Raw genomic sequence first — 57,671 nt, forward strand, 5'->3', positions numbered from 1 at the left:
GATAATTTCAGTTATTTACTACTTGCTTATCTCGGAAAGTGACAGAAGAGGGATATAATATACTTATTAGTACTTAAGTAATTATTGGTTGAATTTGCAGTAAAGGGTAAAACTATCCAAATGCGATCGCAATCTTTGGACGGAGGGCGAGTTTATGTATCTCAACTTCATTCTTGTTCAAATCCCTGATTACTAAATTTGAGAACCCGACAATTCTCGCTGACTGTGCGAATCACGTTCTCTGACAGTCCTTCAGGGACAGTGACATGAAGTTCCAAGGTAATTTCTACTTCAGCATCTACTAAACTACTGAGGTGTTGAACAACCTCGTCTGCTATCTGTCCAACGTCACGTCGTAGCCGCAATGCGTCCAATTTGACTGAACCGTAGAAACGTTTTGGTGGAACTATAACAGTCACTTGGCTATCAGAGGAGCCATCTGCTGTTACTACAGTGTCAATAGTTTTTGCCTTGTCAGTCTTATAGCTCAATACAGTTCAGTTAAGCACTTCTTGCTTCTTTTCTTTGCATCTTTAGCGGTTCGTTAAAAAAATGATTTTGATAAAGAGTTAAGCTTTAACTGAACCGTATTGTCTTATAGCTTCCTGTTTTTTCTTTAAATACTGGTGGAGTTACAGGTTTAGCAGCAGCATCTGCCTCAAACTGGCGTTGTGCTACTTCTGGCTTAACTATCAGATTTTGACTGCTAAGGGTTACGTAATGTGTTCAGCTGCTTTCAAACCAAGATAACGTCCTTTGGATTCATCCCAGCCTGTGGCATAAGCAAAGTTTTCATTCCACAGTAATGCTGCAACTCCTTCTGCGATCGCTTGTAATAGCACTTGTTGATTTTTGATGCGTGGCAGGTAAAGGTAGTACGCTAAGTACTCCCACAACTTTTTAAGGTCGAGGTGGTTTACATCGCGCCAGAGATAAGGGTCGAGAGCTTCCAGGCGCAGGCGGCTGGCGGCATAGTTAGCAATCAAATGTTCTTCATGAACTGCTTTGCGACTTGCTTGCAAAATAGGAGAGTCTTGCTTTTGCAATCGAATTTCTTGCCATTCTATCTCTCCTTGGGGGTCGGGTTGCATCGGTACTAACAGCCAGATGTAAGCTTCCTGAATTAAACTTTTTACATCTTTGTCGGTTTGCTGTTGTTTAGTCGTCGCCTGATTGCTTTGAAAAACATCTAAGTTTAAGGCTACTTTATCTTGAATAATCGAATTCCAGGCGAGGTACTGGCAAACAGATTGTTCTAATAGCTCCAGTTTTGCCTTGTCTGGTGCCAGGAACAGCAACATATTTTTGCAGTACCGAGGACTGGCTCCCTTTTGGTTTAGTATTTCTTCGGCTCTGGTGCGGGCTTGGGTTTCGCTTTCCTTATTTTTATGGGGATGTTGTGGCCCCATCACATTTATGGTGTAGAGGCGAATCAGCAACCTTTATTCCATGTGCCAATGTCATAGATAAAACCTCAAACCGACTGAAGCGCAAAGCCTCCTCCAAATTACCAGGAGCAATTAACTTTCCTAAAGACTGTTTAATTGAAATTTCCCAAGCACTAATCGCACTGACGAAAATTAAATTTTCAGGATTAATAATTACCTCTCGTAACCGATCTGACAATTTAGAATCATTTTCTAAAAACCACAACAAAATATGAGTATCTAATAAAAAGCTCACTACTCATCCCCATAAAATGCTGCAATTACTTCTTCTGGAGTCTCATCAAAATCATCAGCAATCTTAACTTTTCCCTGCCAAAAACCCGCAACTCTTGGCTTTAAGGCATCATTTAAATCAGCTTTAGTAACTGTAGGCTCAGGTTGAGTGGTTTCTAACTCATCTAATTCTCCAACTTCTGGTATGTCTTCGCTTGGCGGTGCATCGGGGAGTTTTTCTCCCATTTGTTTTAACCAATAAATTACGGTTGTATGGTGACAGGACTTTATCACGCTCAATTGCTCGCAATCCCAAAACAAGAGACGTCTGATCTTAAACATTCTTGCTTGATTTCATCTGAGTACCCTCTTGCTGGACTGTAAACATCGATAAATTGACGACCACAATTGACGCAAATGTGGTTTTGTTTACCTCTTCTTTTACCATTTTGTCTAATCTCAGTAGACTCACAGTATGGACAATGCACAGTATAATACCTTAATTCATCCCTTTATTATGCAACGCCAGTATATTTACTGTTTGTGGCTGTGGTAGCTTGATGTTGCCTAGAAAATGGCTTGAGGGCTGATTTAAGCGATCGCTCCATGCTAGTGGCTACAGGTAAAGTGAAATAGAGTGCGATCGCATTCCCTGCTACTTAGATATCTTTGCGAAAATTATAGATTGACAAAGAATTTGGTGGAGCCGTGAAGGACTGGATACTAGAGAAGGTGTATAGGAGATTTACGCAAGAAGCTAGCTAAAGGCTATGCAACAATTCTGATTTTTAAGGGGGGTTGGGGGGATCAAAAGCTTGTGGGGCAATGTTAAAAGACTTGTGTGTACACCGTAGGCTTGCGGGCAGGGAAGACGAAGCGTAGCTTTGGCGGGGTGGGGTTCTTCGGGTTTAATAAGTAATCAAGGGAACATGACAAAATGTCCTGTTTGCAAGAAAGTTTTGATTTTTTGAGCGATCGCTTCTAGTGTTTCTTGGCTTGGTTGTTTCTTAGGAAGCTTTTTGCCCCGATATCTTCTGCATAAGGATTTTACAGATTTTTTCCCAGATTTTCGCTTCTTCAGTGCATAAACACTAAAAGTCATCGTAAAGAGTCAATAACAGAAAAGTTTACTTAATTAAGTATCAGAAAAAAGGTGTAAAGAAGATTTACTGGCTGATTACTGATTTGAATCTTTGAGTTTACATTGTCCTGTCTCAGTTCAAATCGAAGAGTTAACAACTCATATCATGTCCGCTTGATTGCTTATTAAACCCGAAGAACCCCACCCCGCCAAAGCTATGCTTTGTCTCCCCTCCCCGCCTGCGGGGAGGGGCTGGGGGTGGGGTGCAATGACTGTGGAAATCATAACTAATTATACGGACATGATATCAATTAAATCGGGTCAAATGACTCGACTGTATTCTTCCCCATAATTGCAGCAGAAAATGAAATACCAAATAGTCCTTCAACACAGCGAAGAAGACTGCGGGGCTGCGAGTCTTGCAACCATCGCCAAACACCACGGACGCACATTTACCCTCAACCGCATCCGAGAAGCCGTAGGTACTGGTTCTAGAGGAACATCCTTGCTGGGATTGAAGCGGGGTGCAGAAGTACTAGGATTCAACGCCCGCCAAGTTAAGGCTAGTCCCCAATTACTTGACCAACTAGATCAAGCTCCCCTACCAGCAATTATCCACTGGAAAGGCTACCACTGGGTCGTATTATACGGACAAAAAGGCAAAAAATACGTCATTGCTGACCCTGGTGTTGGTATCCGTTACCTTACCCGTCAAGAGTTAATGGCAGGTTGGGGTAATGGCGTCATGCTGCTGCTGACTCCAGACGACAGTCGTTTTTATCAACAAGAATCAGATAAAATTGGCGGACTGGGAAGATATCTGCAACGGGTTTGGCCTTATCGTTCTATTCTCGCTCAAGCGATCGCCATTAACATCGCCATTGGACTACTTTCTTTGGCATCTCCTTTCATGATGCAACTCCTCACCGATGATGTCTTAGTACGAGGTGATACCCAACTACTAACGACTGTGGCCATTGGCGTTATCGCCATGAACTTAATTAGAAGCGCCATTAGTTTAGTCCAATCTCACCTGATTGGTCACTTCGGTCAAAGATTACAATTAGGGCTAATCCTAGAATACGGACGCAAACTCTTACATTTACCCCTATCCTACTTTGAAGGACGACGCAGTGGGGAAGTTGTCAGCCGCATTGCCGATGTCAAAGCCATCAATAACTTAGTTTCCCAAATTGTCCTCGGATTACCCAGTCAATTCTTTATTGCTGTAATTTCCTTGGGTTTTATGCTCTTTTACAGTTGGGAACTAACTCTAGCTTCCATAGTTGCATTTATGATTATCACGGGTGTTAACCTACTTTTCTTACCCGCGATGCGCCAGAAAACCCGGAATCTGATTATTTCTGGTACAGAAAACCAAGGCTTTTTGGTAGAAACATTTCGCGGTATCCAAGTATTAAAAACTACCCAAGCCACTCCCCAAGCTTGGTCAGAATACCAAGGGAATTATGGTCGCCTCGCCAACCTGGGCTGGAGTATGATGAAACTGGGGCTGTATAGCAGTACAATTACTGGCATTCTTTCCACCTTTATTAGTATTGGCATCCTTTGGATGGGTAGCTATTTAGTCATTAATCGCACCTTAACAATTGGTCAATTAATGGCATATAACGGCATGAGTGGCAACTTTCTTGGCTTTTTAGGTGCTGCCATCGGCTTAGTAGATGAGTTTATCACAGCCCAGATAGTCCTTCAACGCATGACAGAAGTTATTGACGCTACCCCAGAGTCCGAAAATGATTTTAAAAAGCCTTGGGCACAAATTCCTGGTCATGCAGATATTACTTGCACTGAACTTAACTTTCATCACGCAGGTAGAGTTGACCTCCTACAAGATTTTTCCTTAACTATTCCTGGCGGTAAAGTTATTGCTTTAATTGGCAAATCTGGCTGTGGTAAAAGTACCCTGGCAAAATTGCTGACTGGTTTATATAAAGTCGAATCTGGCAATATTCGTTATGGTTTTTATAATCAACAAGACCTATCCTTAGAATGTCTCCGCCAACAGGTGGTATTAGTTCCTCAAGAACCCCACTTTTGGAGTCGTTCGATTATTGATAACTTCCAGTTTAGCTATCCCCATATTAGTTTTGAAGAAATTGTCAAAGCTTGTCAGATTGCAGGTGCAGATGAATTTATTAGCAAACTCCCTGATAAATATCAAACTGTTTTAGGAGAATTCGGGGCAAATCTTTCTGGTGGACAACGCCAAAGATTAGCCATAGCCAGAGCCATAGTTACTCAGCCACCAATCTTAATTTTAGATGAATCCACGGGCGCACTCGACCCAGTAAGCGAAAGACAAGTATTAGATAGACTTTTATCCCATCGTCACAATCAAACGACTATTTTAATTAGTCACCGTCCCAAGGTGATACAGAGAGCAGATTTAATTGTATTTTTAGAACAAGGACGCTTAAAAATCCAAGGTACACCAGAAGAATTGCGCTCTTTACCTGGCGAACATTTAGATTTCTTAGATGATCTTTTTCCTTCTCAAAATGGGTTGGCGCTAATATCTTCCCCGGCTCATCATAACGGCAAGACTGCCACTATTAATTAAGATAGTTCGTACCTCCGCTTCCCTACGAGACGCTACGCGTAGCTTCTCCGTAGGAGTACGCTCGGCAACCTAATTCGTAATTCGTAATTCGTAAGAACTCATGGTTAGTAATACTAATTTTCTCCCTCCAATTCAAACAAACGAATTCCTCCCACCAATTAATCGTTGGACAACATGGGGCGGAATGTTTATTCTCTGCGTTCTCGGATTAGCTGTACCGCTTGCTGCAATTTGTAAGTATAAGGTTACAGTCCAAGCACAGGCGGTTGTGCGTCCGGCGGGTGAATTGCGAATTGTGCAAGCGGCGACTGAAGGTCAGGTTATGCACATTTATGTCAAAGAAAATCAACTTATCAAAAAAGGAGATGCGATCGCAACTATCGATGACTCCCGTCTGCAAACCAAAAAAAGTCAATTGCAAACTAGTATTCAACAATCTCAGTTACAACTAGTGCAAATCAATGCCCAGATTAGTTCCCTTAATAGCCAGATTCAAGCCGAAACTGACCGCCTTAACCGGATTATTACTGGCGCCGAAGCCGAATTGAGCGGCCGCCGTCGCGAATATCAAGATAAAAATCTTACCACTGTTTCCGAACTCCAAGAAGCTGATGCCAACGTCAAAATTGCCGAGAAAGAATTGCTGGCTGGGAAAGCACAGTTAAAAACAACACAAGCAAATCTCCATGCTGCTGAAGCTGCTTTGGGTGTAGCCCAGTCAAAACAGAAGCGATATGAGAGTGTAGCCAACCAAGGGGCGCTATCTCAGGATCAATTGGAAGAAGCACAATTATCTGCCAGACAGCAAGAGCAAGCGGTAAAGGCACAACTTGCAGCAGTAGAGGCGCAAAAACAGACAATTGAACGGTTACAACAAGCGGTATCTGCTGTGATTGCCAGAAGACAACGCGCCCAAGTTGCCGTAAATCCAAGTAATGCAGCAGTAACTGTTGCTACTGAGCGAATTGCTCAAGAAAAAGCCGGGGGGGAAAGCAACAAAGCAACTTTAGAAAAAGAACGCCAAGCCTTAATTAAGCAACGGATTGAAATTGAAAAGCAGTTAGAGCGTGATACTAGCGAACTCAAACAAGCAGAAATAAATTTAGCTCAAACTGCGATCGCAGCTACTGCCGATGGTATCATTTCCCAACTCAATCTGCGAAACCCAGGTCAAACTGTACGTGCTGGCGAGGAAGTCTTGCAAATTGTCCCCTCTGATGCACCCCAAGTTTTGAAAGCTGCCGTGGCATCTGAAGATCAAAGTAAGTTAAAAATTGGTCAAAAAGTCCAAATGCGGGTCAGCGCTTGTCCTTACCCAGATTATGGTACTCTCAATGGTCAAGTACAAACGATTTCTCCAGATGCGATCGCTCCTCAAAAGAATGGCACAAATACATCTATGAATGGGACTACTAGTCCAAAAGCTACTGCACCTGGTGCTTTTTATGAAGTTACAATTGAGCCGGAAACTTTGGTTTTAGGTAAAGGGAAAAACCAGTGTCATATTCAATTGGGTATGGAGGGTAGGGTTGATATTATTTCCCGTGAAGAAACTGTGCTGCAATTCTTCCTCCGCAAGGCGAGGTTGATTAGTGATTTATAAGCTAACGCGCCTACATATTGCACTATTTTCCGTGTAGACCGTCACTAGTCATTAGTCACTTGTCACTTGTACTGAGTGTAGTCGTTGGCGTGGTCACTAAGCGTAGTCGTACCCCTCCGGGGAAGCAAGCTACGCGCAGCGTCTCGTAAAGAAGTGCAGCCTCTCCAAGAGTTGTATTTGTTATTTGTCATTTGTGTTTACCAATTGGACTTAGGACAATTGACTTAGGACAACCTCACCAGTTGATGTGGTAACTTAAATGCGTAACAGCCTAACTTTGTCTTTTGGGAACTATTACCTAATTTTAAGTTCTTAAAACTTTACTTTCACATTTGTCGAAGTAAACAAGTGAAAAATTTTTGCGATCGCTCTCTGCTGAACAACTCAATGCTTTAGGAAGTGAGCCATAAATGTTAGATTAGGAAATATTCTCATCTATCAATATTACATCTTCATATATTTCTGCGATCACACACCGAAAATCAACGCTAGCCAAATGCACTTCTTCCCCTTTTTCATAAGGGTAAAGTACCCAATGCCCTTCGTCATTGCGGCGGAAGCATTCGACACTCATTCTATCTGGTGAAATTAGCACATATTCTTGCAGTGATTCTAAATGTCGATAACTAGCAAATTTCTTTCCTCTGTCATAGCCTTCGGTTGATTCAGAAAGCACTTCGATAATTAAGGAAGGATAGCACTTAAAATATTCAAATTCTTTATCTCGTGTATCACAATTCACCATTACATCGGGATAAAAATAGCGATTTATGGCCTCGATTTGTGCTTTCATGTCTAACATATAGACACGGCAACCACTACCCCGGAGATGGTTTCGCAACAGTACAAATAAGTTTCCTACTACAGTTACATGAGCATCGCTTGCTCCTGCCATTGCGTAGACTTGCCCATCAATATACTCGTGTTTGATTTCACTAAATTTCTCGCCTTCTAAATACTCTTCTGGGGAGATATAGTACTCACTTTGGCTAATGACCATTTTAGTACCTTAGTAGTTTTATCAAACATTTTAACCCATACAACAAATTTAATGAGCGACAGCGCCACCAGTTGGCTTCACCTTTTTGAGAAATAAAATAGCAATTCCACTGACTAATAATGCAATCCCAATAAAGTAGAAACAATCATTAAAAGCCATTACAAATGCTTCCCGGCGGACGATGTTGGATATAGATGCGATCGCTTGATTTTGGGCTGTACTTAAATCTGCTCCTCGACTGACGAAATACTGCGTCATTTGGTCAATACGCTGTTGAGTTTCTGAGTTATATAAAGATACTGTATCGCCCAATCTATTAGAGTGAAATTGCTCTCTATTAGTTAACAATGTTGCTAAAGAAGCAATTCCGATAGAACCGCCCAGATTCCGCATCATATTAAATAAACCACTTGCCGAACCTGCTTCTTTTGGACTTAATCCACCAGTGGCGATAGAAGTTAGCGGCACCATAATTAAAGGTTGACCCATTGCACGCACAAATTGCGACCACCGTAACTGATCTAATCCAGTTTCATTAGTCATTCCAGAGTTCATAAATGCACTGATGGAAAATAAAGTGACACCAACAGCCACCATTAAGCGCACATCAATGCGTTGCATCAATTTGGGTATGAGGGGAATAATAAATAGTTGGGGAATACCAGCCCAAATCAACACTTCACCAATTTGCAGCGCATTGTATTTTTGAATTTGGGCGAGATACAACGGTAAAATATAAATTGAACCATACAATCCTACCCCCAGCGACACATTGACAATACTAGCTAAACCAAAGTTGCGCCTAAACAAAAGCCGCAAATTAATAAATGGTTGCTTACGAGTTAATTCAATATAGAAAAATATCGCCAAGAAAATTCCTGCAATTATACTTAAGCGCACAATCAACGCTGAACCAAACCAATCTTTGCGGCTACCTTCTTCTAAAACAACTTGTAGGGAACCTAAGCCAATAGCCATCGCAATAATTCCCCACCAGTCACCTTGTTTGAGTAAATTAATTTGGGGTTTTTCTTGCTTAATTCCGTACCAAACACCAGCCAGCATTAATGCTCCTGGAATTACATTTATATAAAAGTTGTATTCCCAACCAAAATTTTCGGTTAACCAACCTCCTAATGTTGGGCCAATTGAGGGAGCAAAAACTGCACTAAACCCAAATGCAGCCAGTCCAACTGATTGTTTGGATTGGGGTAAAGTTGTTAAGACAACTGTCATAGCAGTAGGAATTAAAACTCCTCCGCTAAAACCTTGCAAGGCGCGAAATAAAATCATGGAATTAAGATCCCATGACCAAGCACAGCATATAGAAAAGAAGATAAAGAGTGCAGTATTGACTAATAAATAACGTTGCAGAGAAAATACTCGTGATAACCATCCTGTTAGAGGAATTACCACAATTTCTGCTACAAGATACGCGGTAGAAATCCAAGAACCTTCTTCGAGAGTAGCTCCTAAACTTGCTTGAATATCTTGCAGCGAAGCATTAGTTATTTGAATATCCAATACTGCCATAAATGCACCAAGCATACTGGCTAATACACCAATCCAGGTTCTTAGCGGTACACGCTCTGGTGGTAAAGCAGGATTTTGCCCTTGCTGACGAATTACACCTGTATTAGCCATAACTTTATTCCAGTTTTAAGGTTAAGTAGCAAAAAAATTTATGATTTAATCTTATATCAATATGTCCTTTGCCTCTGCGTGAGCTTGAATCAGCAACGCTAAAAGTTAAAAAATAATTGCTATAGAAAGCTCTATTAAAATAAATATAAATTTAACTGAGTTATTTATCTTAAACTTCTTGAGTTTTAATAATCCCCTTTTGCTCATAAATTGGACGCATTATTTTCCTTAAAGCAGGTAACTGTTTGCTAAAAATAATTGACCCTAAAATACAAGCTATCCCATCAATAATTAAAGTGTTGGGAGCGCCAATACGACTTGCTAGGAAACCTCCTAATAAATTACCCACGGGAATCATTCCCAAGAATGACATTGTGTATAAGCTCATCAATCGTCCGCGTTTATCGTCTTCAACAATGGTTTGTAAAAATGTGTTGCTAGCAGCAATCTGAAGAATTGTTCCTAAACCAACAAATAACATTGTAAATAAAGAGAGTGGTAAAAATCTAGATAAAGAAAAGGCAATTAAACCAGTTCCTAAAATTGCTGGAGCTAGAGCAATCAATTTCCCAATTCCTAAGATTGTTTGGCGCGTAGCTAGATAAATACCACCAGTTAAGGCTCCAACTCCAGATGCCGCCATCAAAAAACCCAAACTTTCTGCACCACCTTTGAGAACTTGTTCAGCAATTACGGGGACGAGAATAGTGTTTTGCAGTCCCATCAGGCTAACCAAAGCTGATAGCAACAAGATAGATCGAATGGGTGGGAAGCTAAAGGCATATACAAATCCCTCTTTGACTTTTTGCAAGGGATTACCGTCAGTTACCGCATTTTTCCAAGGTTTAACTTTCATCGCCAATAAACCAACGATTACAGCAACGTAGCTCAAACCATCAATTAAAAAACAATAGCCAGTTCCAACCCTAGCAATTAATAAACCCCCGATCGCAGGGCCAATTAATCTAGCACCGTTGAACATCGTGGAATTAATCGCGATCGCATTGGCTAAATCTTCTCTGCGTTCAACTAATTCTGGCACAAAAGCTTGACGGGCTGGCGCATCTAAGGCGTTAATAAATCCTTGAAACAAACTCAAGGCGATGATGTGCCATACCTCAATCACTCCAGTTAACGCCAGCGCTGCTAATGTCAACGATTGAATCATCGCCAAGACTTGCGTACCAATTAAAGTACGATACCGAGAAAAGCGATCTACAAATACTCCACCAAAGGGAGCTAAAAAAAAGTTAGGAATTTGACTAGAAAATCCCACAACTCCCAACATGAATGGGGATTTTGTCAAGTCATAAACTAGCCAAATTGTGGCAAGTTGCGTCATCCACGTCCCAATTAGGGAAATACCTTGCCCAGCAAAAAACAGTTGGTAGTTTCTTGACCTTAATGCAGGTAGTAGCGGTTTTTTCATCTCAGGCTTGCTTTATACCAATCTGCTTTCATAGATATCATTTCACCCGATCTCTATACGCCTCTCTTTAGATGTAGGAGAATCTCATAAGCAGAAAGAGGTTTTTCATCTTGCTTACAGGCCATTTCGTATTTAATGATGTCTGGTTGATTACTTACTAAACCCCAAGAACCCCACCCCGCCAAAGCTACACTTTGTCTCCCCTCCCCGCTTGCGGGGAGGGGCTGGGGGTGGGGTTCTTTTATTATGGGTAACTTAGGGAACATGATATTACTTGACTTCCACCGCAACTTCCGCAGACATCCCAGGAGTAATCCGCGATTCGTATCCTTGAATGCTCTTTTGGTCGAAAACTATTTTAACGGGAATGCGTTGGACGACTTTGGTAAAGTTACCTGTAGCATTATCCGGTGGCAATAAGGCAAACTGAGCGCCAGAAGCTGGCGAGATACTATCAACACGACCAATAAAGTTGTGATGAGGGAAACTATCCAGCTTGATCTCTACAGGCTCTCCTGGGCGCATCTTTTCTAATTGAGTTTCTTTGAAGTTCGCAACTACCCAATAGCTGTTATCCACGATCGCCATTAATGGTGTTCCTACTGCGACGCGGTTGCCAACTTCCACATTTTTCCTACCTACCCGTCCAGCACTAGGAGCAGTAACATTTACATAGGATAGTTGTAATTGCGCGTCTTTTAGCGATGCTTCTGATTGTGCGATCGCTGCTTTTGCCGCTTCGTATTGACTGCGTTTGACTGTGGTATCTTGTCCGCCTGCGGTAGCTTGTTGCAATCCTCCCTTAGATGCTGCCAATTTCGCTTGGGCGTTGGTAACATTTTCTTGCGCTTGTGCTAGTTGAGACTGGGCTTTGGCGACACCAACTTTGGCGGAGGCTAACTTGGCTTGAGCTTGTTGCACTCCCTGAATCGCGGCGTTTTTCTGTGCGGTAGCTACATCATAGGCAGCCTTGGCTGTATCTAGTTGCTGACGAGGAATCGCACCTGTTTTATACAATTCGTTATAACGATTGTAATCTGCTTGTGCTCTTTCCAAATTGGCGTTTGTTTGCGCTACCTGCGCTTGGGCTGCGGGAATCCCGGCTTGGGCTTCTTGGACTGCTGCAAGGGATGCGGGAATCCCAGCTTTGGCTTCTTGTACTGCTGCTTGGGCTGTAGAAATTGCTGCTACTGCACCACTGACATCTCCTTGTGCTTGAGTTGTCTTACCAGTGGTGGTTTGTGAACTTAAAGCAATATTTGCTTGAGCCGCTTGCGCTTGACCACGAGCATTTTCGAGGGCTGCTTGTGCTTGTTGCACCTTGCTTTCATAGTCTCGTGGATCTAACTTCACCAACAATTGTCCCGGTTGCACCAGTTGGTTGTCATTTACCAGCACTTCACTTACAGTTCCGGGAATGCGACTACTAACTTGGTGAATATTTCCCACAACAGTCGCGTTATCTGTTTCCTGGTGGGTAGAGGCGTATTGCCAGTAGTGAAAACCAAAAGTACCTGCGGCGATCGCACCCACGCCTAATCCTGCCAAAATTAAACCAGTCGGTCTTTTCCGCTTCGGTTTCGCTGGAACTTCTTTCTCCGTCTCAGGAATTACAACAGGTGCTTCTGCTGTTGCGGATGTCTCTGCGGTAACAGTTTCTAATGTCTCTAAATCGGGAACCACTTCTTTTTCTAAAATTATAGTCTTGTGTCCGTTGCGTCCGTTCAAACTATTAGCACCCATGATTCTTACCTCGTTTGCTCGTTCAATAATTTGATTAATAGTCGTTTATTTAGAATGCGTAATATTGTCTGAAAAAAATCCTTATTTCCTTAGTATGCGTAATATTATCTCAAAACAAATCTTTACACTGCCTCCCCCGGTCGGGTGATTATAAAATCATCTTTAAGACAGGTTAGCGATCGCTCGATTCAACATTTGGGAAAACAGTTCGCGATCGGCAAAGGAAATACCATCCATTGCTTCATCACGCACGGCTGCGGCGATTGGCGGTAAAACAGCTTCTAGTTCCTTACCTGCATCCGTGAGCCAGATTCGCCAAATGCGCCGATCTTGAGTGTCGCGTTCTCGACGCACCAAACCGCGTTCTTCCATCCGATCTAGTACGCCTGTTAAAGTTCCTCCCACTTGTTTGAGTTTATCTCCAATACTAGAAGTAGGTAAACCATCTTCTTGCCAAAGACAGCACAACACCAACCAGTGAAATGGCGTCAGTCCAAAGGGTTCTAGCCTCTCAGTAAACTTACGACTCAGCAATTGTGAGACTAATTTGATTCTGTAGCCCAAATTGTATGGTGCCAGATTTTGCTGCCACGACTCTAAGGTTGGGGAGTGATTAGATGTAGAAACCATTTAGCAAAATACTTAGTATGCGTAGTATTATCATAACTAAACTAATCTTTTTTAGCAATAGTTACTTTACATCTATCTAAGGGAATAACTTGAATCAACTGGTACTCTTTTACTGTACCAAGAATGCGGTAAGACCGAGGTAATTTAGGGGACTGGTCAGCATAGATCCAAGCATAGCTTAAAACTGGTATTTGCGAAATAGAGGCTACTTGTTCTTTAAATCCAGGCAGTTCGGCTTTCATGACCTTTCGTTCTGGGTAAAAAACAGAGTGTTACTAGAATTATTGGCTTTATAAATGACCGCTCAGTACTTGAAGATTGTACAATCAGAAAAATTGAAAAAAGCTTTTGATTTTCTTAATTAACATAATTTATTCAGACATAGACGCGTACAATGCTAACACAATTACAAAAAGTTTTAACAGCACCTATTACTCAAAACAGCAAACAAAATCAATCTAGATTGACTGTTCTTTTTTGGTACAGTCTCAGTCTAACTTTTGCTATTGGTTATATTTTGATGGGGCTGCGACAAGCTTTCACCAGCAAATATATAGTGAGCGACGATGCACGGGAATATATTTCTTGGATCTATCGTTACTTTAACCCAGATTTATTTCCTGGGGATTTAATTGCTGATTATTTTCAGTCGGTGACACCAATTGGGTATGGTATTGTTTATAAAATAATTGCAGCTTTAAATATAGATCCAATTTTATTTGGCAAAATTTTTCCATTAGTACTGGGAGTAATTACAACTAGCTATTGCTTTGTAGTTGCTATGGAGATATTACCAGTACCAATGGTGGGGTTTCTCGCCTCTTTACTTTTAAATCAAAGCCTTTGCCTTCATGATGACCTATTTTCTGCTACACCTAGAGATTTTATTTATTCCCTGGTTTTAGCTTTTATATATTATTTAATCCGCTCTTCAGTATTTGGTATATTAATTGTATTTGCGCTTCAATGTTTAATATACCCTATCATAGGTTTTATCAATTTATTAATTTTACTTTTGAGACTATTTCGCTGGCAGAATGGGCAGATAACTATTTCTCATAACCGAAAAGATTTTATTTTATTTGTAGCAGCCACTATAACTGCTGGCATCCTAATTTTACCTTATACTATTCAATCATCACAATTTGGACCGACAATTACTGCTGCTGTTGCGAGAACTATGCCAGAGTACTGGGATGGAGGAAGATTCAGGTATTTTACTCATAATGTTATTAGTTATTGGTTTGATGGTAGAGATAGCGGTTTTTTTGCTTTAATTGCACCTCCTCAACTACTATTTGGTTTATTATTACCAATTATCCTGAAATTCAAATCTCACTTTCTTCTAACCAAACAAGTAAAGGATGAAGTCAAACTATTACTACAGGTAGTAATAGCTAGTTTAATCATGTTTTTTACTGCCCATGCCTTAGCTTTTAAACTGCACTGGCCTAGCCGCTACACCCATCATACTTTTAAGATAGTATTTGCTCTTGCAGCAGCAATCTCTATTACCTTAATTTTAGATGCTACATTTCGATGGTCGAGACAAAATGGCAGACAAATTTTAATCTTGGGGACTATTACGATCCTTGGTGCAGGACTCATTTTTTACCCTAGTAGCTTAAAAGTTTTTCCCAAAACCCCTTATTTAGCAGGTCAAGCCCCAACATTATATAATTTTTTGCAAAAGCAACCACAAAATATTGTCATAGCCTCTACTTCCCAAGAAGCAGATAATATACCCATCTTTGCTCAAAGAACAATTTTGGTGGGTAAAGAATATGCATTACCGATCCATACAAAATATTACGCTCAATTTCGCCAGCGGATGATTGACCTGATTAATGCCCAATATACTGATGATATTAATCAGATTAAAGACTTTATTCAAAAATACCACGTAACTTTTTGGTTATTAGAACGTTCTGCATTCCTTCCAGAATATATAACTAAAAACACTTGGCTACAACAATATCAGCCAGCGGCACAACAAGCGAACGCAAATTTACAGAAGGCTCTACCTGTTTTAGCAACATTAATTAACTCTTGTGCAGTTATTGAGACTGATAATTTAGTCCTTCTGAAAACAGAATGTATCAAAGCAGTAGCAAAGACTTGAATATAATGTCTTAGGGAAGAACTTGAATTAACTGGTACTCATTGACTGTACCGATAATGCGGTGAGGTCGAGATAATTGAGAGGACTGGTTAGCATAGATCCAAGCATAGCTCAAAGCTGGTACTTGGGAAATAGAGACTAATGATTGAGGGCGAGTAGGAAGATAGAAATTAAGCAATACTTTTGTTTTAGCGTCCATCTCCACATAGTACGTAGGGTGAGATTGGAGAATTGAAGCGATCGCACTTTGTTGTAAAAAAGTTTTTAAACCAGAGTTATAGTCACTTAACAGACCGATGCTACCTATCGCTGCCAAAGCCAGCCAACAGGGAATTAACCAACCTGCAATCCAATAACGCGCTGTGAGAAACTTTTTGTCAAAGTGGTAACGAGCAATCCACACCATAGGTAAAATTAACCAACCCAAGCCCATAGCCAAGCCAATACTTGCATACTTGCGGATATCAGAACTACCCCAGCTAAAAATGCCAATACTCGCTATAACAAGTAAAACACCTAATCCACCCAAGCCATAACTGAGGTTTCGGGGAAGATTCTTTTTTGCAAAAAGATTTAATGCATTTACTTTACCTTTTTGAAGAGGGAAGTGTGGGGGAATTCCTGTCTGGTAAATATTGCCTAACCAACTTAAACCCACAGATGCAAACAAAGCGATGAACGGATAAAGGCAAAGACTATAGTGAGATAGACGAGTGCTAAAAATACTAATTTCTACAAATAAAACAAGTGGAAAACCAACTAATATTAACTGGTAACAAGGAATAGGACGACGGAGAGTTAAAAATAAACCTAAAAGCCCGAAAAAAGCCCAAGGAAATGCTTTTACAGGAATATTCCAGACATAGAATAGTAGCCCATTAGACTCCCGCTCTTCAGAACTTAGTTGTACAACAAACTTGAGTAACTCTTCAAAACTATTATTTCCATATTGCAGCCAGCTTAACCACAGCCAAATACAGCTAGGTATTAAACCTACAAAAAAACCTAAATATAAAATTGGGTTAGTAAGATGACGATGACGGCGATTTTCCCAAATTAAATAAGGTAATAAAGCTATAATTGGCAAAAAAATCATAAAGCTTCTAACTAAGAAGCCTAAACCTAAACTTAAACCAGCTAGAAAACTCCACCAGTAGCGAGATTTGGGATGTAATTCCGTTTTGATTAAAGACAAAATAGCTAAAAGCACCAAGAGAACCATCGGTACATCAGGTGTACTTAAGCGAGAGTATTGCAGCCAGAGAAATTCTACACTTAAAATTGCAGCAGCTAGCCAACCTAATTTTTTGCCTAGCATAATTTTGCCAATTTCATACACCAGCCACAAGCTAAAAATGCCAGCAATCATACTAGGAAGACGCGCACTAGTATCACTGATACCAAACAGCTTGTAGAAACTGGCAATTAACCAATAAGGGCCAGGAGTTTTATGATGTGCTGTTTCCCAAGGAGCTATCCAATTACCAGAATCAAACATCAGACGGGCACGTGATGCGTAAAGCGCTTCATCATGTGCCATCAGGCTATTATGTCCAGAAGTAAATAGTAATAAGGGCAGTATCCAAACTAACAAACTAAAATAGGGTAATGATGCGACTAGGCGGATTTGTCGCCAAATATGTTGCAAGAAGTGTAGATTATATAACATTAAATTGATAAAAATTGAATGCTGCTATTTAGGTATCCTGCTGTTATTAAAATATGTTACATAGTGTTTGTGAAAAAGTATCTGAAATTGCCGCAAATTTCGGAAACAGTACTCCAAAACAGAGATTTATGCAGTTAAGACCGAATCAGCGCCTGAAATTAGATGACACAGACGATAAACTGTTCTACGCCTATCCTCGCTTCGTCACCCATGTCGATGAAGGATTTATTCAACAGCTAACGGATTTATACCGCGATCGCCTCAAACCCAACACCCGCATTTTTGATATGATGAGCAGTTGGGTGTCTCATCTACCAGAAGAAATGCAGTTTGACCATGTGGAAGGACACGGACTCAACGCTGAGGAATTAGCACGAAATCCCCGCTTAAATCATTACTTTGTGCAAAATCTTAACGAAAATCCCCAGCTACCTTTACCAGACGAAGATTTTGATGCTGTTCTCAATTGCGTATCTGTGCAATATATACAATATCCAGAAGCAGTATTTTCCGAGATTTATCGCATCTTGAAACCCGGCGGTGTTGCAATTATCAGCTTTTCTAACCGAATGTTTTTTGAAAAGGCGATTCAAGCTTGGCGGGAGGCTTCAGAAGCACAGCGAGTAGAATTAGTCAAAGCTTACTTCGCATCAGTTCCAGGATTTACAACCGCAGAAGTTATAGCTCATAAATCAACGTTACCGAATATCTTACAGTGGTTGGGTGCAGCTGGAGGAGATCCATTTTATGCTGTCATAGCTTCCCGCAGTTAAGTCAAATATTCACTAGTACAATGTCTTAGCTAGTGCAATAGGGTTTGTAGTAAGCACTTTAGTGCTTAGAAAATAAGGACTAAAGTCCTTACTACGAACTTACTTACCTGCTCAAAATTAAAATACTTTTGTATATAGATAATTTCTGTAGATGAATTATTGGCTAATGAAATCAGAACCAGAAGCCTATAGCATTGCTGATCTTCACAGCAGAAACAGACTATCTGGGACGGTGTTCGCAATTATCAAGCTCGCAACTTTTTGCGCCTTATGGATGAAGGAGACTTAGCTTTTTTTTATCATTCCGGCACTAATCCTCCCGGTATTGCTGGGTTAATGCGTGTAGTGAAAAAAGATATTGCTGACCCGACCCAGTTTGAACCAGAAAGTCAATACTACGACCCGAAATCAAGTTCCGAATCACCTCGCTGGCAAACAGTTGTAGTGGAATTTGTTGAGGCTTTTTCTAACCCCATCTTGCTATCAATACTCAAAGAGAAGTTTAGTGCCGAAGAGTTTATGTTGGTGAAACAAGGAAATCGATTATCAGTGATGCCCGTACCTGAAGCAGTCGCTTTGAAGATTCTGGCGATGAAAAACTCCTAGTTAAAATAATTCGTAATTCGTAATGACGCTCCTGCATCGCTAAGAGGATGTTTGAAAAGTCGTAAAGTATACTAGAAACCCCTCTCCAAACCTCTCCCCGAAGCGGAGAGAGGCTTTGAAACCCCCATTCCCTCGTAGGGAAGGGGGGCTAGGAGGGTTAGGTTTCCGAGGCTTTAATGTGACGAAAAATACTTTTCAAACATCCTCTAACGCTGCGCAAACGTAATTCGTAATTCGTAAAACATTTTGAAGGAAGGTTGATTAACTTAACATAATGTGATTTATTCTTGTCCACTTACTTCACGCCCATTGCATAGGATCTAATTGATAGTAACGTTGTAGTTGCTCATAAAGTGCCGGATGCTTAGATAACAATTGGTGCGGTTTCTCAAAGAATGTCTCAGTCGCTACGGCAAAAAATTCTGCGGGATTTGTTGCGCCATAGCTATCCATTACCGTCTTTGCACCTTGTAGAACATCATTGCAAAGTTGCTGATATGCTTCTGTCATCACCTTTGCCCAAATAGCATAATCTGAGTTGTTTTGCAGTATTGGAACTCCTTCAGCTTTACCATCTTCTTGATCTAATTGATGGGCGAATTCATGAAGCACAACATTACGTCCATCTCTCCAGTTATTAATGTCTTGTTTTACCTGTTCCCAAGACACTACTACTTGGTCATTTGTCCACGATTCACCTAGTCTTGCTACACGCTTTTCCTCAACAACATATTTTCCGACGGAATTCCTTTCCTGAACAAAATAAGCGTTGGGATATACCAGAATTGAACGAAGTCTGGGGAAGTACTGCCCACGTTCATTTAATAGAAGTAAACAAGCAACAGCAGCAAGAGTCAATTTCATTTCCTCTGTCACCTGTAATCCTCTACAGCCAATAAATTGCTTTTCTGCTAAGAATACTTGAATATGCCCCTGAAGTCGTCTGATTTCATCAGGAGAAAGACAGAGATAAATGGGAAGATTATTTTCAATAATGGCATTCCACAGGGGAGGAAAAGGACGATGTTTGATACGGTTTCTTCGTCTTTTGACGAGAATCGGATTGAGTAAAATCCCAGCGATAATCAGCCCAATGAGGAAAAAGAAAACTATGATTTTAATCATTGACTTTTGATCGGCTTACATATTTAATTCACTGGTAAGCAGAAAATTTAGAATAATGTTATTCTTATGGCTCACTAACTACTGCTATTGGATCAGAATTATGCAAGATTGAACTTTACTGGAAAGGCTGTTTTGAAGTCCTTGCTCAACTTTGACAATCAGTTTATCAAAAGCCTCTTGATTGGCTGTCAATTGTTCTTGAAGAACTTTCTCTAACTCAGGTTTTATTTGCTCACATATATCCTCAATTTTTGTGTCACTCAAAAAACTAGAACGAATCCAACTAGGTACATCTACATTTGTCTTAATTACTTCTTGAACACTCTTACGATTTAGCTCCATTCCTGCCGCCATCACCGAAGCCCCATATACTAATGCAATCGGCCAGGTTAAATGTCCAGTTAGTATGAGAGTGATAATGCTAGCCACAGCGCCTCCACCAATTACTACATTGACGATAAACGCTACTGTCTCAGCCAGAATAGCATCTCCAATTTGTAATTCTGGGTTAACAAAAGTTGGATCAATACTATCTTGGAACCTTAAGCTGCTTCTAGGTATCTGGAACTTTCGACAGATTGGATCGGTTTGTGCGGCTAAATCGGGTTGGATTTTATTGCTAAACCAAGAAGCGCATTGATGATTAATTATCTGCACGGCGCGATCGCTTTTGAGCCACTGTTCTGCCCGACCGATCAAAGCTGTTTCCAAATCTGCTAAAGTCCGTATTTTGTTTTTTTGCCAATCTTTTAAACTTGGTTTAACTGCGTTGACAATCAAGCCATCTGCCAAAGGCTTAGTTAATGATTCGATTAACTCTGGGATATGCCTTTCAATCAAACCTTTAAGCTGGTTCGAGGTAAATAGTTTGTTGACTTCTTGCTTAAAAGCAGCAGCACGCAAATCCCATCGTCCTACTCGTGCTAAACCTAGTGCAATGCACCGTTCCGGTTCTGGATCGGGGCGAAGCAGCGTTTCTGGTTCGGGAAACATTTCCTGACAAAGAACGTGTGTGAACTTCATGCGAGATGCACCGCCAGTCATCAGCACAAGTTTCGGCACGATTCCAAGTTTTTCCAGCTTTTCTTTCGCCTCTTTTAAAGAGTTGCAAAATGATTTAATCCAACTACGATTTTCCAGTTCAGGTAAGGGTTGATTTAAAATTTCCTCCATCATCAATTTATTCACTTGGGGAATAAAATAAATCTGTTCGTTGATCGACTCGAAGCCACGCGCAAAGGATTCAGGATCGCTGTATAGCTGTTCATTTGAAAAGTAATCTTCTTTAGCTTTGCGGCAAGCAAGTTCACAACGAGCTTGGTGATGGGGATATTCCTGAAATACTTTTTCGAGTAATGCTTTTTGTTCGTGGTTGGCGAGAGTCCGGGCAAAAATAGCTTTGTCAATTAGGGATGCACCTAAAGTATTACTCCCGAAATCTATCGGGATTTCTTCTAAACTTTTAACCAAAGTAAAATCTGTGGTTGAAGAACCAATATCGACAATTAGCACCGATGCCAGAAGTTTGTCATACTCCAACTTACCGGCTTCCTTGGCTTGCATGAAAGCAGCCCGCGATTCAGGCACAACATTTAATTGGGGAATGCCAGCTTCTTGAAGTAGCTTTTGGTATTCGGTGCGATCGCTAACTGACCATCCTGAAGGGCAACCAATGTAAAAATAGCTACTTTCCCCACCTGCAAGTTGTTTAGTTTCTTTCAAAAGGCGGTAGTAGGTTGCCACAAAAGTGCTAATTGTTTCCCGATATTTGGGATCGTTGTTGGGTTTTTGCTTGAAAGAGATTGTCAGTTGAGTAACGCCAGCTTGAATTAATGCTTGTTCGCCGACAAGATAACCGAGTTTGGGATGCCAGCCAAGGGCTGTAATTTGGTTCTTCTTGTTATTTATCTCCAGCATTTGGGGAGGGTCGATGCTTTCCACGATCGCTTTAGCTACAGCTGTTTCACCGTGTCCCAAATCAAAACCGATTGTTTCTAAAATTTCCATACCCTTATTGTCTATTATTCTCTAGCAGAGGAATATGCTGGTTCAATTACCCTACCGCGTCTAATCAAGCGATCGCCTTTTAACAAAGCCGGCGTTAGAGTCACGTGTTCTTTGGTATCGGGGTCGATACTTGGCTCAAAGTCAAAATACTCGCGATCGCTATTCGATCGGTAAATTTGAGCGTTAATTCCCTGAGACATTAAAATCTGTGGCAGAAGTTTCGCCAGTTCATAAGCCATTTGGGGTTTATCAAGTTTGGATGCGCCCATTAGTCTTTGGAGAAAATTCAATACCTCTGGCAGTTCTTCTATTGCTAAGTCGCCTTCATGTTTATTTGATTCTTCTAATCTAGCTACTGCTAGGTCGATAGTGTTGAGAGCATCCCCAAGATGATCTAGAAATACTTTGCTATCAACCCGGAGAATCGGTTGAGGTAATTCCAATACTCCTTCAGATATAGAATTATTTTGCTGGTTGTTTAATTCGAGTTGAAGTACAATTTCTAGTCCTATAAGTAGAAAAGTTAGTAAGATAGCCATCCAAGCACCTGGGGTAGCTTTAGTCAAGGAGAACAACGAACCTAAGATGCCTATATAAATTAGTCCCTTTAGCAGTTTTAGGATTAATCTACTGGAAAAAAACTTTGTCCCTGAGTTAGTAATTTGCCTTTGTTCTGTTGGAGCAACTTGAAGATAGTTAGCCGCAGCCAGAGTGGCGATGGACTGCCGCAGCGTATCCAGGAAAAAGGAAGCCAGACGAACTTGAGCCAAATTAAGCTTTTCAATGTAAATTCTTTCGAGATTATCGAGTCGGTTTTGAACTAGTTTAACTATTTGCTCAATCCCGATTGTGTTATCAATATCTATCTGGAGTTGGTTGCGTTCTTCGCTAAAAAGTGAAGTGATTGTTTTCATTGCATTGACTAAGACTTTAACGTTATTAATTAGGAGTGAAATGAACACTCGTTTTTTTCTTTCACTCTGTAATCAGATAATGACGAAATAATTCATAATTACTAATTATGAATTAGGTTGATTACAAATTACCCCATCAAAAGGAGGAGCAGAATGTTTATCTGCGTCATTGCAGACTACGGTACAGGAGATCCGGCATTTACTGAAGTCACACAACGTCTGCTGATGACTTTTCCCCATGCCCAAATTCATTTGCTTTCGGTTCCAGCATTCAGTACTTTGGCAACGGGATTCTGGATTGCCCAACTTGGACTCAACCCTGGCCCTAGCGATCGCCTAATTTATCACAACTGTGCGCCTCGTCAGGATGATCCTGAAGCTCGTCGAGATAATGAAGGTGAAGGGCTAACTTACGCTCTTCTATCCAATGGTGTAAAAGTAGTGGGTGTGAATGCAGGCTACACCCTCTCCTTTATCAAAGACTATACAAAGGAGTTGCGAGCGATCAACGTTTCTCGTGGTGGCTCGCAGTTTCGCTCACGGGATGTATTTCCTCCGGCTGCGGCTGCGATTATGAATGAAGATTTTAGCCTTCTGGGAGATAGCCTCAAAAGTGAGCAAATCCCAGATGTTCCACCAGATCGCATTGCCTGGGTTGATGGCTACGGCAATATTAAAACAACTATTGGGGCCCATACAGTTAACTTGGAGCCTCAAACCAAGATCGCGATCCGAATTGGAGATATGGTCAGCGATGCAGTGTATTCTGATGGCAGTTTCAAGGTATCTGAAGGAACTTTAGCCTTTGCTCCTGGTAGTTCCGGTTGGTCAAGAGGCGATTCAGGGGAACCATTGCGTTTTTTAGAGCTATTTTTGCGAGGAGGGAGTGCTTGGGAGCGCTTTGGCCGTCCTCGCGTGAATCAGCAAGTAACTCGAATTGCCTGAAATCGGGTAATTAGCCTTTGTTACTGTCAGTAGACCGAAAAGTTTTCCAGAACCCTTACCAGCCGTTAATTAGAGTTTAAGAACACAATTTGCCGCAATCCTGTTAGAGTCAGCTTTTCAAGGAACGAGCGTTGTTGGTGGTTTAAGAATCCAGTACAGGCGTAGGCGCAGCTCGCACTTCGACATAGTTCGACTCTGCTCACCAGTCGCTCTGTTACCATCGTAGACATCGCGATCGTCAACAGAAAAACCTCGTCTGAAACCCTGATTATTTCGTCAACTTACAAAACTTTTCGATCTACTGACATTTAGTCTTAGCGTCAGTCTGAACGTGTTATTATTTGCTTCGAGATTCCTAGCTGTTTGTTCTGATAAAATACATAAAATACAGTGCTTGTTTTTGTTATCCCACTCAAAAGTGCACAAGTTTCCAATTCCTGGGAGCGTGTTACACAATTATTTGAAAGATGTATTAAATCAGTTTGCAATCAAACCTCACCAAACTTTCACGTTATTGTTGTTTGTCACGAAAAGCCCAAAATAGAATTTACTCATCCTCATATTACATACATTACAGTTGATTTTCCCCCTCCAAACGAGCCTACCCCTGTAGCTAAAGGAGACACAGACAAAGGGCGTAAAATCTTAAAAGGATTGATGTATGCTCGTCAACTTTATCCCACTCACACTATGACAGTTGATGCTGACGATTGTGTGAGTCAAAAGTTAGCGAAATTTGTTCAACAACACCCTGATTCTAATGGATGGTTTATAAATAAAGGTTATAAATATCAAGAAGGCAATAATTACATCTATATCAAGAGAAGCAATTTTTATAAAATGTGCGGGACTTGTAATATTATTCGATATGATTTAAATGATTTGCCAGAAAGCGCAGAATATAATCGTGGCTACGGATACTATAGATATTATATAGACCACGCTAAAGTTAGAGAGATTTTAAAGAACAAAGGAAAATCCATTAAATCATTACCATTTCCAGGTGCAGTTTATATTTTGGCAACAGGAGAAAATCTTTTTGAGAATTCAAAAAGATTAAGATTTAGCATTTTTAATCGTAAATTATTAAATCAATCATTGAGAGAGGAATTTGGATTATACAATCTACAGCAATCCAAAGAGATTTATCAACTATCAGAATTGTAAATTGTTTTTGAAAAAATCTAATGAATGGTCTTATATGGTGTGTTAGCGGAGTGTAACGCACCAAAAGCTTGAAATTGTGCCGTAGTTTCTGCTTTAACACAACGCCAGTTGCTACAACGGATAGTGCAGCGTCAAGCCTTCTTTTCTCCTGTAAAAACGTTAAGGCCAAAGAGTAGGCTTGTCTACAATACGCTATGCGAACGCCAACGGTATGAATTCTCTACCAGAGGCTGCCAACGCTGAGAGCGAGTATTCGAGCGTCGGGAACTCCGCAACGCACTAGCCCCCTACGTGTATTTTAAAATCAAATATTAGTCCTATATAATGGAGTATTTTGCGAGGTTGATAGGCTACAGTGCCACTATGCCAAAATTTAAATCAAAATCTCAGCAATCTAAAAAATCGAAAAAGCAGGCTAAAAAGGAAACTTCTACCCTTAGCCTCAAAGAACAGTTAGCTCAAAAGCGCAAATCTGCCCAAGTACGTCAAGAACTCACTAGCTTACTCACCACCGCCATTTTTGGCGGTGTCTTTGTTGGCATTCTACTTTTTTTTGTAGCTGGAATTAAAGCAGCAGTCCCTGGCGTGTTAGGGATAATAGTCATCTCCCTTTCCTACAAATATCCGCGCCAAGCCCTATATGCCTTCATCATTTACATACCTGTGGGAGGTACTATCACCTACTACTTGGGCAATAGTCCTATACTCCAATTGGCTAAAGATGCCTTTTACGTTCCAGCGCTAATTGGACTTTGGCAAACTTGCCGTAAACAAGGGCTACCTATAATTATTCCCAAAGGCATTAAAACCCCACTTTATATTGTTTTCGCTTGCAGTCTGCTAACACTGTTGTTTGTCAATGGTGGACAGCAATTTAACCCGCAGAGTGTCGGACTATTAGAAAAAGCACCCCAAGAAATACCATTAGGTATGGGAATTCTGGGACTAAAAGTATTTTTAGGCTATGTCCCTCTGATTGGTTGTGCCTACTATCTAATTCGCGATAAACGGGATTTTCTATTTTTATTGCGCCTCCAGATTGTCCTCACACTGATTTGCTGCGGGCTAGGATTTATTCAATACTTTTTACTACTAACTGGTGTATGTCAAGGCACTAGAGGTCTTGAAGGAGATGCCTTATTTAGAGCAACACTCGAAGCCCGATGTTATTTTGGTGGAGCGCTAGTGTATAGTCCCGAAGAAGGGATTATTCGCCTACCAGGGACATTTGTAGCTCCTTGGCAGTGGGCTTGGTTCTTAATTTCTAGCACCTTTTTTACCTTTGCCACCGGTTTCACCGATCCCTCGCCAATATGGCGGCTCATCGGTTTAGGTTCTATAGCGGGAGTCTTTATCAATGCTGTAATCTCTGGACAGAGAATCGCCTTAGCTTTAGTACCAATCTGCTTCGGGATTTTGCTATTGCTTACCGGACAACTTGGCAACCTGAAACGATTTATCCCTATAGGCGTGGGACTTGCCTTCATTCTGGGAATTGCGATGGTGACTAACCCTGCTGTCGTACAAGAGAGAACCGAGAGTTTTGTCAGTCGTTGGAACGCTTCACCACCTCAAGATTTTATCATCCAGCAATTTGAAGAAAATTGGAAAAACGTAGACGGGCCATTGGGAAGCGGCTTAGGACGAGCAACCAACTCTGCCCGTGTGATGGGTCAAACTAAGCTTGTGGAAACCTACTACCCCAAAGTACTTTATGAAGTGGGAATTTTTGGATTACTAGCGTTTCTGAGTTTGGTAACAAGTTTAACAATTCTGGGCTTTAAAACCTATCGCTCCATAAAGAACCGTAATTTCCGTAGTTCCGGAGCAGCTTTGTGGGTGTTTATATTGTTTATTAGCACCAACACTTACTACTATCCTCTGGATGTCGATCCTGTTGCTGCTTATTATTGGTTTTTTGCGGGAGTTCTTTTTAAATTACCAGAACTGGAGAAACAAGATAAAGAAGATGCCAACCCTGATCAAAAAAACAAGAAAAAACGTCTAAAAACAATTTAAATGAAATAAAAATGGCCAAAAAGTATGATTGAAAGTCAAAAATACCTCAGTATTTAAAACCTACCTCAAAATTCTCGCCATACACTTATTTTTCGACGATACTTATTGATGAGTAAGCAATTTCGCAGTCAGAGAGAGGAATGAAAGTGAGGTTTTCCAGAATCCGTGAAAATACAGTATGTAAATTAAAGCAATAGCCACTTACTGAATTTCATGAAAATTAATTTCTACAAGGCTATTATAGAGGCAGTAAAATTACTTAATAAAATTTATGAATAATTGGCCATTAGTTACTGTAGTCATCCCGACCTACGGACGAGAGGAAGCGCTACGCGATAGCATTGTGGATGTCTTAAAACAGGATTATCCAAATTTTGAAGTTTTAGTTGTCGACCAAACTGCAAAACACCAACCAGAAATTCAAGCCTATCTAGAAGAGATGGCGGAGGCTGGTAAAATTAAATGGTTGCGCTTAGATTGGGCAAGTTTGCCAGGGGCGCGAAATTATGCTGTCCGGCGGTCATCTGGTGAAATAATATTGTTTATTGATGATGATGTTCAGTTAACCCCTGGATTGTTAGCAGCCCATGCGAAAAATTATGTGCAAAATCCAGAGGTGGGGGCTGTAGCTGGTCGGGTCTTTGACAGAATGAAATTAGGTGATTCTGGAGGAGATTTACAAATTGAATATCTGCCTCCCGAAGCTATGGACCCAGGAATTGCTTGGTATCATATTGATTTGGTACATACTATCAAACCCCAACAAGTACTGACAGCGAGGGGTTGCAATATGTCATTTCGCCGCGAAATCTTTACTAAGTATGGATTGAGGTTTGATGAAAGGTTTCGCGGTAGTGCAGTACGCGAAGAGTCAGACTTTTGTTTGCGGGTGAGACAAACAGGGTATAAGATTTGGTACGACCCAGAGGCCCATTTGGTGCATTTAGGCGAAGAAACAGGGGGTTGTCACGATATTAGTATGCGATCGCTAAAATATCAACTCACCTTTTATCACAACCATTTTTTACTGGGACTGAAAAACCTGACTGCGACTCAAGCTTTGCGCTTATATGGTCGTTTATTTGACTGTCACGTTCTCGGACGTCCACCTTGTCACAAAAGCGGTTCCCCCATCAAAATTGCCACTCGCGCTATTTTCTACACTTTGGGTTTTTTCAAAGCCTTGGGTACTGTCATTGAATCACTATGGAACGATGGTCAAATTTATAGTCGATTGGATAAACAAGTTTAGTTATTAGTCATTTGTCATTAGTCATTAGTGAATAACAAAGGATAGATGAAAATCTTAGTTGCTAGTCACACTTATATCGTAGACCTCAACTGTGAGAAATTACGCGCTTTATCTCAACTAGAACCTGACATTGAAGTGACAGTTGTAGTCCCAAAGCGCTGGAAACCAGGTGGTGTACAAAATAGAATTATTGAAACTGAATACCGAGATGAAGGCAGATTTAAAATAGTTCCAGTTTCTAATTTTAGTCAAAATCATCAGGGACTCCTTACCTTTGGTGCTGATTTGATATCTTTATTAAAACAATTTCGCCCGCAAATCATCCAAGTTGAACAAGGTTCTAGAGCCTTGGCTTATACTCAAATGATTGCCTTAAATCAGCTATTAGGACTCAAGGCAAAAAACGTATTTTTTACCTGGTGGAATCTTCCTTATGAACTGAAACTGCCAATTTCTTTATTAGAAAAATATAACCTCAACCACAGCCACGGTATTATTTCTGGCAATCAAGATGGAGCAGAGATTTTGCGGCAACGGGGATATACAGGTGCAATTAAAGTCATGCCACAATTGGGTGTAGATGAAAGTTTATTTACTCCCAAAGCTCAACCAGAGTTAGCAGCTAAGTTGGGTATTGAAAAAGAGGATTTTGTAGTAGGTTTTGTAGGGCGCTTTGTGCAAGAAAAGGGTTTGCTAACGCTTTTGCAAGCCTTAGCTACTTTGAAAAACAAACCTTGGAAACTACTGTTATTGGGACGGGGAGAGTTGCAAAGTGAATTAATGAAAATTGCAACAGAAAACAATATTAAAGAACGATTAATTTTGATAGAAAGTGTTCCCCATGATCAGGTTGCAAACTATATCAATTTAATGAGTACTTTAGTATTACCTTCAGAAACAACTTACAAGTTTAAAACTTTAACTTCTGCTGGCTGGAAAGAGCAATTTGGTCATGTGCTAATTGAAGCAATGGCTTGCCAAGTTCCTGTGATTGGTTCTGATTCCGGGGAAATTCCCTATGTAATTGGCAATGCTGGCTTAGTATTTCCTGAAGGTGATGTTCAAGCTCTTGCTAATTGCTTAGTTCAATTAATGGATAAACCAGATTTTGCTCATACTCTCGGTGAAATGGGTTATCAAAAAGCAATGACTCAATATACAAATAAAGCTTTGGCTAAACAGCAATTAGAATTTTATAAAGAGTTAGTCATTAGTGAATAACAAAGGACAAATGACAAATGACAAATGACAAAAAATGAAAATATTACAAATTGTTCCCTCAATTTCTCTAATTTACGGTGGGCCGAGTCAAATGGTACTAGGATTAGCTCCAGCGTTAGTAAAAGAAGGAGTAGAAGTTACAATTCTCACAACTGATAGTAATGGCGATAATGGTCAAACACCTCTGGATGTTCCTTTAAATCGCCCAATTAAACAAGATGGCTATGAAATAATTTACTTTCGTTGTGCGCCGTTTCGTCGCTACAAATTTTCCCTAGATTTATTAAACTGGCTAAAACGTCACGCTCATGAGTTTGACATAGCACATATTCATGCTCTATTCTCGCCAATAATTAGTGCTGCTGCTCTTGTGTGTCGTCAGCAAAAGCTACCTTATATTTTCCGTCCTTTGGGTACTCTCGATCCGGCTGATTTACAGAAGAAAAAGCAATTAAAACAGCTTTATGTCGCAATTATAGAACGTCAAAATTTAGCTAGTGCGGCTGCAATTCATTTTACCAGCGACCAAGAAGCTAAAATATCAGAACGATTTGGAGTATCTACACCAGATTTGGTGATTCCCTTGGGTGTGATTCCTCGTCAATCTTCTGTTAAAAGTGTATATAGTCAGTTAGAAATACCAAAGGATGTACCGTTGGTGCTGTTTATGTCACGAATTGACCCGAAAAAAGGGTTAAATTTGTTGATTCCAGCGCTAGAGAAGCTGTTAACGGTTGGTTATAACTTTCATTTTGTCTTAGCTGGTACTAATCCGCAAGAACCAGATTACGAACAAAAGATAATATCCCAAATTCAAAATTCACCATTGCGATCGCACACTACAATTACAGGCTTTGTTACTGGTGAACTCAAAGTTAGTTTACTACAAGCGGCTGATTTATTTGTCTTGCCTTCTTACTACGAAAATTTTGGGATTGCTGTAGCTGAAGCGATGGTTGCAGGTGTACCCGTAGTTATTTCTGACCAAGTACATATTTGTCAACAGATACGTGATAGCGAGTCTGGTTGGGTAGGTGCAACAGATGTGCAAGCACTGGTAGAGTTACTGCAAGAAGCTTTGCAAAATCCGGCAGAACGCCAACGACGGGGATTAAATGCCCAAAAATATGCATTGGAAAATTTTAGCTGGGATGCGATCGCAAAGCAAACAATTCAAGCCTACGAAAAAATTCTGGCAAACAAATGAATTTAACCCAACGCAGATAACAACAGTTTTTGCCAAATAGGTGCTAGAACCGCTTTGACAACAATATCCGCAATCACAAAACCAATCCCAATTAATATATAAGTTTTTGGAAAGGGAGATTTCGGAACTTCGCCTCTAATGCGAGTTATTAGATTTAATCCTAAAGCAGCTAAAGCCACCCCAGTGGCGATAAACCCGATTATCCGCAGAATAGACCAAGGATACCACCCTAAAATACCTGCTAAACCTTGGTTTAGCACTAACTTTCATTAATTCTGCAACATAAAAGTTCATGTAATTCAGCATCCAAGTGCCGAATATTAATGCCATGCTACTAATAGTTACAATGCAGAGAATACAAAAAATCCCATAGTGCAATAAATGGTCTGGTAAAAATAAATTGAGTGAACCTTCCATACCTTCTCCCGTGCGAATCCAGTGGAACATTTCCGTAGTGTATGATTGTCCACGAAGGATAACTTTTGCTGCTGTTTGTGGTGCGATTGCTGTTGCTACAATTACAGCAATACTCTGGAAAACTCCCCACAGTAACATCCACCAAAAAGCACTTTTATATTGTTGACGACGCACTTGTAAAAAGAAAATGGGATATGGAACAGCAGCGCCTAAAATCGGCATCAACCAGGGAACTCCAAAAACAAAACTCGCAGTTGTGCTGAGGATAACACCAATCACCAAAAAGATTATTATCATTAATTCAAAATTAAAAAATAGTAAACATATTTATAATCTTTATTCTCACTACTTGCTTTATGACAATTAAGTTTGCAACAACCTAAAAATTTCTCACAATCTTGCATCTATGCCAAGAAAGTTTCTCGAATTCTGCAATAATGTGGAAATGTTGCAACTCAATAATATTAAATATGCAATGGCTTGTAGTTGGCTATCACCCTGATATTTGCAATCCTCTATGTAAAGAAAAACCTGTAGGAAAAACATATCAATTAAAAGCATAAATGTGTAATTTAGTCAATAGTTTGTATCTCTCTCTTGTCCCTTATCTGAGAGTGTTGACAACTTAAAATTTTGTTTCAAACTGCTAAAGTCCGATTGGGAAATAGGGGTTTTATGTCATGATGGCATACTAGAATATATATGCCTTTCTAACTACAGGGAATCTCTCATGGCTCTCCGTCTAGGTGACACAGTACCCAACTTTACGCAAGCCTCAACACACGGCGACATCGATTTTTACCAATGGGCAGGTGACAGCTGGGTTGTGCTGTTCTCTCACCCTGCTGATTTTACACCTGTTTGTACAACAGAACTCGGCACAGTTGCCAAGCTCAAACCAGAATTTGACAAGCGCAATGTCAAAGCGATCGCACTCAGCGTTGATGACGTAGAATCTCACAAAGGCTGGGTGGGAGACATTGAAGAAACTCAAAGCACCACCCTCAATTACCCAATTTTGGCGGATGCAGATCGCAAGGTTTCTGAGCTTTACGACATGATCCACCCCAATGCTAATGCGTCTGTGACGGTGCGATCGGTTTTCGTGATTGACCCCAATAAGAAACTCCGTCTGAGTTTCACCTATCCTCCCAGCACAGGACGTAACTTTGATGAACTTTTGCGGGTAATTGATTCTCTGCAATTGACTGATAATTACAGCGTGGCGACACCAGCTGACTGGAAAGATGGAGAGGATGTTGTAATTGTCCCCTCACTGAAAGATCCAGAAGTACTCAAACAGAAATTCCCCAAAGGTTATGAGGAAGTTAAACCCTATCTACGGTTAACTCCTCAGCCTAACAAGTAAATCTGAAAATGATTTCGGATAAAAAAGCAGAGGCGCAAAGTTATATGTTTGCGTCTTTGTTTCTTTGCGTGAGAATATAGTCAGTTGGCTAGGCATCGAAACCTGGAGGAAAACTTATAAATAAACTTATAAATAATGATGTCTGGCAAAATACAGCGATTTTTGTTTTTTTACCGTAATGTCAGAAAAAGGTTTGACTGAAAAACTGCTATATGCCAGACAAAATCATTGAGCGCATTCTCGCTGCTGCCGATACTCCAGACCTTCTTGATATCTTGACGAATCGGTTGAGCTTGTCAGACTTACAATCTCTCCTACTTGAAGTTTATCGCCAACATGCAGCCTCCCTCACACCCAGCGACATCTTAAAGCAGTATGAAAACAATCGCTTTGTAGTGCCGTCGCAAGTGAATCCCCAACAACAACTTGAATTTGATCACCTTGCTTATTCCGTTCTCCCACCAGGGTTTGAGGCGCTAGAACTTTCCCCCGTTTCTCCGCTGGGGACAAACTCTGTCGTAGCAACAGTTAACCAAAACAAGGTACTGTCCACCATTCGCAATACCGAAGTGACTGCGGACGTAACAAACGTTCTGGCGTTAGAGTGTGCAAAGCGCAGACGGGCTGCTAAACATACACGCGACCATGAAATCATAAAATTGTGTGCCAGTCATCGTGTTTTACGCACCCAGCAAGTAAATAGTCCAAACTTATTCCAGCATTTTCGTTTACTGGGTCTTTGTACGGCTGGACGTGATAGAGGTTCTTATAGTTTTGAGATTGATGCTCTCATAGAACATTTGGAATTCTATTTTCGGCTGTTTGAAGCAGCTAACCATAGTGGGTTTGTGATTGCAGATGTGCGTGTCTCGTTAACCGCGTTTGATAAAATTCGCTACAATGCGCTTCAAGTCTCCGTACTCGAAAAACTAGCCACCCAATATCCACAAATTAGCTTTGCCTTTGATCGGGAGCGTGAAACTGGTCGTGGCTATTATGATAGTGCTGGATTCCATATCTATGGTCGTGACTCATCAGGAACAGAATATTTCCTTGTAGATGGTGGGTTTACCGATTGGACTCAACAATTACTGAATAACAAAAAAGAGCGATTGCTAATTAGTGGGATTGGAAGTGAAAGGTTTGTCCTCTGCTTTAGATAACAAGTTCAGATGCAGGGTTTATTTTAAATATGAGTAAAGTTTGGTAAGAAAATTTTATTTAAATTTAGGCTGGCGACGATACAGCAATTTAAATTGGGAAATTGGTGTGACATCTAAGGGTAATTGAATAGTAAAAGTGCTACCTTTACCTAATTGGCTCTGCACGTTTAAACTACCTTGGTGTGACTGAATAATTGCCTGAGCGATCGCTAACCCCAATCCAGAACCGCCAGTTTTACGAGAGCGTAGGCGCAGCCCGCCGTAGGCATCGCTATTCACTCAGTAAAAGCGATCAAAAATCCGAGTCAGTTCCTGGTGTGGAATACCAATACCTGTATCTTGAACCTGAATCACAGCATAATTTTCACTGCGATCTAAGACAACAGTCACCTTTCCAAATTGTGGCGTATATTGAATTGCATTGATAATTAAATTAGAAACCAGACGATAGAGTTGCTCAGAATCACCTCCGATATTTAGAGGTTGCTCGACTCTGATTGCAGATGTCAGTCTTACTTTGGCAGAAAAGGCGATCGCTGCAAATTCCTCTATTAAGTCATTAACAATATCATTTAAGCAACATTCATGTCGTAATGGCAGAGGTTGCCGATCTAGGCGAGCTAATATAACCCCCTTCCCGACGCGGGAAGGGGGAAAATTCAAAGTCTCTAACGCCACGTGCTTCAAGTCGGCAGAGCCGCCCAACGCAGTGGCTCCTCCTTTTAGGAGAGAGAAATAGAAGAGAGGTTTTCCAGATACCGTAAAAAGTCAGATTGTAGACATCGCTCCTAAAATTCCCAACCGCAAATACATATTGGTTACTTGCAGATTTACACAGATACTTATAAAATTTCCGCAAAAACCATATTACGAACTACTTGTTATACCAAGCTTTTCGCCACTGTTGCATTTGTTTAATCTCTATCTCTTGGGCTTTAACAATTTCTTGGGCTAATTTCTTGATTTCAGGGCGTTTCGACTTACTTAAGGCATCTTGCGCCATTGTTACAGCCCCTTCGTGGTGAGGAATCATCGCATTGATAAAGCGCAGATCAAATTCCGCATCAGCTGCACCTAAATCTTGACTCATCATCATGGCTTTCATTTGATCAGACGACATTTCCATCATGTGGCCCATTTGACTGTTGTAAGCCATTGGTTTATCTCCTGCCTTGGGATACCAAGCTTGTCGCCACTGTTTCATCTGAGTGATTTCTTGCTTTTGCGATTTGATGATATTGTCTGCTAGCTTTTTGATTTCAGGACGTTTTGATTTCTGCTGCGCAACATTCGCCATTTCCACAGCCCCTTGATGGTGCGGTATCATAGCGTCGATAAATCGTAAATCAAAATTAGCATCGGCTGGGCCTAAATCCATTCCCATACTGTGATTCATGCCACCACCGTGATTCATCATCTGCTTGTCATTAGCATTGGCGGCGGTTTTATTTGCTACTTCACTTTGGTTTTGGGAAGCAGTACCAGTACAACCTGTGATTAACCCACCGACTGAGGCGATCGCAGTAAAAGTTAACGCCAAAAAGCCATTCCTTAAAAATAGCAGTTGCATAAATCTTATCTAACAGTTTTCTAATTCTAATGATCTAATGATCTAATGAAATTAAGATGAAATCTTCTAAGAATCACAGCAAGCAATCCAGCAAGGTTGCAAAGCTTCATTTGCATATTGCTAGACTTAGAAAAGAATTTCATTATCATGTTGCTCCCGCTACATTGCTTGCAATTAGCGGTGAGAGTTGTCACAATTTATTGTCTAGCCGAGCCTGATTTTTTAATTCCAGGTGACTTTGGCGGAGTTGGAGTATTTGGTTGGCGGCTAGTACGAAAAGTTACATTCACCCCTTCATTCGATTGTTCCAGTACTAGTAGAGGCGTAGGTTTAGCCTTTTGATCCCAATGCATAGTAGCAATCCGACCTTGAATTATTGGTTGCCAACTATCTTCGTCTTCTATAGGGCTTAGGTAAGTTTCTATACAATCAATAATTTGACTAATAGTCGCAGAAGTTGCTTGCGTCGGTAATTTCATTAACCGGATTTGAATCCGAAACAGCACCCGTTTAGCAGAATTCCCTGGACTACCAGTTTCATACTCGACATCAAAAATTTCATCTACTTGCCGTCCAGCACTGTTAGCAATTCCAACCGATCCTTGTTGGGCTTGACTTGGACGCAGGGCTTGAGAAATTTTTTCTTTGATCTGAATCTTTATTTGATTAAGAATTGCAAAGTGAAACACCTCCTCTGACATCCGCATTCGCAGATAATCCAGGTTAAAGTCCCGTGAGTTCACCAAATCGGGATTAGTTTCCATTTTGCGAATTGTTTCCAGCGCCAGCTTAAACTTTTTCTCTAGTTCTCGCGCGCGGAATTGTTCAAACTTAAGTTTTTTATCCAGCTTATCCTTCTGGAGTTTAATAAACACAATCAAAGCAATCACCACTAAAGCCAGTCCTCCAGAAGTTACCAACAATAATGGTGGTATTTCAGGATTACTTGCTGGCACTTCCTGGGATGCCTTTTTAGTAGTCTTTTTCCCGGAGGATTGGGCAAGAAACATTGAAGTGGACATGGTGGGAAACTGAAAAACTTGACTCCTGATGTTTAGGATGCCCAAATCTTCAAGGTCATCTTGCTGTATGATTAATATTCTTTACAGCCTTTTACAAACCGTATATGTCCAGACACCAGAGCATCCCTGCCCTGTCTGAGTTTTCATCTACAAGCTTTAGCAATATTCGTCTGATAGCCACAGATATGGATGGCACTCTGACTAGGCGAGGAAAATTTACTCCTGCACTGCTGCAAGCTTTAGAGGATTTAGCCGCAGCTGACATTAAAGTGCTAATTGTCACCGGACGTTCTGCTGGGTGGGTAAGTGGATTGAGTAGTTTGATGCCAGTGGCAGGTGCGATGGCAGAAAATGGCGGTTTGTTCTTTCCACCTGGAAATCAGAAACCAATAGTCCTAACACCCATTCCTGATTTAGTTCAGCATCGCCAGCACTTGGCTACGACTTTTAAGAATTTACAAACTAAATTTTCTCAAATCCAAGAATCTGCTGATAATCGCTTTCGCATCACCGACTGGACTTTTGATGTAGCTGGTTTGCGTGAAGACGAACTACAAACCCTAGACAGTCTTTGTCAACAAATGGGTTGGGGATTTACCTATAGCAACGTGCAGTGTCACATTAAACCCCAAGGACAAGATAAAGCTGTGGGATTGTTGCAGGTATTGCGCGAATATTTGCCCCAGTACTCATCAGAACAAATTGTCACTGTGGGTGATAGCCCCAATGATGAAAGTTTATTCGATCGGCGTTATTTTCCTATTTCTGTAGGCGTGGCAAATGTCCTGGAATATGTGAATCAGTTGAAATATCATCCTACTTATATTACTAACGCTGCCGAAGGGGAAGGTTTTTGTGAGTTATCTAGTTATATTTTGAAAAGCTTGCACATCTCAAGTTAGGAAGAACTAGAGTTGTTCTACAATAATCTCGTAGCACTGATTTTATAACCATGACGGTTACTGTACCTGTTAGTGTCGAATCAGAAATCTTCTACCCCAGTGCTGATGGTCAACCAGTGGCAGAAACTTACGACCACCTTTATGCTTTACTAACTACCTTAGAAGTCCTGAAACAGCATCTGGCAAATCGTCAGGCAACAGTATTGGCAAATCAATTTCTTTTCTATGCACAAGGCTTTCCCAAGTTGCGGGTAGCTCCAGATGTGATGGTGATTTTTGATGTTGCACCTGCCGGTCGAGACAACTATAAAATCTGGGAAGAGGGTCAAGTACCGACAGTTATTTTTGAAATGACATCCTTTGGTACTAAGGGACAAGACGAAATCTTCAAAAAGACCCTTTATAAGCAGCTAGGCGTCAAGGAATACTGGCTATTTGACCCTAAAGGCGAGTGGGTGGAACAACAGCTACGTGGCTATCGCCTGCGGGGAGAAATCTACGAACCCATACAAGATGGACGCAGTGAACCGTTACAACTGCGTTTGGTAGTTGAGGGAAGGTTAATTGGGTTTTATCGAGAGGATACGGGTGAAAAATTACTGATTCCTGATGAACTGGCAGAGGCTTTACGGCAGGAAGTTTTAGCAAAACAGCAGGCAGAAGAACTGGCAGAACAAGAACGCCAACGAGCAGAACAGGCAGAATTGCAGATAGAGCAGTTAAAGGCAAGGTTGCGTTCGCCCTTGGCGTTGGCGCAGCCATCGCTAAATGTAGATCCCGATACTATTCAGTAACACGCCGGGTGTAATTAAACATGGATTTTATCGTGCCGACTTAACTTATGGGTTAAGTATTGCTACAAAGAGATTTCTAAAAACCACTCATAACCTGCTTTAAACTGAGGTTTACCATCTTGTTCAATTATGCTGCCATGCGCCATGATTACTCGTTCAAAATCCCAAGTGAGAAGTTGTTGAATTGACCATTTGACTTTGACTTTATCCTGAGTTGCAAATTTCTCCAATAACGATGGACGAAGTTGGTTATAACCACTTAGAAGTTTGGCTATTAACCTTGTGCTTGGTGAACATTGATCGTCAAAATGGAAAACTGTATCGGTGACAATCAAAGTTCGGCTTTTGGCATGAAAAAAGACGCATTCATTGAGCGGTGAACATCCGCTAGTATCCAATGTGTTAAATCCTTGTATTAATAAATACTCAACTTCGTCAATTCGGTGAATGGTGCGATCGCTAATAATATAGTCAATTCGCAAATCTGGTCGTTTATGCTCTAGACCAGATACTGCCCATAGTTTGGCATCGGGGTAACACAGCTTGAAGTCAGCAACAAATAGATGATGGTACAAATTGGGGGCGACAATATGAATCACTTCCCCCAATTGATTTAGCTCATTAATAGTTGCGTCATCCATCTCAATAGGCGAGATTGCCATTAATTTACCACTGGTCAGACGAATCACGGTCATCCTCGTCCCTACTTCCAAGCCAAAATATTTTAGAGGTTGTTCAGCAACCCAAAGGTCGGTATCAATTGCTTTAAGCATTATAATTTTTGAGTTAGAACCGTCGCTGGACTATAAAAATTGCTGCACGCTGTAGTAAAGACAAGCCAGACTGCCGACAATATAAACTAGCCAAGTACCGAAAAAACCGATCGCCCTGCCCGGTGATGGCCCATAAGTCTGTATTAATCCCCAAGCATGGGCAATCCGAGCTAGTGTCAATAGAGTACCTAGCATCCACAACAGTCCCTTGCCAGCTTGCATCCACTCTAGGGCAATTAGGAATATGAGGCTAAGGGGTACGTATTCTGCAAAGTTACCATGCGCTCGGATAGTACGCTGTAACACTCCGTCTTCTATGTTTTTCGTGACAAGAGATTGTTGTGTCATTTTTTCCACAACCTCTGCCCAAGCATTCGGATGCTCTAGGTAATTGGGCTGTGAAGCAACCTCAACTGGAGATGCACCATGCCAAATCCGAGTACGGGTGCGTTCCATTGCCACTCGGTAGGATAAACCCAAAGCAAGTAGCCCATGACAGCCGATAAAAAAGGTTGAAATAGGAATCAGAACAGGCATTGACAATCACTCGAATCAAAATCCTAACTTTGAAAATACTTGACTGCAATTGTTACTGTCTTTTCAATTCTTGCGGAATATCGAAATCTGCTTTTTGAGACAATAGGGTATTGCATTTAACTGGCTATTAATTGCCTTTGCCCATGAATCTGCTAAAAGAGTTTTTGTTTAATCCCCCAGAATGTAAAATTCCCCTCGATCAGCCCCCACTAGAAGCTCTACCCCAGTGGGGACACTGGTTAGAAACACCAGAGTTGATGGTAGCAATCATTCCGCCAGGACATTTAGAAGTTAATATTCGCTCACCACTTAACCTTATAGTCACAAGTTTTGGGGAAACTCGTGGGATTGCGGCTTTCAATGCTGATCGACTGCAACCTTATCAAGCGCTACCAGGAGGTTTTGATATTGTGCCTCAAGGCAGTACTTATACTTCGGTGGAAGACGCTTCTTGTTTTGTGGTGTTTGGATATTCTCAATCTTTTCTAGAGCGGATAGTCAAAGTGGAAGCAGAGGGACAGAGAATTGAATTACAGCCAGGGCAAATTCCCAAAACTCACTGGGGTTTGAGTGCTGCGATCGCTATACAAGAGTTTTTTTCTAATGGACAAACTGGTGGTGCATTTTACTTAGAATCAGTTGCAACGGCGGTGTTGGCACAAATCATTTACCGACGTTCAAACCTATCTGGACGGCTCAAACGTTCACCAGAGTTTTTAGACCCAAATTTGTTAAAGCTTGCCCTGGAATACATCAGAGCGCATCTATCCCACGAACTTAACCTGAACCAAATTGCGGGCACGGTAGGATTCAGTCCCTACCATTTCGCACGAGCATTTAAGGTCACAACTGGACTGTCGCCTTATCAATATGTCCTCCGGTGTCGGCTGGAACTTGCCCAAAAACTCTTACAAAACCAAAAGCGATCGCTAGCACAGGTAGCCGCAGAAGCGGGATTTGGCAACCAAAGTCACATGACATCTGTGTTTCAACGAATGCTACGCACAACTCCCAAGCGTTATCAGCAAGAAATGAGTAGTATTTTAGACCATACATAAAACCTTATGTGTAGTTTTCTGCAAGACGGTCTGAAAAACTTTATCCTCTCTGGGTTTGAAGACTTGCTATGTCTGAATTTTTCACAACAGAAAATCAAGCCTTTCCAGATCATCTTGCAGGTTTTTGCTTATATCTCAGCCCAATGTCAAGTAAACAATTTGTTACCTGTGTCTTTGCTACATTTATTACCTGAGACAGAATACAATAGATGAATCTCTAACGCGTTTCAATCTAGTAAGTCTCAACAATACTGATTTTATTGAGCAGACTGTTTTATACAGTCATTCACAAGCAAAACTGAATCAAAGGATAAATAAATCGCCAGCCCTTTAAGCACCCAGAGACGCTAAGAGATTAACAGATACTTCAAGGATAGGTTAGCGTTTTATTTCCTACTTCCACTAGAAAGTCCAAGATCAATAAAAATTTACCTTTAAATAGTGAGGTATAAAATTATGCAAGAAATTGAAAGATTCTTTGGCAACTTGTTCAGTGGCATAATCAACCGCTTTAAGTATTCTGCGATGGACGCTGCCGATCGCAAAATGAGAGAAACTATCGACGATCAGATCGAACAACGGCGACAAAAACCTAAACCCCAAGATCGAGAAGACCGCGAGTAGACCTTTAAAACAGCAAGATTTTCATTACTTAAGTGCTGCTTGATTGTTGAGTAGGCAGCGCTATTTTCTTGCCCTCATTCGGTCAAGCAACTACAACTCTTCGGAATATGCTAACCTAGTATGGTTAACTAATCTCGCACATCTAAGAATTCGGGTGTTTCCCGATTGGGAAATACACTTGGATGGAGGTTTAACCCGAATCGGAGTTGAAAAATATATGCCAGTAGTTTCATTGGCTCAAATGATGGAGTCAGGGGTTCACTTTGGGCATCAGACCCGGCGTTGGAACCCAAAAATGTCTCCTTACATTTATACTTCCCGCAATGGCGTGCATATTATCGACTTGGTGCAAACTGCCCAGTTGATGGATAATGCTTACAACTACATGCGATCGCACGCAGAACAAGGGAAGAAATTTCTTTTCGTCGGCACCAAGCGCCAAGCAGCTGGAATTATTGCCCAAGAAGCTAGCCGTTGTGGTTCACACTACATTAACCAACGCTGGTTGGGCGGAATGTTGACCAACTGGGCAACCATCAAAACACGGGTTGACCGTCTGAAAGATTTAGAACGCCGTGAAGAAACTGGCGCACTAGATTTATTGCCGAAAAAAGAAGCATCAATGCTACGTCGGGAAATGACGAAGCTTCAGAAATACTTGGGCGGCATTAAAACAATGCGGAAAGTGCCCGATATCGTGGTAATCGTAGACCAACGTCGGGAATACAACGCAGTTCAAGAATGCCAAAAGCTGAATATTCCCATTGTGTCCATGTTGGATACAAACTGTGACCCCGATGTAGTAGATATCCCCATCCCAGCAAACGACGATGCTATCAGATCGATTAAGCTGATAGTCGGAAAATTGGCAGATGCCATTTATGAAGGTCGTCACGGTCAGCTGGATGTTGAGGATGATTACGAAGATTACGACGGTAGTGAGTATGACGATGACTACGAAGAAAGCGAATATACTGATGCCGTACTTCCCGATGAGGAAACAGAAGAATAGTGCTGAGTGGTGAGTGCTGAGTGCTGAGTGCTGAGTGCTGAGTGCTGAGTAAGATAGAAAGACTCAGCAAATTGAATAGGTGCTGAGTCTTGATTTTTGAAGTTGTAAGTTGTGATTTGTCAATGAAGAATAAAATTGATAACTGAACACTCAAAACTCAGCACGGGCTAAACGCCCCGCTAACGCTAACAAAACTCAGTACTCAGTACTAAATTAGGTGAGTGATTACAACTCGAGGTCAAGTTAGGAATTGAGGCAACATGGCGGAAATATCTGCAAAACTCGTCCAAGAGCTACGCCAAAAAACTGGTGCTGGCATGATGGACTGCAAAAAGGCGCTGATAGAGACTGATGGCAATATAGAAGAAGCCATAGACTGGCTACGGAAAAAGGGCATCTCTAAGGCGGGGGGAAAAAGTGATCGCATTGCGGCAGAAGGTTTAGTAGACACTTACATTCAGCCCGAAGGTCGAGTGGGTGTACTTATAGAAGTCAACTGCCAAACCGACTTTGTTGCTCGTAACGAGGCTTTTAAAGCTTTAGTTAAGAACTTAGCAAAGCAAGCAGCGACAGCTGATAGTGTTGAGTCTTTGCTGGCTCAACCCTATATTGAGAATGAAAGTGCGACTGTAGAAGAATCCATCAAGCAAGCTATTGCCACCCTTGGTGAAAACATCCAAGTGCGCCGCTTTGTTAATTTTGCAATAGCAGAGGGCACACAAGGCGTAGTAGACAGCTACATTCACACTGGCGGTCGAGTTGGTGTATTAGTAGAACTGGGTTCCCAAACTGAGTCAGTGGCTACTAATTCAGAGTTCCAAACCTTGGCACGGAACACTGCAATGCAAGTTGCGGCTTGTCCCAATGTCGAGTATGTGAGCGTAGACCAAATCCCCGCCGAAATTGCCCAAAAGGAAAAAGACATTGAAATGGGCAAGGATGATTTGGCAAACAAGCCTGAAAACATCAAAGAAAAGATTGTTCAGGGACGGATTGAAAAACGCCTGAAAGAATTGACTTTGCTCGATCAGCCTTACATTCGCGATCAGAGTATTTCCGTAGAAGACTTGATAAAACAAGTCAAGACTCAATTAGGTGAAGAGATTCAAGTGACTCGCTTTGTCCGTTATATACTGGGCGAAGGCATTGAAAAGCAAGAAATCAGCTTTGCTGATGAAGTCGCTGCACAAATGGGCACTAAGTAATATTAGTTAGGAGTTAGGAGTTAGGAGTTAATAGGAAGTTAACTTCATAATTCATAACTTATAATTCTTAATTCCTAACTGCTTAAAGTACAGGTCAAGCAAATAGCCTGACCTGTCTTTTATTTAGTAAGAGACTTACAAATAAAAAAATATCCTAACTCCTGTGGGGTGGGCGACACGATAGCCCAGTCGATATGGCGGGCAAGATGCCCACCCCACAATATTGGATAATTTATTTCTTGGAGTTCCCTAAAAGACAGAAAATATCGCATTTAATTTAAAATATAAAATTCTCTGGAAAGTTATCCTAAAATAAATTTGTACATTTGTACTATGTAATGGTTCAGATGGGCAAGAGCGAAAAAATATGGCAAGAGCAATCGAGCGAATTGAGCAGGATATTGCAGCACTCCAAGAAGCGATCCGGGCGATCGCAATCGAACTACAAAGTGCTTATGCTAGTTATCTAAATACCTTGGGACTAGCTGTACGCAAACAGTTGATTCTCGCGAGTTACCATCTCTGTACCCAAGGATATCCCGAAAACTTTTTGCATTTGTCATTGAATCAGCGCCAACAATTGCAACAAGCCATCCGCAAGTTGGGTGAACTCGCAGCTGAACAATTGCTCATTTATCTTACAAGTGAAGAATCAGGGGAAGATGAGGTAGATGAGATAGATGAAGGAGATGAAATGCATGAGGTGGATGAAGAAATAATACCTTCTTCATCTTCACTATTTCTTGACACTTCTAATTCTCAGTATCTCACTGCCAACACCTCCGATCCTATAGAACTGGCAAAATGGCAACAAAAATTAGAAGAGGTTGCGCAAGAGATACTGAAAAAACTTTCGCATGATGCTAATCTTTTGTTACAAAAAGCTGGAGTATTGCCGAAAAAATTACCAGAGCCGATTTTAGCAGCAGCGGCGGCAGCATCAGAAGCATCTGCTGAGGTCATGCCAGGGCCACCCAATTTATTAAATTTAGTAATTGAAATTGAAAATGAGCAACAGTCAGAAGATTCTGGACTGACTCAAATTATGGCTATTAACCTGCGGCTAGGAGAAATTGAATTTGCTGATGTGACACTTTCCTCCGATCGCAAGCGAATCCGCAGTATTTTAGTTCAACTAAACAAACTAGGACGAGAGTATAAAAAGAGATATAAAGAAAAGGCGATCGCTGAAGCGGAAGCTGCATGGCGCGCTAGTTGGTTTGAATAAAGTTATGAGTTATGAATTATGAGTTATGAGTTATTTATTCTTAACTCCTAACTCCTAACTCCTCACTCCTAACTCCTCACTCCTAACTCTGCTGACCAATGACTAATGAAAAACCAGATTGGATACGATTGCACAAAGCCTTGGCAATAGAAGCTGAACGTGGCTTTACAGACTTGATGGGCAGAGAATATCGTTTCAGTGAATTTCTAAGCTTAACTTTGGGCAAATTCCCAACAGGCTTACCCCACACTGAACGCCGCCGTTGGCAAGGATTAGCGGTGCAATTTGCTAGTTATCCACATCTAGCACTGGAAGAAAGGCAGCATTTGGTAGCAGAGACTCGTAGGTATGTTTCCCAACTACAGCAAGAGGAGCAGCGGAAGGAGGAGCAGGGGAGCAGCACTTCGGCTACGCTCAGTGACCGGGGGGCAGGGGAGCAAGGGAGAATTTATCAATCCAAAATTAAAAATCGTTCGACTGAGCGTAGCCGAAGTCCAAAATCTCCAATTGTTACTGAGGTGAGTCGGAGACTTGCACCAAAAATTGAGCAAAAACTCAGTGATTTACCAGAAATAGGTTTTAAAAAAGCTGATAATTTGGCACGGCTTGGTTTACATAGCGTCCGTGACTTGCTTTTCTACTATCCTCGTGACCATATTGATTATGCGCGTCAGGTAAATATCCGCGAGTTACAGGCAGGTGAGACGGTGACAATAGTGGCTACAGTGAAGCGTTGCAACTGCTTTTCTAGCCCTAAAAATCAGAAATTATCAATTTTAGAACTGGTAGTAAAAGATAATAGCGGTCAAATCAAAATTGGTCGTTTTTACGCAGGTACGCGCTTTAGCAGTCGCGCTTGGCAAGAAAGTTTAAAACGCCGTTATCCAGTAGGTAGCATTCTGGCAGCCTGTGGATTGGTGAAAGAAAGTAAATACGGCTTGACACTGGATAATCCAGAACTAGAGGTTTTGGCAAGCCCAGGAGATACGATTGAGTCGCTAAATATTGGGCGGGTAGTACCAATTTATGGACTAACTGAAGGCGTGGTGGCGAATACAGTACGACAAGCGGTAATTGCTGCTTTACCCGCTGCGGCTAACCTAAAAGACCCTTTGCCAAGTGGTTTGCGGCAGAAGTATGGTTTGATGGAATTAAAAGATGCGATCGCTAATATCCATTTTCCCAGCGATAGCGCCGTCCTACAAGTTGCCCGTCGTCGCCTAGTTTTTGACGAATTTTTCTACCTACAACTTGGGTTACTGCAACGTCAACAGCAAGCAAGAGCGATTCAAACCAGCGCCATCCTCGTTCCACGCGGTCAACTTGTAGAGAAATTTCACGAAATACTGCCTTTTCAACTCACTGGCGCACAGCAACGAGTCCTCAACGACATTCTCAACGATTTACAAAAACCTGTGCCAATGAATCGTTTGGTGCAAGGTGATGTCGGTTCTGGGAAAACGGTTGTCGCCGTGCTAGCTATCCTTGCAGCAATTCAATCTGGCTACCAAGCGGCGCTGATGGCTCCTACAGAAGTTTTGGCAGAACAACATTATCGCAAGTTGGTTAGTTGGTTTAACCTCTTGCATTTACCAGTGGAATTACTTACAGGTTCGACTAAAGCTGCTAAACGAAGACAAATACATTCTCAGTTAGGAACTGGTGAATTACCTTTGTTAGTAGGAACCCATGCCTTGATTCAAGACCCTGTAAACTTTCAGCAATTAGGGTTAGTAGTGATAGATGAACAGCATCGCTTTGGGGTAGAACAACGGGCACGTTTACAGCAAAAAGGCAATCAACCTCATGTGTTAACTATGACAGCAACCCCGATTCCCCGAACCTTAGCACTAACGATACACGGGGATTTGGATGTGAGCCAAATTGATGAGTTACCACCAGGACGACAAAAGATTCAGACAACAGTATTGTCAGGTCAGCAACGCAACCATGCTTACGACCTCATCCGCCGAGAAATTGTCCAAGGTAGACAAGTTTATGTGGTTTTGCCCTTGGTGGAAGAATCAGAAAAATTAGATTTGCGATCGGCTGTTGACGAGCATCAAAAGTTACAGGAAAGCATTTTTCCCGATTTTCAAGTTGGGTTGCTACATGGTCGCATGAGTTCAGCCGAAAAGGATGAAGCAATAACCAAATTCCGTGATAAACAAACGCAAATTTTGGTTTCTACTACAGTTGTTGAGGTAGGTGTGGACGTACCTAATGCTACAGTAATGCTCATTGAAAATGCAGAGCGATTTGGACTATCGCAACTGCACCAACTGCGGGGGCGTGTCGGTCGGGGTGCGGCTCAGTCTTACTGTCTGTTGATGAGCAGTTCCAGAAGCCCTGATGCTCAACAACGGTTGAAGGTATTGGAACAATCTCAGGATGGCTTTTTTATTTCCGAGATGGATATGCGTTTTCGTGGGCCAGGGCAAGTACTGGGAACTCGTCAATCAGGAGTGCCAGATTTTACCTTAGCTAGTTTGGTTGACGATGAAGAAGTTTTACTTTTAGCGCGCCAAGCAGCCGAGAAAATTATAGAGATGGATGTTACTTTAGAGCGCTGGTATTTGATGAAAGAAGAGTTGAAGTATCGGTATGAGCGTTTAATGGGTGGAGCGATTTTAACGTAATATATCTCAGTTAGTTTAAGAGAGAAACTGACTATGCATTCCTACCTTTTAAAAGTAATTTATTCCTTTAACTTGGCATACTTTTACTTTTCTTAGATTTCACTTATCTGACCCAAGGCATAAAGGATGCAGTTTATAGTCCAATAGCCTAAACATGGGTTGAAGATGATATCAGCAGAACACATTAGTAAAATATAAAATAATTATCCTTTAAGAATAATTGAGGAATGTCCAATACAATAGTAAGATTAATTCTATCGACAGTAACAATAGCAGCACTGATAGGAGCGATATTTTTTGCGATCGCCACAGTGCGTTTGAAAAATTTTAAGTGCAGTTTATTAACATTTTTGCGCTCATTTATTGTTGCCTTACTTGGTTCTAGTGCTGGTTTTTTTCTTGGTTGGCTGTGGTATAAATGGACGCTTAAAACTGACCCAAGTTTCTCAAATCCTAACCTGAGTGGTCTAAGTCAGGGAATAATGGCAGGATATTTAATTACTGTTTGGTTATTTTGTGTTCAAACTGGAACCATTCTAGGTGGGATTTGGGGCGGAGTCCGTGGGTTAAAGTATTATCAAACACGTAGCAAACGTACCTGAGCGTCTGCGCTTTTACTCTATGTCGTCTTCCCCCCATTACACGACATCCTGCATCTTTACACGGTTGATTACATGGTGGTACTTACCAAAGGTGTTTAAATCACGATGCTTGCTGTATTTCGGCATAGGCTTGATAAACACCCTTCACGTTATACCAGTTGAGGAAAATTCGGGCAATTTCTAAAGCTAATTGAGGTTTACCTAAGTTAATTAGCCATTGCAATAACGGAGCCATTGTCCGTTCGTTTAACACACCGTTAAGTGACAAAATTCCCCAAAGTAAGCGATGCAACCAAGTCATTTGAATCATCATTCGCACTTCCCATGTGGGATGCTTTTGATAAAACAAAACTCCCATTCGTCCGCGTTGAATTTCTTGGTCAATTAATCGGGGAATTTGCTCTAAGTTAAATGCTGGATGCCAGTGATATCCTACGGCTTCTGGACATTTAATTAGTGTCAAACCTAGTTTTTTTAGCCGCACACCTAATTCTAAATCTTCCCAGCCATAGAGTTGAAAACTAGTATCAAAAAGTCCGGCTTTATCTAACCAATGTTTGGGAATTGCTACATTTCCCGTAGCAAAAAAAGCGGCTGAAAAATCTGTGACTTTGTAGGGTTCAGCCGTTGGGTTGTGGAAATTGCAAGTATTAATAACTGCACCGTAAGTGAAAAAGCGATCGCTCCCCAATTTCTCTTGACCCTGCACTAACGCATCAGCATGAGCTTGCAGGAAATTTTTCAGCACTACTAAATCGCTATCAATAAAGATAATTGTGTCTCCCTGTGCCTGTTCTACCCCCAAATTCCGAGCCGCAGCTGGCCCAGCATGATCTTGCTGAAACCAGCGCACATGGGGAAACTCTTTTTTGTGTGCTGCTAACCACTCCAATGTGCCATCAGTAGAACCATCATCTACCAAGACAATCTCGTAATCAGTAACCGTTGGCTGATTCAACTCCTGCAACTCCAAGGCGCGGAGGCACTTTTCTAAAATCGGTTGACGATTATAAGTCGGTATCACAATGCTGAAAAACACAGTCTCACCCACAACACTATTGATTTATCCATCTCCAGGATAGGACAGATGGGGCGCTGACACTGTTCCTTACTTGATTTGAGCTAAGGAAATAGTCAGAGGTGATAATTTTTAGTTAATTAACTTATAACCTCAGCTTAATCATTATCAACTAGAGTAAATAATCAAATAATCATCCTTTTATTATTAATAGTTTGTTAATTATTTAAAATTCCAAAAAATCTCACAAATTAGAGTTTATTTATACTAAATTTTTAGATTGCACCAGAGGAAAGTTGAATGTCTAAATTAAGTCGGAGAGAACTTTTAATATTTCTTGCTGGTAGTGCTGGTGCTGCTATTTTGGGAGACAAACTTCTAAATAGTTTTGCTAGTGGCGCAAATGAAAAAACCGCCAGTATCAGCTTTACACCTGTACGCTTACCACATCCTCTACCAATTTATCAACAACAGAAAAATTTCTTACCAACAGGAATTGCTCAGGGAAAAATATTTAATGCATCTGCCGATATTAAGTTAGATAACTACAACGTTATTGATGATGTGATAGTGCCGCCAGAGTACGAACGTTATGTAATTGTCAGCTGGGGCGATCGCGTCTTTCCCAACAAAGATGATTATTTCGGTTACAACAACGATTTTACTGGGTTTATTCCCCTTGGTAAAACTGATAATGTCGGGTATTTATGGGTGAATCATGAATACATTAGTTTTCCATTTTCTAGTTTAGTAGTAGAAGATTCATCCGATCTGAAAGGACTACCCGATGCATTTGAAAACGTAATTGGTTGGGCTTTACCCTCCAGCAGAAATATTGAAGTTGAAGGGGAATTTTTATATAATCAAGGCGGCTCAATTGTTCGTATCTCTCGCCAGAATAAGAATAAACGTTTTGCTGTAGTCAAAGATGCCAAAAATCGCCGCATTCATGGCTTATCTGGGTTGGGTATCAATAGCCAACGCAATGATGACTACAAAAGTATCACAGCTTGGGGAAGTCGCAACCACCAAAAAGGTGACAAAAATTATTTAATCGGAACTGGCCCAGCTGCAAGCCAAGTTTTTAATCTCTCCTCTGATGAATTGGGCAACAAAATTATTGGTACAGCTTTCAACTGTTCTGGCGGTAAAACTCCTTGGGGAACGATTTTATCTGCGGAAGAAAACTTCCAAAATAGCGTTACAGAAGGAGTCAAAGCTAATGGTACTCAGACAGACTATACAGAAAAAACTATCGGCAAAACTTTTGGATTAGTTGGCGAAAAATACGGCTGGATTGTCGAAATTGACCCCAAAAATCCGAAATTTCGTCCCCGCAAACATACTTCGTTGGGTCGTTTTCGCCATGAAAATGTTGCTTTGCGTGTTGAAAAAGGCAAAAAATTGGTTGCTTATTTGGGTGATGACAGACGGGGGGGACACACTTGGAAATTTGTCAGCGCAAACACTATTTCTTCACCTACCAGTAAAACGAACAGTAGCTTATGGGAAAAGGGAACTTTGTATGTTGCCCGTTACAATCCAGACGGTACAGGTAAATGGATACCGTTACTTTTAACTACCGCTACCAATCCAATTACGCCGACAGTTCTATCTTCCGTAGAATTTGCTGCCTTGCAGAAAGTACAAAAAGAAGGTCTTTTACCACTACCGAGACGCAATGGGATTGCAGGTGAAACCAAAGATGGTGGTACATTTAAATGCGATCGCACTAACGAAGCAAAAGCACTACCTGATTATCAAAATAAGAAACTCTCTGACTTCTACTCTAGCCAAGGTGCTGTTCTGAGTGACGCCTTTTTAGCTGCAAATTTAGTCGGGGGAACTCCCACAGCGCGTCCAGAAGATATAGAAGTGCATCCAACCACCAAAGAAGTCTTTATTGCCTATACTGATGGTGCGCCGGGAAGCGATGGTTATCCTGATTCGCGGATTTTTCAAGTTGCCAAGTTAAGTACAGATACCAAGGCGACTCAGCAATCAGGAGGACTGTACAAAATTATTGAAGATAGTGCTGATGCCACAGGTTTAACCTTCCGGTGGCAGAGATTTGCCCAAGGCGGCGAAGCCGGTTCAGTTAATGGTGCTGGTTTTGCCAACGTTGATAATCTAGTTTTTGACAATCAGAGAAATGTTTGGGGTGTCACAGATATGTCTACCGGCACTCACAATGGTTTTAATGTAGGTGCTGAAGGTAAGCAAACCAAAATCGATCATACAGTTAGTGGTAATGTTTCTGATTTTACCGGAGTTTTCGGTAATAACTGGCTATTTTATATCCCGACCAGTGGTGCAAATGCCGGACAGGTAATACCATTTGCTCATGGGCCAGTGCGTTGTGAGATGACTGGGCCAAGTTTTGTTGGAAATACACTGATTATTTCAGTACAACATCCTGGTGAAGATTGTCCAATTAACGATGGCACAATGCTGAGTCGCAGCATTGAATTACTAGATTTGAATGGTAGTACATTTAATCAAACTCGGAGTTTACCTCGTGGCAGTAGTTGGCCGAGTAATATCTCAAAAAATGATGGTGGTAAGGAGCAAGCTACAGGTATTCCCCGACCATCTGTAATTGGTATCCGCCCGAAAAATTCTCGCAGTAAGTTTATTTAAGCTGATATTTTATAACACTCTCAATTAGCACCATTGCCCGCCTAAAAATTTATTCGTAAGCGGTTATTATATCTGTGGTAATATATCAGCTTTGACTCATATCTTACATTATTTTTAATAACTTTTTTTGTAGGATAAAGACTGTTTATTGATGCCGAAGACCTTAATTTTAATGTTTGTGTTATTACCAATTTTACAGTTATTGTTTGTCGAAATTTAGTCTCAGATAGCCATCTGTATTTATCAAACACAATTCATTCTGAATTATGACCGCAAAAGCGTATAGCACGAACCCTTAGAGCAAGTCTACCAATGTCTGAATAATTCGGTTTACAGCAGTTTTCATATATTTGAACCACACCTGTCTTAGGGGCACAAGACCTTGCGCCCCTACTGCGTGGTCTATCTACCTGAAAATAGCTGTAATACCTATTCACTAAAATTATGAAACAGATGTAAACCCTGAAAGGCAAGTATCTCTAAGTTTTTTAATCGCGTTAGCGGAACGGGGCGTTAGCCCATTGCGAATTGTGAATTGGGAATTGGTATAAAACCCCTACCAAATTGAAAGTTTGCTGGTCTTCAATCAGTCGGAGATTCAGACCCGTGACTCTGAATTCTTCTTCTATTATCGAAAACATATTCTTATTAAAAAAAGTTATTGATAAATTCGAATTAATCAATATATAACCTGATGTTAATACTTAGTAACTAAATTAAGGGAAACATGACTACTTTAGTCTGTGTAAGCAGAATTAGACAGTCTTAATTTGTTATTCATTGCTATTTATTAGCTGTTAAATATGTGTCAAATCTCAATAAAAATCTAAGTAATTGTTGTAAATATATAAAGTTTTTATTTACCAAATTACTCATGTTATTGAGAGATGAATTGAATAGCAACCTCGTAAGCCTTAAACGGAGAACAAAGAATGAAAGGACGCTCTCACCCTAAAAACAATTTGACCCTCAACCCATCTGGTAACGAGTCAATTCGTGATGTGATTGACCGCGTTAGCTTGAGTCGGCGGCGGTTCATCATGACGGCTGTGGGTACGTCGGTGGTAACTGTTCTGGGCGATGTTTCCATCGGTGGCTTTCTCCAAAGTGTTGATGCAGCCCCAATTCCCAAGGGAAAGGGATTTGCTGGCATAGGCTTCAAGAGCGTTCCACCAAATCTACTTAACCCAGCTACTGGACTGCTGGAAAAGGATCTTGTCAGTGTTCCTGAAGGTTATACAGCTAAAGTACTGATTGCTTGGGGAGATCCGATCGCACCTGGTGGCCCGACTTGGCTACCAGATGCTTCTCAAGATGCGGCTGCTCAAGAAAAGCAGTTTGGTATGCACAATGACGGTATGTACTACTTTCCTTTACAACCAGGGAATGTTGTTGGTCGGACAGTAAGTTCACAAACAAGATCACTTAGAGGCTTTGTAAATAAGCCAATCAATACTGGTCTACTGTGCGTCAACCATGAATATACCCAGGAATCAATTTTGCATCCAGATGGTCTGGATGTAGTCACAATTGCCAAGGTACGGAAGTCTCAGGCTGCTCATGGTGTGTCTGTTGTAGAAATTTCTAAAAATGGCAATGACTGGAGTTTTAATCGTAATTCGTCTTATGGTCGCCGCATTACCGCTAACACTGAAATCAGAGTTTCGGGGCCTGCGGCTGGCGATGCCTTGTTAAAGTCGAAGAAGTTTTCAATTCGGCCAACTGGCTCTGTTGACACTGGCACACTCAACGACGGCTACACTGCTTATGGCACAATCAACAACTGCGCCAACGGTTACACACCTTGGGGCACTTACTTGACTTGTGAAGAGAACTGGAACGGCTACTTTGCTAATCCTACAGGAGATGTAGTTGCTATTGAGGGCATCGAAAAGTCCGATATTCTGGCAGCACAAAATCGCTACGGCATTTCAACATCATCTAGCTATCGTTGGCCGGAGGTTGATCCACGCTTTGATGCCAGCAGCAACCCACTTGAACCCCATTTATTTGGTTGGGTGGTTGAGATTGATCCCTACAATCCGCAAAGCAAACCAGTCAAGCGCACTGCCCTTGGTCGGTTTAAGCATGAGAGCGCTCAGGTTGTGGTTGACGACAATAAGCGTGTTGCTTTCTATCAGGGTGACGACGAGCGCAACGAGTATATCTACAAGTTCGTTTGTGCCCAACCTTTCAATCCCGGAAATCGTTCTGCTAACCGCGATTTGCTCGATAACGGTGTTCTATACGTTGCCAAATTCAATGACAACGGTACTGGTGAGTGGATTCCTTTGGTGTACGGTCAGCGTGGTTTGACACCAGAAAATGGTTTCAGAAGCCAAGCTGAGGTGCTTATCAAGACAAGACAAGCTGGCGATCGCGTCGGCGCAACCATGATGGATCGCCCAGAGTGGGTAGCTGTGCGTCCTCGGATTGGTGGATATAAAGAGATTGAAGTCTATTGCACGCTGACCAATAATACTCGTCGTGGCACAACCCCAGTTTCCTCCAACCAACCAGACGGCACAACAGCAGCAGGCGGTGCGCGTCCTCCTGTGAATCCTCCCAACCCACGTCCTGACAACCGTTACGGTCATATCATTCGCTGGCGCGAAGATGGACGCAGCGTTACAGCTACAACTTTTAAATGGGATATTTTCTTTGAAGCTGGCGACAAAACTAGACCCGAAGCAAATCTCAAAGGCAACATTAAAGGTGACGATTTAAGTTCACCAGATGGTCTCTGGTTCGACGACTTCGGCCACCTCTGGGTTCAGACTGACCACGCAGGTGATGGTCGTGGTGACTTGACAAACATCGGTAGCAACACTATGTCGTGTGCTGACCCCAACACCAAACAAGTTAGGCGCTTCTTAACCAGCCCTACGGATTGTGAGGTAACTGGTATTACTAGTACACCCGATGGCAAAGCGATGTTTATCAACATCCAACACCCAGGTGATAGTGGGAATGCCTCGAATCCCACGCTATCGAGCAATTGGCCTAACAGTCAAGGCTATGGCCCATCTGGTCGCCCACGTTCATCAGTAGTAGTAATTACCCGTAATGATGGTGGCGTTATTGGTGGTCTTTAAAGGCTATAGGAACAGATTACAGCTATTTTCAGGTAAATAGGCCACGCACAAAGCCCATTCGTGTCAACTTAACGCTAAACCCGCTTGGTGACAACGTTTTGCCCTCTCTCCCATCCGTGAGAGGGGAGCTAGACATTTCAATTCCCCTTCTCCCTTGGAGAAGGGGTTAGGGGATGAGGGCGTGAGGGATTTGCAAAACGTCTGTCCGATATAGTTTTTGGCTTAAGTTGACACCAAGACCTTGCGCCCCTATGACAGGTGTGGTTCAAATAAATGAAAACTGCTGTAATTTAGCGAAGTATTTTAAATACTTTTTTAAATCACCTTATTCTTGCCCATGTTTAGGGTTAAGGATAAGGTGACTTACTTGTAGCTATGAACCCATAACTTTTGTTGCTCTCTTCTTGCGTTGCATCCACAATCCCATAACAGCAGCAAAAGTCGTACCACCAAGAGCTAACGGTTCGGGTACTTTAGCGTAGCTTACAGTACCTACTTGTGTTGCATTTACTGATTGGTTAATCACAAAAAATTTGTTGCCTCCTACATCTGGAGTATTGGGATCGCCTCCGATCGCAAATTGGTCTGCAACAAAATAGCTTAATCCCAGAATTTTGCCATTATTAAAACTGGCTATAGGAAAACTGTTAAAATCAGTATCATCTACCTCTGTATAGTTAGTGCCTAAGTAGTTGAATGCCACTGCTAATCCATTCTCCACTCCCAATGTCTCAAGACCTGTATTGGTTAAGGTCGAGTCATCATACCGAAAAGAGCCAAAATACTGACCGGGGCGATCGCCAGATGTTGCATTTACGGTGAAATCATAATTAACTAAGGCAGCTTGCGTCGGTTTAACAACAGCAGCAACCGAGATAGCAACAGCAAAAGCCGCCATGCTAATATCTTTAGCTAATTTCATCAAAAAAAGCTCCGAAACTAAAAAATGAATAATTCTGTAATTTCACTTAAATAAACTTTTAACCAATGTACATAGGTTAAGAAATAACCAACAAAAGATGATCTTTGTTAAATCTTTAAGGTTATTAGATATATATAAATTTTGTGTAAACTTATTTCAATATTTACAGCAGATTATATTTTAAGTTGGGGCGTAGGCGTAAGCCTCACATATAGCAATCCTATCTAAGTTGTGAAAATGAACAAACCACTTTTTCTGCGAAATGGCAAGAAAAGAAAAAGAAGTTTTCACATCTGATTTAGGACTGCTATAGTTGCGAAAATCAGGCATGGAGATTTGCTTGTTCCTGCAACCACGGATCTACAGGTTGTCCATCTTTGCGGCGTAATTCAATTTCCACAACCATCACTTCTTTGGAACCAGGAGGTGCAGGTTTTTTATGGAAAATAATATCATAATCTTCTGGATTATGTTTACGTTCTTTCAACCATTCCTGTACCTTGGTTGTGGCAAAAAATGATTGCCCTTGCTCAAACATTCGGGTAATCTGCAATTGCAGTGTGTAAGGATTTATGCGACCCATTTTCTACCGCCTTTGTTAAGTTAATTTGAGAACAAGTAGTCTACTGACCATAGATAATAGACCTCTTGCAAAAGTGCTTTTTGCCAGAGGGGGAAAAGGGTAAAGGTTAAAGGGAAAGCGGACAATACAGAACTTTTCCCCTTTTCCCCTTTCCCTCTTTCCCTTTTCCCGACAAATGCCAAGAAGTCTAATCTAATGTTAATGCGAAGTAACCACACATGACACTTCCCATACAGCTAGAACTTCCAGTTTCAACACCCTCTTATCTGTAAAAACACAGCCCGAACCTTCTTCAGTGGATGGTCTAAGAAAGCGTCGATGCTTTCGCATTTTGTCTTTCACTGGTTGATAAATTATTATTTTTACTGCTTGACTTTCACCATCTTTAGCAGTATTCACAACGTAGTAATGTTATAGTAGTACATCACCAAAAAATGTCACAAACTTGACTGTACTCTCCGACTAAAGTTGTACGTACACTTAGGACGAGGAAACGGATTAGTTAAGGATTGCTCAGAATTTTACACTGCCTCTACAACATTTAACCACTTAATTCTGTTATAGATTGGAGAGAGGCGCGTCGCTTCAAAAACTGACCAACAGACTCAGATGGTTGTTATGCAGAGCAAAAATCAAGCTGTTTTCGCTTTAATTGGAAAAAGCACTACTGTATTTTTACCCTTATTGTTATCCATTGGAATCGCCAGTGGACAATCTGCACCATCACCCAACCCAGCATTAACTCCAACTCCGGTGTTATCGAATTCAGAACGGGAAGAATTAGTACGACTACGAGCAGAAAAACGAATTCAACAGCAAGTTCAATCTGATTTGAAAAGCACTTTTAGCCACACAACTATATTACTCGATATTTGGCTAGTTATACTAAGTCTCTTTCCAGTCGCAGTCATTGCTTTGTTATGGCTGTTACGCCGGGTGATAATCCGAGAAATTGTTGATAGGGCAATGCAACAAGTCCAGAGAATGGAACAATTACAAAATCAGCTAACCACCGTTAAACAAGAAGCTGAAAATATTATTCAAGATGCAAAAACAATAAATTCTGAGTTAGAACAGGAAGCAACTGCTTTACAACAAAAAATTAAAAATGAACAAGAAAATGTATCTATTCTGATATCCGATCTAGATTTAGCTAAAGCGCAGGTATTAAGTAGATTAGAAGCGGAACTAAAAAAATCTCAAGAAAATATAGAAAATTTAGAATCAAAATTTGCTTCGGGGTTATCTAAGTTGGAGTTTGATGCTCAACAACAAAAAGATATAGCACTGGAGAATTTAGGAAAATTAGCATCTGCGATCGCAGAAGAACTGTCTAAGTTAAAGTTAGGTGTGCAACAACAGCAAGAGCTAGCCGTTGCTGATTTAGAAATATCAAAGTTTGAGTTCATATCTCAACTTTCTGGATGGCAGTCTGATGCTCAACAACAAAAAGATATAATTTTTGAAAGTTTAACAAAATCACAGTCAGAATTTGTAGAAAAGTTATCCGAATTACAGGTTGATGCTCAAAAGCAAAAAGAGATTGCCGTTGACAGTTTAGGTATATTTGAGCGGGAACTTAAATCTCAATTATCTGAACTACAGGTAGATGCTCAAGAACAAAAAAATAAAATTATTGCAAGTTTAGAAGTATTGCAGTCAGAATTTAAATTGCAATTATCTGAATTACAAGTTGATGCTCAAAAATCCAAAGAGCTAATCATTGAGAATTTAGAAAAATCTGGCTCTGAGTTTAGTTCGCAGTTCTCGGAATTACAATGGAATGCTCAACAACAAAAAATTCTCATTTTAGAGAAATTAGAAAGATTAGAAACTGAGTTTGTTTCTCAACTTTCTGAGTTACAATTGGATGCCCAAGAAAGAAAGGATCTGATTCTTCAAGAACTAACTGAAATTACGCCGGAATCGATTCTAGAAGTAGTTAATTCTGAAGTTGAGCAAGAAAGACAGGAACAGCCACAACAACCAGAATTCACTGCTGATGAGTATGTAAAACAGGGAGACGATCTGTTTTCTCAAAGGCGTTATGAAGATGCGATCGCAGCTTACAACCAAGCAGTGAAAATCCAACCTGA

General features: G+C 41.1%; 46 protein-coding genes and 3 pseudogenes (1 of these 49 running past the window's edge). 25 read left to right on the forward strand and 24 right to left on the reverse strand.

Annotated features, from left to right (window positions below):
- Nucleotides 1-167 precede the first annotated feature (167 nt).
- From RMY27_RS24380 to RMY27_RS24400, 5 genes and pseudogenes are all read right to left on the reverse strand, one after another.
- On the reverse strand, nt 168-491 hold the full coding sequence (locus tag RMY27_RS24380; protein ID WP_322667461.1) for a hypothetical protein: 324 nt from the start codon (nt 489-491) through the stop codon (nt 168-170).
- Nucleotides 492-713: 222 nt separating this feature from the next.
- On the reverse strand, nt 714-1,412 hold the full coding sequence (locus RMY27_RS24385) for a hypothetical protein (RefSeq protein ID WP_322667462.1): 699 nt from the start codon (nt 1,410-1,412) through the stop codon (nt 714-716).
- A complete protein-coding gene (locus RMY27_RS24390; RefSeq protein WP_322667463.1) occupies nt 1,387-1,683 on the reverse strand; it encodes a type II toxin-antitoxin system VapC family toxin in 297 nt (98 codons plus the stop codon). The genes RMY27_RS24385 and RMY27_RS24390 overlap by 26 nt, the downstream gene beginning before the upstream one ends.
- 149 nt (nt 1,684-1,832) lie before the next feature.
- Nucleotides 1,833-2,149 (reverse strand): annotated as a pseudogene (locus RMY27_RS24395) (transposase-like zinc-binding domain-containing protein); the annotation flags it as partial.
- A gap of 431 nt (nt 2,150-2,580) precedes the next feature.
- Nucleotides 2,581-2,763 carry a hypothetical protein gene (locus RMY27_RS24400; protein ID WP_322667464.1) on the reverse strand — a complete coding sequence of 61 codons (183 nt, stop codon included), beginning with the start codon at nt 2,761-2,763 and terminating at the stop codon, nt 2,581-2,583.
- A 343-nt stretch (nt 2,764-3,106) separates the two neighbouring features.
- Here RMY27_RS24400 and RMY27_RS24405 point away from each other — a divergent pair, with 343 nt between their 5' ends.
- Both RMY27_RS24405 and RMY27_RS24410 read left to right on the forward strand, forming a co-directional pair.
- A complete protein-coding gene (locus RMY27_RS24405) occupies nt 3,107-5,326 on the forward strand; it encodes a peptidase domain-containing ABC transporter (RefSeq protein ID WP_322667465.1) in 2,220 nt (739 codons plus the stop codon).
- Between the two features lie 100 nt (nt 5,327-5,426).
- The gene (locus RMY27_RS24410; RefSeq protein ID WP_322667466.1) at nt 5,427-6,929 is read left to right on the forward strand and encodes an HlyD family efflux transporter periplasmic adaptor subunit; all 1,503 of its coding nucleotides are present in this window, start codon (nt 5,427-5,429) and stop codon (nt 6,927-6,929) included.
- A gap of 418 nt (nt 6,930-7,347) precedes the next feature.
- Here RMY27_RS24410 and RMY27_RS24415 read toward each other — a convergent pair whose 3' ends face one another.
- The 6 genes from RMY27_RS24415 to RMY27_RS24440 all read right to left on the reverse strand — a co-directional run bounded on the left by RMY27_RS24415 (nt 7,348) and on the right by RMY27_RS24440 (nt 13,617).
- Nucleotides 7,348-7,929 carry a Uma2 family endonuclease gene (locus tag RMY27_RS24415; protein WP_322667467.1) on the reverse strand — a complete coding sequence of 194 codons (582 nt, stop codon included), beginning with the start codon at nt 7,927-7,929 and terminating at the stop codon, nt 7,348-7,350.
- A gap of 48 nt (nt 7,930-7,977) precedes the next feature.
- Nucleotides 7,978-9,573 (reverse strand): DHA2 family efflux MFS transporter permease subunit, encoded by a 1,596-nt coding sequence (locus RMY27_RS24420; protein ID WP_322667468.1) that lies wholly within the window; start codon nt 9,571-9,573, stop codon nt 7,978-7,980.
- A 169-nt stretch (nt 9,574-9,742) separates the two neighbouring features.
- Nucleotides 9,743-11,002: an MFS transporter gene (locus RMY27_RS24425; RefSeq protein WP_322667469.1), complete on the reverse strand. Its 1,260-nt coding sequence runs from the start codon at nt 11,000-11,002 to the stop codon at nt 9,743-9,745.
- A 270-nt stretch (nt 11,003-11,272) separates the two neighbouring features.
- Nucleotides 11,273-12,745, reverse strand: coding sequence for an HlyD family secretion protein (locus RMY27_RS24430; RefSeq protein ID WP_322667470.1), 1,473 nt, complete (start codon nt 12,743-12,745; stop codon nt 11,273-11,275).
- Between the two features lie 162 nt (nt 12,746-12,907).
- On the reverse strand, nt 12,908-13,375 hold the full coding sequence (locus RMY27_RS24435; RefSeq protein WP_322667471.1) for a MarR family transcriptional regulator: 468 nt from the start codon (nt 13,373-13,375) through the stop codon (nt 12,908-12,910).
- A gap of 41 nt (nt 13,376-13,416) precedes the next feature.
- Complete coding sequence (locus RMY27_RS24440; RefSeq protein WP_322667472.1) at nt 13,417-13,617, reverse strand: hypothetical protein; 201 nt, start codon at nt 13,615-13,617, stop codon at nt 13,417-13,419.
- Between the two features lie 152 nt (nt 13,618-13,769).
- Between RMY27_RS24440 and RMY27_RS24445 the strand changes: the two genes are divergently transcribed.
- Nucleotides 13,770-15,497 (forward strand): hypothetical protein, encoded by a 1,728-nt coding sequence (locus RMY27_RS24445; RefSeq protein ID WP_322667473.1) that lies wholly within the window; start codon nt 13,770-13,772, stop codon nt 15,495-15,497.
- A 10-nt stretch (nt 15,498-15,507) separates the two neighbouring features.
- Here the strand turns inward: RMY27_RS24445 and RMY27_RS24450 are convergent, their stop codons facing one another.
- On the reverse strand, nt 15,508-17,166 hold the full coding sequence (locus tag RMY27_RS24450) for an ArnT family glycosyltransferase (RefSeq protein WP_322667474.1): 1,659 nt from the start codon (nt 17,164-17,166) through the stop codon (nt 15,508-15,510).
- 128 nt (nt 17,167-17,294) lie between these two features.
- Between RMY27_RS24450 and RMY27_RS24455 the strand changes: the two genes are divergently transcribed.
- Together RMY27_RS24455 and RMY27_RS24460 are read left to right on the forward strand one after the other, a co-directional pair.
- Entirely contained in the window at nt 17,295-17,939 is a 645-nt protein-coding gene (locus RMY27_RS24455) for a class I SAM-dependent methyltransferase (RefSeq protein WP_322667475.1), read from the forward strand.
- A 151-nt stretch (nt 17,940-18,090) separates the two neighbouring features.
- Nucleotides 18,091-18,545 (forward strand): annotated as a pseudogene (locus RMY27_RS24460) (EVE domain-containing protein).
- Nucleotides 18,546-18,845: 300 nt separating this feature from the next.
- Here RMY27_RS24460 and RMY27_RS24465 read toward each other — a convergent pair.
- From RMY27_RS24465 to RMY27_RS24475, 3 genes are all read right to left on the reverse strand, one after another.
- Nucleotides 18,846-19,670, reverse strand: a complete 825-nt coding sequence (locus RMY27_RS24465) for a M90 family metallopeptidase (RefSeq protein ID WP_322667476.1) — start codon at nt 19,668-19,670, stop codon at nt 18,846-18,848.
- A gap of 84 nt (nt 19,671-19,754) precedes the next feature.
- Entirely contained in the window at nt 19,755-21,677 is a 1,923-nt protein-coding gene (locus RMY27_RS24470; protein ID WP_322667477.1) for an Hsp70 family protein, read from the reverse strand.
- Between the two features lie 14 nt (nt 21,678-21,691).
- Nucleotides 21,692-22,591 (reverse strand): hypothetical protein, encoded by a 900-nt coding sequence (locus tag RMY27_RS24475; protein ID WP_322667478.1) that lies wholly within the window; start codon nt 22,589-22,591, stop codon nt 21,692-21,694.
- A gap of 153 nt (nt 22,592-22,744) precedes the next feature.
- On the opposite strand from RMY27_RS24475, the gene RMY27_RS24480 reads away from it, so the two are divergent.
- The 6 genes from RMY27_RS24480 (at nt 22,745) to hpsP (ending at nt 30,402) form a co-directional block, all read left to right on the forward strand.
- On the forward strand, nt 22,745-23,536 hold the full coding sequence (locus RMY27_RS24480) for a hypothetical protein (RefSeq protein ID WP_322667479.1): 792 nt from the start codon (nt 22,745-22,747) through the stop codon (nt 23,534-23,536).
- Nucleotides 23,537-23,926: 390 nt separating this feature from the next.
- Nucleotides 23,927-24,703 (forward strand): glycosyltransferase family A protein, encoded by a 777-nt coding sequence (locus RMY27_RS24485; protein ID WP_322667480.1) that lies wholly within the window; start codon nt 23,927-23,929, stop codon nt 24,701-24,703.
- 363 nt (nt 24,704-25,066) lie between these two features.
- Nucleotides 25,067-26,722 (forward strand): hormogonium polysaccharide biosynthesis protein HpsL, encoded by a 1,656-nt coding sequence (gene hpsL / locus RMY27_RS24490; protein WP_322667481.1) that lies wholly within the window; start codon nt 25,067-25,069, stop codon nt 26,720-26,722.
- A gap of 271 nt (nt 26,723-26,993) precedes the next feature.
- Nucleotides 26,994-27,974: a hormogonium polysaccharide biosynthesis glycosyltransferase HpsN gene (gene hpsN / locus RMY27_RS24495; protein WP_322667482.1), complete on the forward strand. Its 981-nt coding sequence runs from the start codon at nt 26,994-26,996 to the stop codon at nt 27,972-27,974.
- 45 nt (nt 27,975-28,019) lie between these two features.
- Nucleotides 28,020-29,195: a hormogonium polysaccharide biosynthesis glycosyltransferase HpsO gene (hpsO, locus tag RMY27_RS24500; RefSeq protein ID WP_322667483.1), complete on the forward strand. Its 1,176-nt coding sequence runs from the start codon at nt 28,020-28,022 to the stop codon at nt 29,193-29,195.
- Nucleotides 29,196-29,229: 34 nt separating this feature from the next.
- Nucleotides 29,230-30,402, forward strand: a complete 1,173-nt coding sequence (gene hpsP / locus RMY27_RS24505; protein ID WP_322667484.1) for a hormogonium polysaccharide biosynthesis glycosyltransferase HpsP — start codon at nt 29,230-29,232, stop codon at nt 30,400-30,402.
- 135 nt (nt 30,403-30,537) lie between these two features.
- On the opposite strand, the gene RMY27_RS24510 is transcribed toward hpsP, so the two are convergent.
- Nucleotides 30,538-31,116, reverse strand: coding sequence for a hypothetical protein (locus tag RMY27_RS24510; protein ID WP_322667485.1), 579 nt, complete (start codon nt 31,114-31,116; stop codon nt 30,538-30,540).
- A 433-nt stretch (nt 31,117-31,549) separates the two neighbouring features.
- Between RMY27_RS24510 and RMY27_RS24515 the strand changes: the two genes are divergently transcribed.
- Both RMY27_RS24515 and RMY27_RS24520 read left to right on the forward strand, forming a co-directional pair.
- Nucleotides 31,550-32,188: a peroxiredoxin gene (locus RMY27_RS24515; protein ID WP_322667486.1), complete on the forward strand. Its 639-nt coding sequence runs from the start codon at nt 31,550-31,552 to the stop codon at nt 32,186-32,188.
- Nucleotides 32,189-32,400: 212 nt separating this feature from the next.
- Nucleotides 32,401-33,351 carry a hypothetical protein gene (locus tag RMY27_RS24520; protein WP_322667487.1) on the forward strand — a complete coding sequence of 317 codons (951 nt, stop codon included), beginning with the start codon at nt 32,401-32,403 and terminating at the stop codon, nt 33,349-33,351.
- Between the two features lie 54 nt (nt 33,352-33,405).
- On the opposite strand, the pseudogene RMY27_RS24525 reads toward RMY27_RS24520, so the two are convergent.
- The 3 genes and pseudogenes from RMY27_RS24525 to RMY27_RS24535 form a co-directional block, all read right to left on the reverse strand.
- A pseudogene (locus RMY27_RS24525) lies at nt 33,406-33,981 on the reverse strand (sensor histidine kinase); the annotation flags it as partial.
- A gap of 244 nt (nt 33,982-34,225) precedes the next feature.
- Nucleotides 34,226-34,921: a DUF305 domain-containing protein gene (locus RMY27_RS24530; RefSeq protein ID WP_322667488.1), complete on the reverse strand. Its 696-nt coding sequence runs from the start codon at nt 34,919-34,921 to the stop codon at nt 34,226-34,228.
- Nucleotides 34,922-35,118: 197 nt separating this feature from the next.
- Nucleotides 35,119-35,943 carry a hypothetical protein gene (locus RMY27_RS24535; RefSeq protein WP_322667489.1) on the reverse strand — a complete coding sequence of 275 codons (825 nt, stop codon included), beginning with the start codon at nt 35,941-35,943 and terminating at the stop codon, nt 35,119-35,121.
- A 104-nt stretch (nt 35,944-36,047) separates the two neighbouring features.
- On the opposite strand from RMY27_RS24535, the gene RMY27_RS24540 reads away from it, so the two are divergent.
- Together RMY27_RS24540 and RMY27_RS24545 are read left to right on the forward strand one after the other, a co-directional pair.
- On the forward strand, nt 36,048-36,845 hold the full coding sequence (locus RMY27_RS24540; RefSeq protein ID WP_322667490.1) for an HAD family hydrolase: 798 nt from the start codon (nt 36,048-36,050) through the stop codon (nt 36,843-36,845).
- 50 nt (nt 36,846-36,895) lie between these two features.
- Entirely contained in the window at nt 36,896-37,639 is a 744-nt protein-coding gene (locus RMY27_RS24545) for a Uma2 family endonuclease (RefSeq protein ID WP_322667491.1), read from the forward strand.
- A gap of 62 nt (nt 37,640-37,701) precedes the next feature.
- On the opposite strand, the gene RMY27_RS24550 is transcribed toward RMY27_RS24545, so the two are convergent.
- Together RMY27_RS24550 and RMY27_RS24555 are read right to left on the reverse strand one after the other, a co-directional pair.
- On the reverse strand, nt 37,702-38,412 hold the full coding sequence (locus RMY27_RS24550; RefSeq protein WP_322667492.1) for a DUF4336 domain-containing protein: 711 nt from the start codon (nt 38,410-38,412) through the stop codon (nt 37,702-37,704).
- A gap of 30 nt (nt 38,413-38,442) precedes the next feature.
- On the reverse strand, nt 38,443-38,949 hold the full coding sequence (locus RMY27_RS24555) for an MAPEG family protein (protein WP_322667493.1): 507 nt from the start codon (nt 38,947-38,949) through the stop codon (nt 38,443-38,445).
- A gap of 143 nt (nt 38,950-39,092) precedes the next feature.
- Here RMY27_RS24555 and RMY27_RS24560 point away from each other — a divergent pair, with 143 nt between their 5' ends.
- From RMY27_RS24560 to RMY27_RS24590, 7 genes are all read left to right on the forward strand, one after another.
- Nucleotides 39,093-40,007 carry an AraC family transcriptional regulator gene (locus RMY27_RS24560; RefSeq protein ID WP_322667494.1) on the forward strand — a complete coding sequence of 305 codons (915 nt, stop codon included), beginning with the start codon at nt 39,093-39,095 and terminating at the stop codon, nt 40,005-40,007.
- Between the two features lie 456 nt (nt 40,008-40,463).
- A complete protein-coding gene (locus RMY27_RS24565; protein WP_180277428.1) occupies nt 40,464-40,631 on the forward strand; it encodes a hypothetical protein in 168 nt (55 codons plus the stop codon).
- A 217-nt stretch (nt 40,632-40,848) separates the two neighbouring features.
- The gene (gene rpsB / locus RMY27_RS24570; protein ID WP_322667495.1) at nt 40,849-41,643 is read left to right on the forward strand and encodes a 30S ribosomal protein S2; all 795 of its coding nucleotides are present in this window, start codon (nt 40,849-40,851) and stop codon (nt 41,641-41,643) included.
- Between the two features lie 260 nt (nt 41,644-41,903).
- On the forward strand, nt 41,904-42,848 hold the full coding sequence (gene tsf, locus RMY27_RS24575; protein ID WP_322667496.1) for a translation elongation factor Ts: 945 nt from the start codon (nt 41,904-41,906) through the stop codon (nt 42,846-42,848).
- A gap of 367 nt (nt 42,849-43,215) precedes the next feature.
- On the forward strand, nt 43,216-44,076 hold the full coding sequence (locus RMY27_RS24580; RefSeq protein ID WP_322667497.1) for a hypothetical protein: 861 nt from the start codon (nt 43,216-43,218) through the stop codon (nt 44,074-44,076).
- Nucleotides 44,077-44,174: 98 nt separating this feature from the next.
- The gene (gene recG / locus RMY27_RS24585; RefSeq protein ID WP_322667498.1) at nt 44,175-46,715 is read left to right on the forward strand and encodes an ATP-dependent DNA helicase RecG; all 2,541 of its coding nucleotides are present in this window, start codon (nt 44,175-44,177) and stop codon (nt 46,713-46,715) included.
- Nucleotides 46,716-46,942: 227 nt separating this feature from the next.
- Nucleotides 46,943-47,317, forward strand: coding sequence for a hypothetical protein (locus RMY27_RS24590; protein ID WP_322667499.1), 375 nt, complete (start codon nt 46,943-46,945; stop codon nt 47,315-47,317).
- 100 nt (nt 47,318-47,417) lie between these two features.
- On the opposite strand, the gene RMY27_RS24595 is transcribed toward RMY27_RS24590, so the two are convergent.
- The gene (locus tag RMY27_RS24595) at nt 47,418-48,368 is read right to left on the reverse strand and encodes a glycosyltransferase family 2 protein (protein WP_322667500.1); all 951 of its coding nucleotides are present in this window, start codon (nt 48,366-48,368) and stop codon (nt 47,418-47,420) included.
- 267 nt (nt 48,369-48,635) lie between these two features.
- Between RMY27_RS24595 and RMY27_RS24600 the strand changes: the two genes are divergently transcribed.
- Nucleotides 48,636-50,975 carry a PhoX family phosphatase gene (locus tag RMY27_RS24600; RefSeq protein WP_322667501.1) on the forward strand — a complete coding sequence of 780 codons (2,340 nt, stop codon included), beginning with the start codon at nt 48,636-48,638 and terminating at the stop codon, nt 50,973-50,975.
- Nucleotides 50,976-51,907: 932 nt separating this feature from the next.
- A complete protein-coding gene (locus tag RMY27_RS24605; RefSeq protein ID WP_322667502.1) occupies nt 51,908-54,070 on the forward strand; it encodes a PhoX family phosphatase in 2,163 nt (720 codons plus the stop codon).
- 373 nt (nt 54,071-54,443) lie between these two features.
- On the opposite strand, the gene RMY27_RS24610 is transcribed toward RMY27_RS24605, so the two are convergent.
- Both RMY27_RS24610 and RMY27_RS24615 read right to left on the reverse strand, forming a co-directional pair.
- On the reverse strand, nt 54,444-54,992 hold the full coding sequence (locus RMY27_RS24610; RefSeq protein WP_322667503.1) for a PEP-CTERM sorting domain-containing protein: 549 nt from the start codon (nt 54,990-54,992) through the stop codon (nt 54,444-54,446).
- A gap of 322 nt (nt 54,993-55,314) precedes the next feature.
- A complete protein-coding gene (locus RMY27_RS24615; protein WP_194043036.1) occupies nt 55,315-55,575 on the reverse strand; it encodes a hypothetical protein in 261 nt (86 codons plus the stop codon).
- Between the two features lie 618 nt (nt 55,576-56,193).
- On the opposite strand from RMY27_RS24615, the gene RMY27_RS24620 reads away from it, so the two are divergent.
- Nucleotides 56,194-57,671, forward strand: the 5' portion of a protein-coding gene (locus RMY27_RS24620; protein ID WP_322667504.1) for a tetratricopeptide repeat protein. Its footprint extends 592 nt past the window's final position; 1,478 of the gene's 2,070 nt are visible here — the first part of the coding sequence; it begins with the start codon at nt 56,194-56,196; its stop codon lies beyond the right edge, outside the window.

It is taken from the genome of Nostoc sp. DedQUE09 (genome assembly GCF_034530915.1).
Lineage (GTDB): Bacteria > Cyanobacteriota > Cyanobacteriia > Cyanobacteriales > Nostocaceae > Nostoc.

Excerpts from the sequence above, each read along its gene's own strand:
- RMY27_RS24450 (WP_322667474.1), bottom strand. The coding sequence starts at position 17,166 with ATGTTATATAATCTACACTTCTTGCAACATATTTGGCGACAAATCCGC.
- RMY27_RS24545 (WP_322667491.1), top strand. The coding sequence starts at position 36,896 with ATGACGGTTACTGTACCTGTTAGTGTCGAATCAGAAATCTTCTACCCC.
- RMY27_RS24605 (WP_322667502.1), top strand. The coding sequence starts at position 51,908 with ATGAAAGGACGCTCTCACCCTAAAAACAATTTGACCCTCAACCCATCT.
- RMY27_RS24465 (WP_322667476.1), bottom strand. The coding sequence starts at position 19,670 with ATGATTAAAATCATAGTTTTCTTTTTCCTCATTGGGCTGATTATCGCT.
- RMY27_RS24540 (WP_322667490.1), top strand. The coding sequence starts at position 36,048 with ATGTCCAGACACCAGAGCATCCCTGCCCTGTCTGAGTTTTCATCTACA.
- RMY27_RS24455 (WP_322667475.1), top strand. The coding sequence starts at position 17,295 with ATGCAGTTAAGACCGAATCAGCGCCTGAAATTAGATGACACAGACGAT.
- RMY27_RS24590 (WP_322667499.1), top strand. The coding sequence starts at position 46,943 with ATGTCCAATACAATAGTAAGATTAATTCTATCGACAGTAACAATAGCA.
- RMY27_RS24515 (WP_322667486.1), top strand. The coding sequence starts at position 31,550 with ATGGCTCTCCGTCTAGGTGACACAGTACCCAACTTTACGCAAGCCTCA.
- RMY27_RS24405 (WP_322667465.1), top strand. The coding sequence starts at position 3,107 with ATGAAATACCAAATAGTCCTTCAACACAGCGAAGAAGACTGCGGGGCT.
- RMY27_RS24520 (WP_322667487.1), top strand. The coding sequence starts at position 32,401 with ATGCCAGACAAAATCATTGAGCGCATTCTCGCTGCTGCCGATACTCCA.
- RMY27_RS24480 (WP_322667479.1), top strand. The coding sequence starts at position 22,745 with ATGTTTATCTGCGTCATTGCAGACTACGGTACAGGAGATCCGGCATTT.
- RMY27_RS24610 (WP_322667503.1), bottom strand. The coding sequence starts at position 54,992 with ATGAAATTAGCTAAAGATATTAGCATGGCGGCTTTTGCTGTTGCTATC.
- RMY27_RS24400 (WP_322667464.1), bottom strand. The coding sequence starts at position 2,763 with ATGACTTTTAGTGTTTATGCACTGAAGAAGCGAAAATCTGGGAAAAAA.
- RMY27_RS24600 (WP_322667501.1), top strand. The coding sequence starts at position 48,636 with ATGTCTAAATTAAGTCGGAGAGAACTTTTAATATTTCTTGCTGGTAGT.
- RMY27_RS24615 (WP_194043036.1), bottom strand. The coding sequence starts at position 55,575 with ATGGGTCGCATAAATCCTTACACACTGCAATTGCAGATTACCCGAATG.
- tsf (WP_322667496.1), top strand. The coding sequence starts at position 41,904 with ATGGCGGAAATATCTGCAAAACTCGTCCAAGAGCTACGCCAAAAAACT.
- RMY27_RS24565 (WP_180277428.1), top strand. The coding sequence starts at position 40,464 with ATGCAAGAAATTGAAAGATTCTTTGGCAACTTGTTCAGTGGCATAATC.
- RMY27_RS24415 (WP_322667467.1), bottom strand. The coding sequence starts at position 7,929 with ATGGTCATTAGCCAAAGTGAGTACTATATCTCCCCAGAAGAGTATTTA.
- RMY27_RS24445 (WP_322667473.1), top strand. The coding sequence starts at position 13,770 with ATGCTAACACAATTACAAAAAGTTTTAACAGCACCTATTACTCAAAAC.
- RMY27_RS24550 (WP_322667492.1), bottom strand. The coding sequence starts at position 38,412 with ATGCTTAAAGCAATTGATACCGACCTTTGGGTTGCTGAACAACCTCTA.
- hpsO (WP_322667483.1), top strand. The coding sequence starts at position 28,020 with ATGAAAATCTTAGTTGCTAGTCACACTTATATCGTAGACCTCAACTGT.
- RMY27_RS24425 (WP_322667469.1), bottom strand. The coding sequence starts at position 11,002 with ATGAAAAAACCGCTACTACCTGCATTAAGGTCAAGAAACTACCAACTG.
- RMY27_RS24440 (WP_322667472.1), bottom strand. The coding sequence starts at position 13,617 with ATGAAAGCCGAACTGCCTGGATTTAAAGAACAAGTAGCCTCTATTTCG.
- RMY27_RS24535 (WP_322667489.1), bottom strand. The coding sequence starts at position 35,943 with ATGTCCACTTCAATGTTTCTTGCCCAATCCTCCGGGAAAAAGACTACT.
- RMY27_RS24510 (WP_322667485.1), bottom strand. The coding sequence starts at position 31,116 with ATGATAATAATCTTTTTGGTGATTGGTGTTATCCTCAGCACAACTGCG.
- RMY27_RS24410 (WP_322667466.1), top strand. The coding sequence starts at position 5,427 with ATGGTTAGTAATACTAATTTTCTCCCTCCAATTCAAACAAACGAATTC.
- rpsB (WP_322667495.1), top strand. The coding sequence starts at position 40,849 with ATGCCAGTAGTTTCATTGGCTCAAATGATGGAGTCAGGGGTTCACTTT.
- RMY27_RS24580 (WP_322667497.1), top strand. The coding sequence starts at position 43,216 with ATGGCAAGAGCAATCGAGCGAATTGAGCAGGATATTGCAGCACTCCAA.
- RMY27_RS24475 (WP_322667478.1), bottom strand. The coding sequence starts at position 22,591 with ATGAAAACAATCACTTCACTTTTTAGCGAAGAACGCAACCAACTCCAG.
- RMY27_RS24420 (WP_322667468.1), bottom strand. The coding sequence starts at position 9,573 with ATGGCTAATACAGGTGTAATTCGTCAGCAAGGGCAAAATCCTGCTTTA.
- RMY27_RS24555 (WP_322667493.1), bottom strand. The coding sequence starts at position 38,949 with ATGCCTGTTCTGATTCCTATTTCAACCTTTTTTATCGGCTGTCATGGG.
- RMY27_RS24470 (WP_322667477.1), bottom strand. The coding sequence starts at position 21,677 with ATGGAAATTTTAGAAACAATCGGTTTTGATTTGGGACACGGTGAAACA.
- RMY27_RS24435 (WP_322667471.1), bottom strand. The coding sequence starts at position 13,375 with ATGGTTTCTACATCTAATCACTCCCCAACCTTAGAGTCGTGGCAGCAA.
- RMY27_RS24560 (WP_322667494.1), top strand. The coding sequence starts at position 39,093 with ATGAATCTGCTAAAAGAGTTTTTGTTTAATCCCCCAGAATGTAAAATT.
- hpsL (WP_322667481.1), top strand. The coding sequence starts at position 25,067 with ATGCCAAAATTTAAATCAAAATCTCAGCAATCTAAAAAATCGAAAAAG.
- hpsP (WP_322667484.1), top strand. The coding sequence starts at position 29,230 with ATGAAAATATTACAAATTGTTCCCTCAATTTCTCTAATTTACGGTGGG.
- RMY27_RS24530 (WP_322667488.1), bottom strand. The coding sequence starts at position 34,921 with ATGCAACTGCTATTTTTAAGGAATGGCTTTTTGGCGTTAACTTTTACT.
- RMY27_RS24430 (WP_322667470.1), bottom strand. The coding sequence starts at position 12,745 with ATGGGTGCTAATAGTTTGAACGGACGCAACGGACACAAGACTATAATT.
- recG (WP_322667498.1), top strand. The coding sequence starts at position 44,175 with ATGACTAATGAAAAACCAGATTGGATACGATTGCACAAAGCCTTGGCA.
- hpsN (WP_322667482.1), top strand. The coding sequence starts at position 26,994 with ATGAATAATTGGCCATTAGTTACTGTAGTCATCCCGACCTACGGACGA.